Source organism: Streptomyces sp. NPDC054796 (assembly GCF_053611545.1).
On the sequence record NZ_JBSHAO010000012.1, the window covers coordinates 89127 to 146476 of the forward strand.

Below are 57350 nucleotides of genomic sequence, written 5' to 3' on the forward strand. Positions count from 1 at the left end.
GCCAGCCGCCGCAGCACGGCCTGGTGCACGCTCTCGAAGATCATGGGCGAGTCGACGACGACGAGGGCGACGCGGGAGTCCGGTTCAGCGGCCTCCGCGACGACGAAGGCGCGGGCGCGCAGGCGGGTGTGCAGCCCCTCGGCCTGCTGGTCGACACGGCCGTAGCCCATCATGCCGACTTCCGCGACCTCACCCGTCGCGTCGGCGACACCCCGTCCGACGAGGTACGGGGTGGTCTCGCCGGCCGCCGTGGCCGCGTCCGCCGGGGTGGTGGCGTGGCGCGCTTCGGCGTGCGCGGGCGCCGCGTGGGCACCGGCGAGCCCGAGACCGCCTGCCGCGGCGCCTGCACCGGCCCACAGCACGCTCCGGCGCGGCGGCGCCCCTGGAGTCCCTGTCCCTGTCCGCGTTCCCGTCCCTGTCCGCGTTCCCGTTCTCGGCTCCGGCTTCGGCTTCGGCTGCTGGGGGGTGGCTTCTCGCACGGGCGCTCCTCGGCTACTTCCCGGTAAAGGCGAAGAGAGGATGTCAGCCATGACCCCGGCTGACAATGAGTCAGCAGTGCTTTTCCGCCGACGTGTCCGACCGGACGACGGTGCACGCGCCGGCCCTCAGTCCCGCGTCCGGCCCAGCCCCGCGACGAGGACGCCGACCAGGCGCCGGGTGTCGTAGCGCCGGTTGTTCCCGGCGCCCGCGCACAGGCCGCCGACGCCGCGCATCAGCTCGTAGGGGTCCATGTCCGCGCGGATCTCGCCCGCACCGGTCGCCGCGTCGAGCAGTTCTCCGCACACGGGCACGAGCCGTTCCAGGAAGAAGGAGTGCAGGGGGTCGTAGCAGGGGTCGTCGGACTGGAGCACGGTGGCGAGCCCCTGTTTGGTGACCACGAAGTCGACGAAGAGATCCATCCACTGCCCCAGTGCCGCATAGGGCGTCGCGCTGGTCTCCAGCAGCCGCGGACCGGCCTCGGCGAGCGTCTCTACCTGGTGCCGGTAGACGGCCACGATGAGGTCGGCGCGGGTGGGGAAGTGGCGGTAGATCGTCGCCGTACCGACACCCGCCTTCGCCGCGATGTCGCGGATCGGCGCCTCCACGCCCGACGCGACGAAGACCGCGGCGGCCGAGTCGAGCAGCACCTGTTCGTTGCGCCGCGCGTCCGCCCGTTTGGGCCGTGCACGCGCCGCACCCTGCTCGCTGCCGCTCACCGCACCGTTCCCTTCGCCGTCGACGTGGCCATGCGGCCCTGGCTAAACGGGACACTGTCCCGTATGTTTGATCCGGGACACCGTCCCGTTTTCTCATGATGGCACAGAAGGAAGGTCCATCCATGACCGCTTCAGACACGACGGCGACCGGCACGACGCCGCACACCCCCGTACCCGCCCCCACCGTCCAGCCCGTGCCCGTCGTCTCGGTGAAGCCCGTGGTGCTGGAGGTGCCGGGCCGGGGCGAAGACCTGCGGGTGCGGGTCTCCGCGCCGGTGACCGGACGCGGGCTGCCGGTCGTCCTCCTCTCGCACGGCTTCGGCTCGTCGCTGGACGGCTACGGCCCCCTGGCCGACTTCTGGGCCGCGCACGGCTTCGTGGTCGTCCAGCCCACCCACCTCGACTCCAGGACGGTCGGCCTGCCCCAGGACGACCCCCGCACACCGCGGATCTGGCGGTACCGCGTCGAGGACATGAAGCGGATCCTCGACCGGCTCGACGTGCTGGAGGCCGCCGTACCCGGGCTCGCCGGCCGCCTCGACCGCGGCCGTATCGCAGCCGCCGGACACTCCTTCGGCGGCCAGACGGCGGGCAACCTGCTGGGCCTGCGCGTCCTCGACCCGGTGAGCGGGGAAGGGGAGGACCTGTCCGACGCGCGGATCACCGCGGGCGTGCTGATCGCCACGGCAGGGAAGGGCGGAGCCGATCTGACGCCGTTCGCGGCCGAGCACTTCCCGTTCATGAACCCGGACTTCACGCACATGACCACACCGGCGCTCGTGATCGCCGGGGACAAGGACGACCTGCCGTTCACCGACAGGGGACCGGAGTGGATCACCGACCCGTACCACCTGAGCCCGGGTGCCGAGAGCCTGCTCACGCTCTTCGACGCCGAGCACTCGCTCGGCGGGATCACCGGATACGACTCCCGCGAGACGACGGACGAGAACCCCGCACGCGTCGCCCTGGTCCAGCGCGCCACCTGGGCCTATCTGCGGCACGCGCTCGGCGTCGAGGACGGGAGCTGGGCGGCGGTGCGGCGCGCGCTGTCGGAGAGCGCCGCACCCATGGGCCGGATCGAGTCGAAGTGAGGGTCCGAGATCCCGCGCGGGCCCAGACCCCGTGAGCGGTCCCGCCAGCGGTCCCGTGAGCCGCCCCCTGGGCGCGCTCACGGTTTGGGTGCGAGCGCCACCCACACCGGGCCGCGCGCGAAGGAGATCCCGTTCCCCTCGTCGTCGGTGAACGTCGTGCCGCCGCTCGCCGACGACCGCTCCCAGCGCCCCTCGTACTCCTTGCCGTCCCGCAGCACCAGCGCCTTCCCCGAACCCACCGTCTCGGAGTACGGCGTGACGCTGCCCGCGCTGTCGCTCAGCCTGGAGTCGCGGATCGTCACGTACTGCACGACGACCGTCGCCGCGCTCAGCCGCTTGCCCTCGTCCGTCCGGGCGGGGGAGCCGTCCATCGACACCAGCCAGCGGCGCCGCTCCGCCGACCAGGTGTACGTGAAGCGCGCGCCGGGATAGCGCACCGTGTGCTCCTCGGCGGCGCGGCCACCCTCGGGCGCGGCGCCGAAGCGGAAGCCGATGCTGTCGGGTGCCGACGCGTCGCCGCCCTTGCGCAGGGCCCTGGCCGGTTTCAGATAGAGGTTGTGCGGCGCGGGCCGGTCCTGGCCGCGTACGTACGCGTCGCCGACGGCACTCGGCGGCAGCGGGGTCAGCGGCGCGGCCTCCAGCGCGGGCAGCAGCTTCGACTGCGCGCCGGAGTAGGCGAGGGCCGGATGGCCGAACTGGCGCAGCAGCTCCAGATCGGACTCCCGGGCGCTGCGCACCGGGCCGACGGTGGCGGGGAGACGGGAGGCGAACACGGCGAGGAGACGGCTCAGGCCCGCCTCGACCTGTTCGGTGTAGACGATGTCGGCGTCGTCGAGCCCGGTGTGCGGCCGGGCTGCGGGGACGTTGTCGATCTTCACCGCCAGCACCTTGTCGCCCGCGCCCTTCTCGCCGGTGAAGGGCGACCTCCCGTCCTCGTCGTCGTTCGGCTGACAGCCCGCCGCCAGCAGCGACATGCCCGCCGCCGCCAGCACGGCCCGCCGCGACCCGCTCCACGCCATGGGGTTACCGCCTCTCACTCGCCGGTTCCCTTCCCCCTACCGTTCCTGAACAGTGTCCAGGAGTGGCATTTGCTGCCAGTTCCCGGAACCGCGCGCGTCCCGAACGGTGTTGGATGCGCTGGTCTCCCGCGTTCGCTGTGTCCCCGTCCGGCTGCGTGCATCGTGTGCACGCTCCGTGACGGGTGGGCGGGTTCCCTCACGCCCTCGTGTGCCTGGTCCGGCCCGGGCGGTCCGATGCCCCGCAGCATCGCTCTGGTGCTGCGGGGGCGGTGCCGTCCGTCGCCGGATCGGGTGCCCGAGGGCGCGTCGCCCGATCGCGATGCCAGCGGCATCGTGACGGGACATCTTCCGATTCTTCGAGGTGAGGCGCTTCTTCCAGCGCTGATTGCCCCACATCGACGTGTACGCCGGGTCCACGGCAACGATCGACAGGCCGTGTCCGGCGGCCATGGACACGAGCCGGGCCTTGAGCTTGCCGGTGGGGATGCCGGAGATGAGCTGCCGGAAGCGCTTACCCCTGCCGTGCTTCTCGCGGGTCTTCTCCGCGGCGAAGTGGTCGGCGTTGGTGTCCACGCCGGCCATGCCCTCAGACCGCGCCGCCTGAAGCGGGATCGTCTGGGCAACGGGCCGTGTCCACGATGCCGTCAGGTACCAGCGGCCCCGCTCCACGTCCAGGTGGATACGGTAGGCCACGGCCCGGTTGTCTTCGATCCGGTCACGCCACTCGGCTCCCCGGTGCTGGAACCGCACGCGGGTGGCGAGGACGTACCGGCCGTGCTTGCTGTTGGCCAAATGGACGAGCGGGGCGGGCAGCTTGGTGCCCTTCTCCCCGACCGGCTGGGAGAGGCGGTGCTTCAGCGTCCGCACACCGGCCTCGAGCCCTTGGACGTGGGCGAGCTGACAGCGCCGGGACAGCGCCCACTGGTCGTGAGTGGCCTTCGTGATCGAACCGGCCCACCGGGACGAGGAGTCGGCCGTCAGCCCCTGTTTCCGGGCGGCCCACGTGTCGCTGTTGTGGTCCAGGCCCTCAGCGCAGCGGCTCTTGAGGTCCAGCGAGGCGAGGCGTCCGAGGTGTTGACCGACCAGCCGCAACACCTTGTCGTCCATGTCGGTGAGGTGCTTGAGGCGGTCGCGTACCGCCGCCCCGGACGGCCCGGGCGCCACGAATGGCGCGTCGATGGTACGGATCTGCTTCTTCTTCGGCTCACCCATCGGCAGCCGCCGCTTCGAGAGCCTTCCGCGCCCGGTTCTTCGCCGCCCACGCCGACGGGCAAGCGGCCTGCCGCTCCAGGCCGGGCTTCTGATCGTGCGAGGAGACGCGGTCACACAGACCCGCACCGCCGGTCACAGAAGGTGAGGTGTTCGCGTCGATGTTCACCAGGGCCGTGCGCGGCCCCACGCGTTCCGCAAGTACCGGCAAAGCGCCCTCACGGAACCAGCGGTACGCGGTACGTGGGGCAATCCCCTGCGCACGTGCCCATTCCGTCAGATTCACACATAAGACCGTATAGCACTCATGGCATCTGGAGGGCACTCATGGACACTTACGCAGAAGCGGTTTCTGACCCCTTTCCCGCCGGTTTCCCGCCGGTTTCCCGTCGGTCCGCGCCGACCTCCGCCTCAGCGGGTGAGGCGGAGGGGCCGTAGGGGCGTCGGGGGAGGGGCGGCGCGTCAGCCCGCCGCCTCCTCCCGCAGCACCCGGAAGCCCAGCCCCGCGCGCGTCAGCCGCTCCGTGAGCGGTCCGCCCATGGCCGCTGCCGGGGTGACCTGGCCCGAGGTCGCGGGGAGGTCGTCGTGGGCGAGGCACAGCGCGGCCTCGGCCAGGATCTTCGCGGTCTCGTCGTAGCCGGGGTCGCCGCCGGAGACCTCGGTCACCACCCGGCGGCCACCGCCCTCGCCGACGAACCGCACCGTGAACCAGCTCCGCGCGCGCCGCGCCTCGTCGGGCCCCTCGCCCGGCGCGAGGCGCGAGGAGAGCAGGCGACGCGTCGTCGGATGCTGTGCGAGCGCGAAGGCGGCGCCGACGGCGGCCAGTCCGCCCGCGACGACGGGGAGGTGCTTCACGGCGGCGTAGTGGCGATAGCGGAAGTCAGGCCCGTAGCGCTCCAGCGCCGCGGCCGAACGGGCGATGATCTGCGGGTCGATGGTCGGCAGCGGCACCGCCCAGGCGTCCACCTCCGGCACGCGGCGGACGCGGTCCAGCGGGGTGTGCACCGCGCGGCCCTCGGGGCGCGGCTCGGCGCGGCGGCGCTCGCGGGCCGTACGCGTCATGCGGTCGAAGCGTGAGAACGCGGTCAGCGTGCTCGCGAAGGTGCCCCCGGAGAACGTGGCGTTGGTCCGCACATAGCCGTCCACCCGCAGCGGCACACCCTCGGGAAGCCACTCGACGGTGAAGCGCGCGCCCAGGTCGTGGGGCACCGAGTCGAAGCCGCAGGCGTGCACGAGCCGGGCCCCGGTCCCGCGGGCGCGGTCGTGGTGGCGCAGATACATCAGGTCGGCGAACTCCGGCTCGCCGGAGAGGTCCAGATAGTCGGTGCCCTCCTCGGCGCAGGCGGCGACGAGCGGTGTGCCGTAGCGGATGTACGGGCCGACGGTCGTGGCCACCACCCTGGCCTCGGCCGCGATGGCGCGCAGCGAGGCGGGGTCTGTGGCGTCGGCGGTCAGCAGCGGCAGCTTTCCGAGCCCGGGACGGAGCTGTGCCAGGCGCTCGCGGAGCTGCTTCAGCTTCTCCGTGTTGCGGCCCGCCAGCGCCCAGCGGCAGTCGTCGGGCGCGTGCTCGGCGAGATAGCGGGCGGTCAGCTCGCCCGCGAATCCCGTCGCGCCGAACAGCACGATGTCGTACGGACGGTCGCCCTTCCGGGGCCGGGAGACGTCGGTGTTCCCGGTGGTCCGGGTGTTCTCGGGATTCTTGGCGCTCGCGGTGTTCTCGGGGCTCTTGGCGTTCCTGGGGGTGTCAGCCATGCGGGCTATTTGAGCAGACGCGACATCCGCCGGTCGGCGAGGGGCTTGCCCCCGGTCTGGCAGGTGGGGCAGTACTGGAGCGAGGAGTCGGCGAAGGACACCTCGCGGATGGTGTCGCCGCAGACGGGACAGGGCTCGCCGGTGCGCCCGTGCACCCGCAGCCCGCTCTTCTTCTCGGACTTCAGCTTCCCCGCCGCCACCCCGCGCGAGCGCTCGACGGCCTCGCGCAGCGTGCTGCCGATGGCCGCGTGGAGCGCGGCGATCCGCTCCTCGTCCAGTTCGGAGGCGAGTTTGTACGGGGACATCCTGGCCACGTGCAGGATCTCGTCCGAGTACGCGTTGCCGATACCCGCGATGACACCCTGGTCCCTGAGCAGCCCCTTGATCCGGTGCCGTCGGCCGCGCAGCAGACCCGCCAGGACCTCGGGCGTGAAGTCCTCGGCGAGGGGGTCGGGGCCGAGGCGGGCGATGCCGGGGACCTCGGAGGGGTCCCGCACGACGTACACGGCGAGCCGCTTCTGCGTGCCCGCCTCCGTCAGGTCAAAGCCGTCGCCCTCGGGGCCCGCGAGGTACAGCCGCAGCGCCAGTGGCCCCTTGCCCGCGCGGGGCGGCGCTTCGGGGAGGCTGTCCTGCCAGCGCAGCCACCCCGCCCTGGCGAGGTGGACGACGAGGTGGAGGCCGCCGTCGGTGGCCAGGCCCAGAAACTTGCCGTGCCGGGCGGCGCCGGTGAAGGTCTGGCCGTGCAGCGCGTCCAGCGGCGGATCGTAGGTCTTGAGCACGCTCACCGCCACGGGCAGCACACGTGCGACGGTGCGCCCGGCGAGGCGTTCGTCCAGGAAGCCCCGCAGGGCCTCGACCTCCGGTAGTTCCGGCACGGGCTCTCCTTCCCGTTCCCGCAGCCTGCCCTCGCACCTTCCAGGGTGCGGGACCTTGCGCGTGTGCGCATGTACGGGGTGCGGAGATGTGCCGGGCGTGTCCGCCGTGCGTCTGCCGTGCGTCCGCCGGGCGTGTCCGGTGCGCCGGACGTGGCCGCGCGTCGCGTGGGCCGCGCGGGTCCGGCGCACCGGGGTGCCCGGCGCGGGGCACCGGGCACCGGGTGGCGGGTCAGGCCAGCTTCGCGTCCAGCGTGATGGTGGTGCCCGTCAGCGCCTGGCTGACCGGGCAGTTCGCCTTCGCGTCCTCGGCCGCCGCGGTGAAGCCCGCCTGGTCAAGGCCGGGGACCTCGCCCTCCACGGTGATGTGGATGCCGGTGATACCGGTGCCGGGCTGGAGGGTGACCTCGGCCTTGGTGGTCAGGCGGGTGGGCGTGTGGCCCGAGGAGCCGAGCCCGTTCGACAGCGCCATGGAGAAGCAGCTCGAATGCGCGGCGGCGATCAGCTCCTCGGGGCTGGTCTTGCCGTTGGCCTCCTCCGCGCGCGCTGGCCAGGAGACGGCGTAGTCGCCGATGCCCGAGGAGTCGAAGGAGACGGTGCCGTGCCCGTCCTTCAGCGCGCCGGTCCAGACGGTGTGGGCGGTACGTGTGGTGGCCATGGTGGGTGAACCTCTCTCGACGTGTGCGGTGGTGGTGGGTGACGGGTGCGGCTGGTGTGCCGCCGTTTCCCCACCGTACGACTGCACTGTAGGGCGGCCCTCACACCCTCCGCGTGAGATCTTCCCGCCGTCCTCCGAACGGTGTGCGGGACGGTGTGCGGACGCGGCCCGGCACCGACCGGGGCCGACCGGCACCGACCGGGGCCGGCCCCGGGCCGCGGCTCACCTGGCGGGCGGCTCAGGCGAAGGCGGGCATGATCCGGTCGTGGATCAGCCGCAACTGGGTGTCCACGTCGGCGACCCCGTCCAGTTCCCTGCCCGTGAACGCCTTCACCAGGCCGCTGTCGGTGAGGGCGCAGATCATGTGGTTGACGCCGCTCGGCGCGATCTCGTCGCGGATCTTCTCCGCGCACTCCTCGGGCGTTCCCGCGACGGACAGCCGCTCGGCGACCTCCGGGCTGGTCAGCTCGATGCCGCGGGCCAGGTCCCCCGCGCCGATCGCCTCGATGACCGGCTTCAGCTCGCCCGGGTCCACGCCGTTGCGCACGAGCTGCTCCTCGGGCATGGACGAGGCGTAGATGCCGACCATGCTGCGTGCCGCCTCCTTCGCCCGCGCCCCGTCCGGGCCCGTCGCGAAGACGACCCACGCGCCGATGTCGAGCGCCCGCCAGTCCTTGCCCGCGCGCTCGGCGCCCGCGCGGATGTGGTGCACCGCGTAGTCGTAAGCCTCGCGCGTGTAGCTGAGCGCGTGGTGGCAGCCGTCGGACAGCTCGCCCGCGGCCTCGAAGGACTTCGGCCCGCGCATCGCGCCGAGCTTCAGCGGCAGCCGCTCCTGGACGGGGCGCGCGAAGGTGAACAGGCCGTTGTACGAGTAGAACTCGCCGTCGCGCGTGATCGTGCCCTCGTCGAGCAGGGTGCGTATCACGGCGAGCGCTTCCTTGGTGCGCGACAGGGGCTTGGTGCGTGCCCAGTCGATGCCGTACTGCGCCAGCAGGCCGAAGTTGCCGCTGGAGAGCACGCCCTCGGCGCGGCCGTTGGACAGTTCGTCCAGCGTCGCGAGCGCCTGTGCGACGAGGCTGGGCTCCCGCAGGGTGACGGGGGTGACGCTGGGGCCGAGGCGTATGGAGCTGGTCTGTCCCGCCGCGGCGGCGAACAGCAGCCACATGTCCTTGTGCCAGGTCTCGTCGGCCGCGTAGCAGGCGTGGAAGCCGAGTTCGTCGGCGAGCCTGATGGAGGCCAGGGACTCCTGGAGCGGATAGTCGGGGAGCATGGCGTAGCTGAACCTCACGGTTGCCACCTTCCTGCCTGTCTGGGCCTGTGTGGGGTGGAACTCGGGGTGGATCAGGGCCGGACGCCGGTCCGTGGGCGGATTCTGCCAACTCCCGCGCCGTGAAGGGAGGGTAGCGGCGTGCACGTAACGTTCACATATGTTCACGCACGGTACAGGGGGTTGTGTACCGGGTATCGGACCGGTATCCAGACGCGGTCATCCGCACGGGCACGACAGGAAGAAGTGGTTCGCTGTGATCAAAGGCGTCGATGTCGCCTCGTACCAGTCCGAGAACTACAGTACGAAGGGCCTGGATTTCGTCTTCATCAAGATCACCGAGGGTAGGTCGTACACCAACCCCAAGTGGGTAGCGCAGCGCAAGACGGCGCGGGACGCCGGACTGGTCACCGGCTTCTACCACTTCGGGAGGTCGGGCAGCATCAAGGGCCAGGCCGACTACTTCCTCTCGAAGATCAACCTGGTCGCCGGTGACATGCTCGTCCTCGACTGGGAGGACTCGGCGGTCACCAACTCGGAGAAGGACACCTGGATCAAGTACGTCCAGGAGAAGGCTCCCGGCCACAAGGTGCTGCTGTACTGCAACGTCAACTTCTGGCTGAACCACGACACGACGTCCTTCGCGGGCGACGGCCTGTGGATCGCGCACTACAACGGAAAGCCGGGCAAGCCCGGTATCAAGCACCCGTGGCGCTTCCACCAGTACACGAGCAGCCCCATCGACACGAACCTCGGCGACTTCGCCAGCCGCGCCGCGCTGCGCGAGTGGGCGGGCGGCACCGGCTCGACGACGGAGGACCGGCGGCAGGTGGAGGAGGAGCTGGCGGAGGGCTGAGCGGGACGGACCGGTGGACGGATCGGCGGGCGGGTCGCTGCGGGGGACGGGCCGGAGGGATCGCGGGGCTGGTGTTCAGGGAGCGCACATCCGGGCTCCCCGACATGGACACGTCCAGTCCAGTCCGCGCGGTCAAGAAGGAGGGGAACGGTCCGTCCCCGCAGTACAGGAGAGCACACCGTGTCCCCGTCGTACGCTTCCGCTCCGGCTCCCGCTCCGGCCGCACCGCCCGTCCCCGCTACGGCACCCGCTCCCGCTCCCGCTCCCACCAGGTACGTGGTCTCCCTCGCCCGCGAGGAGGCGGAGGTGCGCGCGGCCCAGCGGCTGCGGCACACCGTCTTCGCCGACGGCATGGGAGCCCGCCTCACCACACCCGAGCCCGGCCTCGACATCGACCCCTTCGACGCCTACTGCGACCACCTCCTCGTGACCGAGACGGCCTCCGGCGAGGTCGTCGGCACCTACCGGCTGCTGCCGCCCGAGCGGGCCTCCGTCGCCGGACGGCTCTACGCGGACGGCGAGTTCGCCCTCGACCGCCTCACGCCCCTGCGGGACGACCTCGTGGAGGTCGGCCGCTCCTGCGTGCACCCCGAGCACAGGGACGGCGCGGTCATCGCCCTGATGTGGGCGGGCATCGCCCGCTACCTCACCCGTACGGGACACAACTGGCTCGCGGGCTGCTGCTCCGTACCCCTCGACGACGGCGGACGGCTCGCCGCCGGGGTGCGGCGGACCCTGAACGAGGCACACCTGACGCCCGAGGAGCACCGCGTGACTCCCCGGCTGCCCTGGCTTCCCCCGTCCGACGACGTCCCCGCTCTGGCACGCCGCGCTCTGCCGCCGCTGCTGCGCGGCTATCTGCGGCTCGGCGCGCGCGTGTGCGGGGAGCCGGCGCACGACCCCGAGTTCGGGGTCGCCGACTTCTACGTCCTCCTGTCGCTCCGCGACACCGATCCCCGCTATCTGCGCCACTTCCTGTCCCTCGTCCCGGCGTGAACGGCCGTGAGCGACGGTGCGAAGGCGCTTCCCGCCCTGTCTGCCCCTTCTGCCCACGCGTGGATGCCCACCGCGCCCTGTACGACGGCGGACTGCGTGCCCGAGGGCGCGCCCACCGTCGGAACGGCGCGGCGGGCGGCGCGCGGCGCTGCCCTCCTGGCGGTGCTGCTCACGGGCATCGTGGCCGCGCCACTGGTGCGGCTGCTGCCGGGGCGTCCGGCACGCGCTGCGGTACGGGGGTGGTCGCGCGCGCTGGTGCGGGCGGCGGGGGTGCGGTTGCGGATTCGGGTACGGGGGACGGCGCCGGGTCAGGGTCCGGACGTGGGCATGGGCGCGGGCGTTGACGTGGGTGCGGGGCCGTTCGGGGTGCGGCGCGTGCCCGAACTCGTCGTCGCCAACCATGTCTCCTGGCTCGACGTCCCCCTCGTCGCCGCCGTGCGCCCCGGCCGGATGCTGGCCAAGGCCGAGGTCGGCGCGTATCCGGTGCTCGGCGCGCTGGCCGCCCGCGCCGGAACCCTCTTCATCGACCGTGCGCGGCTGCGCTCGCTGACGGACACGGTCGCCGAGGCCGCGGCGGCGCTGCGGGCCGGTTCGACGGTGGTCGTCTTCCCCGAGGGCAGCACCTGGTGCGGCACGGAAGCGGGCACGTTCCGTCCCGCGCTCTTCCAGGCCGCGCTGGACGCGGGGGTGCCCGTACGGCCCGTGGCGGTGCGCTATCTGACCCGGCACGGGGCCGCCCTCCACCCCACGACCGTGGCCGCTTTCGTGGGCGAGGACACGCTGTTCGCCTCGCTGCGACGGGTGACGGCCGCCCGTGGCCTCGTGGCCGAGGTGACCGTGCTGCCGCCCCTCTCCGTGCGCGATTACGCCTGCCGCCGGGCCCTGGCCAGGGCGGCTCACGGGTCCGTAATGACGGGCGCGGCCGACAATCGTTGGCGTGGGCAGATAATGTCCCCGTCATGCCGGAAGCCAACTCTGCCCCGAAACCCGACACCGACGCCGCCCCCGGGTCCGACGCCGAAACCCGTACGGGTACCGGCGCGGACACCGGCGAGGACGCCGCCCCCGACACCAAGCCCGACCCCGAGCCCCGCCCCACGCCCGACGAGGGCGCGTACGACGACGAGCCCGGCGAGGACGGACACGAGGGAGAGCCCGAGAACGGACCCGGGGGAGAAGGAGAGGGTGAGGGCGAGGGCGAGAGAGCGGGGCTCACCCCGCGCCAGGCGCGGCGCATACGAATAGTCCTCTCCGCCGCCGTCATGATCGCCGTGGCCGTCGCCCTGGTGATCCGTCTCAACAGCGCCCCTTCGGTCCTGACCGTCGGCTTCTACGGCATCGCGCTCATCCTCTCCGGCACCGCCATCGTCCTCAGCCGCCGCGGCCGTACCCGGGTGGCGACGGGCGTACTGGCACTTGGCTTCGGCGCGGTCCTTCTCGCGGAGAAGCTGCTGTCGGCCACGGAGTAGCCGCGAGCCACGGCGACGGCCGAACTCCCGGGCGTACTCTGCTTCGTATGACGGAGGAACTGCCCGAGATGCGGGCCTCGGACGCGGAGCGCGAGCGGATCGCCGACGTGCTGAAGGAGGCCGTGGCCGAGGGTCGGCTCGGGGTCGACGAGTTCCAGGAACGCCTCGACTCCGCCTACCGGGCCCGTACGCGCGGGGAGTTGGAGCCTCTCGTACGCGATCTGCCCACGCCCGGTGCCACTTCTCTCGTCAAGGGGCACGGGTACGGATACGGGCAGGCGGCGGGTTCGCGCGCCCCGGCCCCGCGCAGGCCCGGCGCCGCCGAGCGGATCGGCGGACGGGGCACGTCGAGTTGGGGCGTCGGCATTCTGGGCGGCTTCGGCCGCAAGGGCAACTGGACGGTGCCGCGCGCCTTCACGGGCGTCGCGATCATGGGCGGGGGCGAACTGGACCTGCGCGAGGCGCGCTTCGAGGAGCGCGAGGTCGTCATCCGGTGCTTCGTCTTCATGGGAGGCATCGATGTGGTGGTCCCGTCGGATGTCGAGGTCGAGGTGCGCGGCATCGGCATCATGGGCGGCTTCGACTCGAACGCGAGCGGCGAGCACACCGGTGGTCCGGACGCGCCCCGCGTGGTCGTCACCGGCCTCGCCGTATGGGGCGGGGTCGGGACGGAGCGCAAGCTGACCCGCGAGGAGAAGCGGCAGCGTCGCGAGGACAAGCTGCGAGGGCGCGAGGAGCGCAGGAGGCAGCGCGAACTGGACCGTCGCGAGCGCCGCGGGTCCCGTCGCGAACGCGACAACCGGCACGGGCTGGGGTCCGGGTCCGGGCATGGACACGGGCCCGCACTCGGGCACGGGCTCGGCCACGGCCACGGCCGTGGACGGGGCGCTTACGGGGAACCGGACGCGCCGGACCGTGCCGATCGCGCCGACCGTGCCGACGGCTCCGGGCCCGCCCCCGCGGAGTGACGCACGAGGCCGGGCGACCAGAACCGGGGCCGGAGGACGAGGAGCCGGGGAGGAAGTGTCGCGGCTCAGTGCCAGGCCGGGGCGTCCGTGCCGGGTTCGCCGGGCGGACGTGACCAGCCGGTGGGGCCGCCCTCGTAGCCGACGGGGGACAGCGCGTACCGCAGTCGTCCCAGCGGCCCGGAGCACTCGGAGAGCCAGGGCGAGGGATCGTGGGCGGGCCCGTCGATGACCGCTTCCTCCGCCCCGCTACCGGTACCGGACCCCGTCCCCGACGTGTTGGCCGCGTCGCCCAGCAGCCAGGTGGCCGTCCGCGCCAGCGCCAGCCGCACCACGCGGGAGCCGCTCGCGCCACGCCGCTGCTCCGTGAGGGAGCGCAGCACGGCAGCCGCCAGCAGATACCCGCTCCCGTGGTCGAGCGCCTGCGCCGGGAGAACGCCGGGCGCGCCGTCGGGCCCCGCCTCGATGGCCGCGATGCCGCTCGCGGCCTGTACGAGGCTGTCGAACCCGCGCCGTCTGTGCCACGGGCCGTGCGCACCCCACGCGCTGAGCTGCCCCACTACCAGCCCCGGCCGCCGGTCGGCCAGCGACTCCGGCGCGAGGCCGAAGCGGTCGAGGGCGCCGGGACGGTACCCGGTGAGGACGACATGCGCCGAGGACAGCAGCTCCTCGAAGGTGGCCTGCCCGGCGCGGTCGCTCAGGTCGAGCAGCGCGGACCGTTTGCCGAAGCCGCTGTCCGCGTGCGCGTCCCTCTTCTCGGGGAGCTGCGGCGCGTCGATGCGCAGGACGTTCGCGCCCAGCAGCGCGAGCGTCCGGCTGGCGACGGGGCCCGCGATGACCCGGGTCAGGTCCAGCACGCGTACGCCGTCGAGGGGGCGGCCGGACGGGCCCTGCGCGCCGTCCCCGGGCGCCGCGAAGGGGGCCGCGAAGGGGAGGACCGGGGCGCGGTCGAGGCGCTTGGCGGACAGCAGCGGCTGCCGCGTCAGCGCCGCGCCCTGCGGATGCCGCGCCCAGTCGTGCGGGGTGCGTACGGCGACGGCCAGGCCGCCCGCCGCGTACACCTCCGTCTCCACGTCCACCGCCTTCCGCTCCGCCAGCACGGCGGCGACCCGCTCGGCGAGCGCGGCCTCCGCGGCCCTTTCCGTGGTCTCTTCCGAGCCGTCCTGGAGGCCGAGCGCCGCGAGGAGCCGGGAGCGGTGGTGCGGGTAGTTCGCGTGGGTGCGCAGCCAGCCGTCTGCCGTGCGCCAGAAGCGGGAGAGCGGCGCGAAGTTCGCCGGTTCGCGGCCGTCGACGCGCAGATGGCGCTCGCTGACGAAGGCGGTGGCGACGGCGCCGTCGTCGACCCGTACGGACGGCACGTCGGCCGCCCCGGGTCCCTCGCCGTCCACGCCGCTCGTGTCGCCTGTCCCGCCCGTGTCGCCTGTCCCGCCCGTGCCGTGGGCCCGTACCGACGCCAGCTCGGCCGCCGCGAGCGAGCACACCGCCACCGTCGAACGCGCCAGCTCCAGCACCGGCAGCCTGGAGGGGAGCAGCCGGGGGCGGCGTACGAGCGAGACGCGGTCCAGCAGCGCGGGGTCTCCGCCGAGGGCGGCCCAGGCGTGTGCCGTGGCGTCGTCCGTACGGGCAGGTACGGGGGGTTCCGGCTGCGCGGGCCCGGCGGGCGCGGGAACGGGTGCGGGAACGGGAACCGGGACAGGCGCCGCGGGGGGCGCCTCGGGGGCGGCACCCGTGCTGCCCGGCTCACTCATGCCGTCCTCGGCGCCGCTCCTCGGGGGCGTGGGGCCCGCTTCGACATCGCGGGTCGTGCTGGTCACCGCTGCTGAAGATCGCTCCATATCGGGCATTGTGACACCTTGCCCAGGTGAGAGGTATCAGCCGCGAGTGGCGGTGTCTCCACGGATGGCGGTGCCGTGGGGCGCGGCTGACGCTGGCTCAGGAGTTGCCTGCGATCGGGGGCGGAGGCGGGACCGGAGTCGGAGTCGGGGCCGGAGCCGTGGGAGTCGTGACGGGTCCGCGTCAGTCGGCTAGGTTCCTGCGCCATGAGGGGCGAGGGGATGACGATGACGGTGAGACGACTGGTGGCGGTGGCCCTGTGCGGGGCTGCCGTGTGTGCCGCGCTCGGAAGCGGTCAGGCGGTGGCGGGTGCGGCGGGTGCGCCGATTCCGTCTGGTCCGTCGGGTCCGTCCGGCGAGGGGGCGGATTCCGTCGCGTGGGGCGGCCGGGACAGTCGGGGCGGCTTGAGCTGGTCGCTCAAGGACAGCGGGAGCGAGGCCCGCTTCCGCGGACTCGCCGCCGTCAGCCGCTCGACGGCCTGGCTCGCGGGCAGCGGGGGAACGGTCCTGCGGACCCGTGACGGCGGTACGCGCTGGACGGATGTGTCGCCGCCCGGCGCGGAAGACCTGGAGTTCCGCGACGTGGAGGCGTTCGGCCCGGACCGGGCCGTCGTTCTCGCCATCGGGGAGGGCGAGGCGTCGCGCGTGTTCCGTACGGACGACGGCGGCGCCACCTGGAAGGAGACCTTCCGTAACGACGAACCGTCCGCCTTCTACAACTGCCTCACCTTCTTCGACCGGTCCCACGGACTGGCCGTCAGCGATCCGGTCGACGGTGCGTTCCGCGTCCTCGGTACGCGGGACGGCGGCCGGAGCTGGCGGGTGCTGCCCTCCGACGGGATGCCCGAAGCGCTGCCTGGAGAGGCCAACTTCGCGGCGAGCGGCCAGTGCCTCGTCACGGCGGAGCGCGCGGGGGGCCAGGGGCGCGGTACCCGTTCGGGTGATGACGTGTGGATGGCGAGCGGCGGCGGTGCCACCGCACGGATCTACCACTCGGCCGACCGCGGCAGGAACTGGACCGTGTCCGAGGCGCCCGTGCCCGCGGGCCACTCCGCGCGCGGCGTCTTCGGCCTCGCCTTCACGGGCCAGGGGCATGGGTACGGGCATGGGCATGAGCATGGGCATGGGTACGGGCACGGGGGCGCCGGGCGGGTGCGGGGCCTGGCCGTCGGCGGTGACTACCGCGCCGGTGAGCACTCGCCCGACGCCTCGGCCGTGAGCCGCGACGGCGGCGCCACATGGCGGGCGAGCGACCGCCCGGTGCCCGCGTACCGCTCGGGGGTCGCCTGGCTGCCCGGCACCCGCTCGGCCGCCCTCGCGGTCGGCCCCACCGGCACCGACCTCAGCCTCGACGCCGGACGCACCTGGCACACTGTGGACGGCGGCTCCTATGACACGGTCGACTGCGCGGGCTCGGCACGTGCCTGCTGGGCGGCGGGGGAGAAGGGACGCGTGGCCCGCCTGGAGCCGGGAGCGTCGGGGGCGCCGTCACGGGACTGACGGCGACGGCCGCGCCGAGGGCCCGGGCGCGATGATCATCCTTGCGGTAGCGTGACGCTCCCATGAGCGGCTCCCAGGACTGGCCCCGTACCGAGGCCGAAGCGCTAGCAGTGCAGGACTCCCTGCGTACCCGGGTCGAGGAGACCGACCAGTCCCCGGCCCCCGGCGCGGCGGGAACGATCGCGGTCGGTCTGGACGTCGCGTACGACGACGCGCGGGACGTGGTCGCCGCTGCCGCCGTCGCCCTCGACGCGGCGACCCTGGAGGTCGTCGAAGAGGCCACCGTCATCGGCCGGGTGGCCTTCCCGTATGTGCCGGGGCTGCTCGCCTTCCGGGAGATCCCCGCGCTGCGGGACGCGCTCGACGAGCTGGGCCGACGGCTCGGGCGCGCGCCCGACCTCCTCGTGTGCGACGGCTACGGACGGGCCCACCCGCGCCGTTTCGGCCTCGCCAGCCACCTGGGCGTGCTCACGGGGCTGCCGGTGATCGGCGTCGCGAAGAACCCGTTCGTGTTCCGGCACGGTGTGGTCGGCCCGGACCGTGGCGACAGCGCCGCGCTGCTCGACGGGGCGGAGGAGGTTGGGCGCGCGCTGCGCACGAGGCGCGGAGTGAAGCCGGTCTTCGTCTCGGTCGGCCACCGCGTCAGCCTGGACAGCGCCTGTGCGCACACGCTGAGCCTGGCCCCCGACTACCGGCTCCCCGAGACCACGCGCCGCGCCGACGCGCTGTGCCGACGCGCCCTGCGCGAGAGCGCCTGAGCTGCTGGGCGCCCGAGCCTTCCGGGCCACCTGGGTCCATGGGCGTCTGAGCGTCCGGGTGCCGGTGTCCCGGGGGTCCGGGTGTCTGACCACGGCCCGAAGAGACGGAAGGTGGCGCCTGTCTGAACGGACGTCAAACCTTGACACCCGCCGCCTGGCGGAGGACATTCGGCGATGACATGGGACGTCCCATGTCCAATTTAGTCGTAGTCATCCTGTGTTGGAGCCGCGATGTCGTGTCCGCTTCCCGTGCCGCTCACCGGGATCGTCCCGCCGCTGTGCACTCCGCTGACGCCCGAGGGCGAGATCGACACGGCGGGTCTGCGCACACTGGCCCGGCGGCTGATCAGAGCGGGCGCGCGGGCGCTGTTCGCCCTCGGCTCCAGCGGCGAGACCGCGTACCTCAGCGACGTACAACGCGACACCGTCCTGCGTACCGTGGTCGAAGCGGCTGACGGCGAGGTACCCGTACTCGCGGGGGTCATCGACATGACCACGCCCCGCGTGCTCGATCAGGCACGCAGGGCCGTGGACGCGGGCGCAGACGCGCTCGTCGCCACCGCGCCCTTCTACACGCGCACCCACCCGGTCGAGGTCGCCGGACACTTCCGCCGCATCCGCGCCGCCGTCCCGCTCCCGCTGTTCGCGTACGACATCCCGGTGGCCGTGCACCACAAGCTCTCCGCCGCCACCGTTCTCGAACTCGCCGAGGACGGCACCCTGGCCGGGCTGAAGGACAGCAGCGGCGACGACGGAGCCCTACGGCGGCTCCTCGTCAGCCTGCGGCAACGCGGCCTGCTGGAGCGCTTCTCCGTGCTCACCGGCTCCGAACTCGCCGTCGACGGGGCGCTGCTGGCCGGTGCGCACGGGGTCGTTCCCGGCCTCGGCAACCTGGACCCGGACGGCTACGCGCGGCTCTACGCCCACGCCCGCGCCGGACGCTGGCGCGAGGCCGCCGAGGAACAGGACAGGATCGCCGCGCTGTTCGCCCTCACCGACGTGGGCCCCGAGGACACCATGGGCCGCAACTCGTCCGCGATCGGTGCCTTCAAGGCCGGGCTGCGGCTGCTGGGCGTCATCGACTGCGCGGCCACCGCGCCTCCCCAGGTCCCCCTGGACGCGACGGCCGTGAAGCGGGTCGGCGCGCTGCTGGAGGAGGCGGGGCTGCTGTGACCGGGTCTCCCGCCTCCCGTACACCCGCCGCGCTGCCTTGGTACCGCGAGGTCTCCCGTACGCAATGGAAGTCGATGTTCGCCGCCTGGCTCGGCTATCTCCTCGACGGCTTCGACTTCGTCCTCATCACACTCGTGCTCACCGAGATAGCCGACGAGTTCGGACTGAGCACGGTGGAGGCGGCGAGCCTGGTGTCGGGTGCCTTCATCACCCGGTGGCTCGGCGGCGCGCTGCTCGGCGGCATGGGCGACCGCTACGGGCGCAAGCCCGCGATGATCGCCAGCATCCTGCTCTACTCGCTGGGTACCTTCGCCTGCGGCTTCGCCTGGAACTACCACAGCCTCTTCGCCGCCCGCCTCGCCATCGGGATGGGCATGGCGGGGGAGTACAGCGCCAGTGCCACGTATGTGCTGGAGAGCTGGCCCGTCCGCATGCGCAACCGCGCCTCCGGCTTCCTCATCTCCGGCTACGCGGCGGGCACCGTCCTTGCCGCCGAGGTCTACAAGTGGGTCGTCCCCAGCCTCGGCTGGCGCTGGATGTTCTGGATAGGCGTGCTGCCGATCGTGGTGGCGCTGTGGGTGCGCCGGGCGCTCCCCGAAGCGGGCGACTGGCAGGCGGAGATCCACGGTACGGGTACCCGTACCGGCACCGTCCCCGGAGCCGAAGCGCCGGGCGCGGGCGAACCGGCCGGGCCCGGCACCTTCGACGGGCAGGACAAGCTGGACGCACCACCCTCGCCACCGACAGCAGCACCGGCACCAACAGCCGAGGTACCGGCACAGGAACCGGCAGCGGCCGCGTCCCCTGGCACGGGCGAGAGCGGACCCGCCACGGCCGCGGTCCGGGGCGGACCGCCACGGCGCCCCAACCCCTTCCGTCCCCTCTTCGGCGACCCGCGCCGCTCGGTGGCCAACTCCGTGCTCGCGATCCTGGCGACCGTCGCCCTCTTCCTCGTCTTCACCCCGCTGGCCGCGGGACTCACCTGGCCGCTGGCGCTGGTCGCCGCCGGGTGCCTGATCGCCTTCGCCGTCCAGCTCGGAGGCCGCCGGAGCTGGGTGGTCTACGTGGCCCTGATGGTGACCGTCTTCTGCGCCTTCCTCTACTCCTGGCCCATACAGTCACTCCTCCCGACCTATCTGAAGACCGAACTGGGCTACGGCGCCGACGAGGTCACCGACGTCATGTACTACGCGGGGTTCGGCACCATGCTGGGCTGCTGGCTGGCCGGGTTCGTCGGCGACTGGCTGGGCACGCGCCGCGCCTACGCCCTCACCCTCCTCGCCTCCCTCGCCTTCGTCTTTCCCGTGTTCGCGGTGCAGAACAGCCTGGTGGGGCTGGGGGTGCTGCTCTTCGGGCTGCTCGCCCTGAGCCAGGGCATCTCAGGGCTGCTGCCGAAGTACATCGCGGGTCACTTCCCGGTCGAGACCCGCGCGGCCTCGCTGGGGTTCGTCTACAACGTGGGCGCTCTCGGTGGCGCCGTCGCCCCCGTGATGGGCGCCCAACTGGCCGAGGGCATGACGCTGGCGCAGTCGCTCGCCATCCTGACCTTCGGGCTGACGACACTCGTCATCGTGCTCGTCGGTCTCAACGTGCCCTATCGCCTGAACCGCTACCTGCTCCACCGCACCGGCCACCACGACGTCACCGAGGACCACCTCGCCGCGGTGACGGTGACGGAGAACCCCAGACCGGCGGACTGACCGCCCGCGCCCTTTCGCGGGCCCGGCATCCGGGACGCGAGCGGCATCCGGACCGGCTCCGAGTCCAGCCGTCGACCGCTAGTTCTTCTGCAAGGCGCGGGTGACGCCCGCGATGACGGCGGTCGTCAGCAGCCAGCCGAAGGCGATCAGCAGGTAGGCCAGCCACTGGAGACCGCCGTCCGTCCAGTACCAGGCCGTGCGCTGCCCCAGGCCGCCGATGGGGATCAAGAGGTCGAGTGTGTAGACGAGGGGCTGGAACGGGGTGCCCTCGCCTTGTCTGACCGGGTGGGGGGAGTGGGCGCCGAAGGAGAGCGTGCCCAGCAAGGTCAGCGCGAGGAGCCAGACCCCGGCCAGCCACGGGCGGTAGCCATAGCCGACCATCGCGTCGAGCAGGTGCCCGCACACACGCGCCGCCGGGGACAGGGTCCGACGCCGATGGCGCTGCTTGGCCAGGAGAACGCGGCGGGCGTCGTCGTCATGGCCGGCCTTCCGGTACCAGCTCGCCAACTGCTCATAGGGCTGGGGGTTGTAGCCAGGGCTGCGCCGTATCCACGCCACACGGTGGGCGACGAAGTCCCGCCGCCCCACCGCCTCCCGCCGCTCGTCCGCCTCGACCGCCTTGATGGAGCCGTAGACGAAGCCGTCCAGCTCCACCACGTCCGGCCAGCTGTTGCGGCTGTCGTGGAGATGAGACACCTGGGCGCCCCGCAGATCCACGGTGCCGGACGGAGGCTGGGCGAGGGTGAAGTCGAGGTCGACGGCCTGCATCCGCAGGGCGACCAAGGACGGACCATGGCCGGGCGGCCCGTTCAGGACGGCTCCTGCGAAGGTCAGGTTGTCCGAGATGCGGGCACCGCGCAGTCGTACGGTCCCGTTCGCGGTGAACCCGTCGGAGAAGTCGAGCGTCGAGGCCACGGCGTTGTCCAGGGCGAGCGCCGTCCCGTGTGGCCCGGGGCTCGCCAGATGCGCACCCTGCATGAACAGTCCGCCCGGCAACTGCGCGCCCAGCAGCCGCACTTCGCCACGCGCGACGAACCCGCCCCGGCAGGTCACGCCTCCTTCCATGACCAGGCCGCCTGCGGCCACGGCCCATCCTCCGGGCGCGCTGACCTCGGTCCCGTTCAGGAGCATGCCGCCGGTCACCAGGGCATCGCTCAGCGACAGTGCGGTGCGCACGTGGTTGAAGGGCGAGGTGGCGAGGCTTTCCACCACGGAGTGCCGCAGGTCGAGCGTTCCCTCGATGCGGGCCGAATAGGCTTCGATGCCCGGTACGCGGCTGCCCGTGATCACGAGCGTCTGTGCCGACGCCCCCAGCAGGTCCACCGACTCCTCGAGCCAGCAGTCCTTGAGCCAGAGGGCGTGAGCGATCTGCGCGCCGGCCAGATCGAGGCGCCCGGCTATCCGCGCCCCGGCGAGCCTCAAGCACGCTACGGCGCCTGGCTGCGCGGTGTTCGCGCCCAGGAGCAGCTCCGCGACCACCGCGGCCCGAACCGTCCGCTCAGGGCCCCACCGCCCACCCTCGGCGACCCGGTCGTCCTCGGGTACACCTGTGCGCAGGTCCACGCGGCGTCCCTCGGGGAACGCGTCCCACAACGCACGCTCCGGTGAAGTCAACTCGTCGTATGAGAGCACCCGTGCAGAGTAGTGATCTCCCTTCGCGCTCCACTTGCCCACCGCGTGGATCGGAGGCGGCCCAACCTGTTGGGGGTTCTTACTCCTCCGGCCTGGCCGTCACCACACGCAACCCGTGCTCGGTGAACTCGCGACGTACCCCCTCCTTCACTCCCGCGTCCGTGATGAACGTGTCGAAGACATCAGCGCCGCCGATCCTGGCGAAGCACCGCTCGCCGACCTTGAGGGAGTCGGCCACCACCACAGCCCGTGACGCCCTCTCGGCCATCAGACGGTTGACCCTGGCCTCGGCCTCGTCGTGAACCGTCGCCCCCATGACCGGGTCCACCCCGTTGGCGCCGATGAAGGCGATGTCCAGGGAGATCTGCTGAAGCACCAGCTCGCTGAACGGCCCGATCAGTTCGAAGGAGCGGGAGTGCGCGACCCCGCCGGTCAGCACGATCTTGATCTGGGGGCGGACCGCCAGCTCGTTGGCGATGTTGAGCGAGTTGGTGACGACGGTCAGATGCGGCTGCGGTCCCGGCTCGGAGAACTCCGGACGGGTGGCCAGCGTCCGGGCGATCTCCGTCGTGGTGGTGCCGCCGCTGAGGCCGACCACATTGCCCCGCTCTACCAGCTTCGCCGCCGCCTGCGCCACGGCCTGCTTCCCCGAGGCGTGATGGCCCCGCTTGTAGCGGATGGGCAGGTCATAGGCGACGGAGCTGAGCACCGCCCCGCCCCTGGTCCGGGTCAGCAGTTGCTGGTCGGCCAGGGTGTCCATGTCACGCCGCATCGTCGCCGCCGACACCTCCAGCGCGGTGGCGGCCTCCTCGACATCGACACGACCGCGCTCCCCGAGCAGCTCAAGCAGGGCGTTCATCCGCTCATGGCGCTTCACTGGTTCTTCGTCTCCCGCGTCGGTCGGTTGCGTCGGCGAGCCTATCCGGCCACCGCGGGAGCCCCGAGAAGGCGCAGCAGCCGCGCGGCCTCCCTGGCCACCGCCTCACGGGCGGGCCCCACATACTTCCGCGAATCGACGAGCGTGGGGTCCTGGGTCAGCACACTCCGCACCTCCCCGGTGAAGACCGACACCAGATGCGTGGATATGTTGATCTTCGTCATGCCCGCCGCTATCGCGGCCCGCAGCTCCTCGTCCGGCACACCCGACGAACCGTGCAGCACCAACGGCACCGGCAGCGTCTCCCGCAGCGACCGGATCAGCTCCTTGTCGAGGACGGTGGTCCGCTCCCGCATGGCGTGCGAGGAGCCGACCGCCACGGCGAGGGCATCCACCCCCGTGGCACCCACGAAGGCCAGCGCCTCCGCCGGATCCGTACGGGCCCCAGGAGCGTGCACCCCGTCCTTGCCGCCCACCTCGCCCAGCTCCGCCTCGACATAGGCACCGCGCTCGTGGCACCAGGCCGTCAGCTCCGCCGTCACCGCGACGTTCTCCTCATAGGGGAGGGCCGAGGCGTCGACCATCACCGAGCCCACTCCGGCCCCGACGCCCTCGTGCACCAGGGCGGGATCGGTGATGTGGTCCAAGTGCACGGAGACATCGGCTTCGGCCGCCTCGGCGAGGGCCAGCGTGGCGCGGGTGAGCGGCAGCAGACGGCCGTGGTAGCGGACGCAGTTCTCGCTGATCTGGAGGATGAGGGGTATCCCGGTGCGCTCGGCCGCGGAGACGAGGGCCTCGGCCGTTTCCAGATGGATGACGTTGAACGCGGCGGCACCGGCTCCCGAGGCGCGGGCGGCGTCGACGACGGACGCGGTGGAGACGAGGGGCATGGTCGTGAACTTCCCTTGTGTGGCGGACGGAGGGGAGGGCGGAGGCCAGGGCGGGACCGGACGGGGGCAGAGGACCTCGGCCGGGCCTCGGGCCGGGGCGCGCCGGCGTTCGGTCAGGAACCGTCGAGCATCACGGAGCGGGTCAGGCTGCGCGGGTTGTCCGGGTCCAGCCCGCGAGCGCGCGCCCGCTCCAGGGCGACACGCTGCACCAGCACCAGATCGGCCATCGGATCGCGGCCGTGGGACACGAACCGGGCACCGGTGCGTGCCACCTCCGACTCCAGCCCCGCCGGTGAGGGGCCGAAGAGCCAGGTGACGCGTCCCGGCGCCGCGATGGATATCGGCCCGTGCCGGTACTCCATGGCGGCATAGGACTCCGTCCAGCTCTGGGACGCCTCGCGCATCTTCAGCGCGGCCTCGTTGGCCAGGCCGACGGTCCAGCCGGTGCCGAGGAACGAGAACTGCTCGGCGTCCACCCACTCCTCCTCGACGGGGCAGGTCAGCGCTTCCTCGGCGTCACCCACCGCGGCCGTCAGATCCTCGCCCAGGTGTGCGCGGAGCAGGGCGAGGGCGGTCGTCGCGAAACGGGTCTGGACGACGGACCTCTCGTCCGCGAAGGGCAGGGCGACGACCTCGTCGGACAGTTCGGTCGCGGGAGTGTCCTGGTCTCCCAGAACGGTCACCGTCGGGATGCGTCCCTTGACCGCTTCGAGCAGCCTCAGCACCTCGGTCGTGGTGCCGGAACGGGTGATCGCCACCAGCGCGTCATAACCGCGGTCGGTGCCGAGGAAAGCCTCGGACGCGGCGAACGCGTCCGTCACGCCCAGCCCCGCCGCCTCGCGCAGCGACGCGTACGACTGGGCCATGAACCATGAGGTGCCGCATCCCACGACGGCGACACGCTGCCCCTCCTTCGGCAACGGCGGCCTGGATGCTCCGATGCGCGCGGCCTCCCGCCAGGTCTCCGGCTGACTCCGCAGTTCCCGCTCCATGTGCACGGACTCACTCATGAGCTGCCCCGCCCCTCTTGATGCGAATTGATTGTTCAAGCCTTGCTGCAATCAATATTAAGCATCGGCAGTGGGCGGATTCCATCCCTCGTGCGGGTGAACTGGCGAGCGAATCGGCGCCGAAAACCCGTCATGTTCCGCGCCTGTCAGGCGCTTTGTCGCAGGTGGGCGGGTGGATGAGTCCGCGCGAGAGGGGTGTTGACAGTTGCGCGAAGCGAGTCGAATAGTGACGTCATCCATCACGCGGTTTCCATGCAGCTTCGCGTTCCGTCGAACCGAAAGGTCCGCTATGTCCATGAAGATGCTTTCCGTGAGCCCGACGCTGAAGAGGGGTGCGCGAGGGCTTCGCCGGGCGGGTCCGCGCCGGGGCGGAGCCAAGTGGGCGGGCCTCGTGGGGTGTTGTGGTGTACGCCACTGCGCCGGGGTCCACGCGGGGGGCCTGAGAGGGCTTGTGGAAAGTGAAACGCGTTCTTAGCATCGCTGGTGTTACATCACTTGTGTCATACGGCTGGGGGCTTGATGGCAGTGTCGGCGTCAGCGGCGGGAGAGAACGGCGGCGGTCCTCTCAGGGGCGTGCGCGTGGTGGAGCTGGCGGGCATCGGCCCCGGCCCCTTCGCCGGGATGGTGCTCGCCGACCTGGGGGCCGATGTCGTGCGGGTGGACCGCCCCGGCGGCGCCGCCCTGGGCATCGACCCCGCGTACGACATCACGAACCGCAACAAGCGCTCCGTGGTGCTCGACCTCAAGTCGGAGGCGGGAAAAGCGGCCGTGCTGGACATGGTGGAGCGCGCCGACATCCTGATCGAGGGCAACCGGCCGGGGGTCGCCGAGCGGCTCGGCGTCGGCCCCGACGCCTGCCTGGCCCGCAACTCCCGGCTCGTCTACGGACGGATGACCGGCTGGGGCCAGGACGGCCCCCTCGCCCAGCGCGCGGGCCACGACATCGGCTACATCGCCCTCACCGGAGCCCTCGGCATCACCGGCCCCGCCGACGGACCGCCCTACGCGCCCGCGAACCTGCTGGGCGACTACGCGGGCGGTTCGCTCTACCTCGTCATCGGCGTGCTCGCCGCGCTCCAGCACGCGCGGAGCGAGGGCGGTGGGGGACAGGTCGTCGACGCCGCGATCGTGGACGGCACCAGCCACCTCTCCTCGATGATCCACGGCATGATGGCCGCCGGAGGCTGGCAGGACAGGCGCGGGGTCAATCTGCTCGACGGCGGCAGCCCGTTCTACGGCACCTACGAGACCTCCGACGGCGGCCACATGGCGGTCGGGGCGCTGGAGCCGCAGTTCTACGAGGAGTTCATCGGCCTCCTCGGTCTCACCGACGAGGCACCCAACCGCAGGGACATCGGGTCCTGGGGTGTGCTCCGCGAGGCCATCGCCAGGCGCTTCAAGACCCGTACGCGCGAGGAGTGGACTGCGGTCTTCCAGGACTCGGACGCCTGCGTGGCACCCGTGCTCTCCCTCGCCGAGGCACCGTCGCACCCCCACCTCGCCGCGCGCGGAACGTTCGTGGAGCACAGCGGCATCACCCAGCCCGCCCCGGCGCCCCGTTTCTCCGCCACGCCCGGCTCCGTCACCCGGTCACCCGCCCTGCCGGGGGCCGACGGAGCGGAGGTCGCCCAGGACTGGGGCCTCCCCTCCCTGGCCCCTCCGGACCCCGCAGCTTCCCCGTCCGCGCCCGTACCGCCCGCCTCTTCGACCCCCTCAGCCAAGGACGGTGACGCGTGAAGATCGCGACCTCGCTCCAGTACGCAGACAACCCCCGCCAGGCCGCCGACGATGTCGCGAGGCTGGAGGCCGCGGGGCTCGACGCGGTGTGGGTCGCCGAAGCCTACGGCTTCGACTCGCCCACCGTGATGGGCTATCTGGCCGCCCGCACGGAGCGGATGCTCATCGGCGCCGCCATCCTCAACGTCTACTCGCGCACCCCAGCCCTCATCGCCCAGACAGGCGCCGGGCTCGACGCGCTGTCCGACGGGCGGGCGCTCATCGGGCTCGGCGCGTCGGGACCGCAGGTGGTCGAGGGGTGGCACGGCAAGCCGTACGACAAGCCGCTCGGCCGCACCCGCGAGACGGTCGAGCTGTGCCGCCGCATCTGGCGCCGCGAGGTCATCGACCACCACGGCATCACCGACATGCCCCTGCCGCCCGAGAAGGGCGGCAAGCTCGGCAAGCCGCTGAAGATCCTCACCAGGCCCGTCCGGGAGGAGATCCCGCTCTACGTGGCGGCGCTCGGCCCGGCCAACGTCCGGATGACGGCCGAGGTCGCCGACGGCTGGCTGCCCCACCTCTTCGTGCCCGAGAAGGCCGCGAACGTCTGGGGCGAGGCCCTGGCCGAGGGCACCGCCAAGCGCGATCCCGCACGCGGGCCGCTGGAGACCGTCGCGGGCACGGTGCTCGCGGTGGGGGAGGGGGCCGAGGCCGTACGCGAGACGCTGCGCCCCCTCATCGCCCTCTACATCGGAGGCATGGGCGCCAAGGGCAAGAACTTCTACAACGACGTGGCCCGCGCCTACGGGTACGAAGAGGCGGCGGAGAAGGTCCAGGACCTCTACCTCGCGGGCAAGAAGAAGGAGGCGGAGGCGGCCGTTCCCGACGAGTTCTGCGAACTCGTCTCCCTCTGCGGGCCCGAGGGCTATGTGCGCGACAGGCTCGAAGCCTTCCGGGAGGCGGGCGTGACCATGCTCAACGTCGTCCCCGTCGGCCCGGACCCCGCAGGACTGATCGAGCAGGTCAAGGGCTGGCTCTGACCACGGCCCGGCCCGCGCGCCGCCGCCCCGGCCCCGGCCCCGCGAACCGGCCCCCCCTCCACTGAACCCCTCCGCCACGGCTCGAAGGAGAGCACCCACCACCATGAAGCGGCAGATCTTCACCGAGGACCACGAGGCGTTCCGCCAGACCGTACGGACCTTCCTCACCAAGGAAGTGGAGCCGCACTACGAGCAGTGGGAGAAGGACGGCATCACCTCCCGTGAAGCCTGGCTGGCGGCGGGGCGGCAGGGGCTGCTCGGTCTCGCCGTGCCCGAGGAGTACGGGGGCGGGGGCACCGAGGACTTCCGGTACGCCGTGGTGCTCGCCGAGGAGTTCACACGCGCGGGCGCCGCCGGTCTCGCGGTCGGCCTGCACAACGACGTCATCGGCCCCTACCTCACGTCGCTCGCCACCGAGGAGCAGAAGCGCCGTTGGCTGCCGGGCTTTTGCAGCGGCGAGAAGATCTCCGCCATCGCGATGACCGAGCCGGGAGCCGGATCCGACCTCCAGGGCATCCGCACCACGGCCGAGGACAAGGGGGACCACTGGGTCCTCAACGGTTCCAAGACCTTCATCTCCAACGGCATCCTCGCCGACCTCGTCATCGTCGTCGCGAAGACGACCCCCGAGGGTGGCGCCAAGGGCCTGAGCCTGCTGGTCGTGGAGCGCGGCATGGAGGGCTTCGAGCGCGGGCGCAACCTGGACAAGATCGGCCAGAAGGCCCAGGACACGGCGGAGCTGTTCTTCAACGACGTCAAGGTCCCCAAGGAGAACCTCCTCGGCGAGCTGAACGGCGCCTTCGTCCACCTCATGACCAACCTCGCCCAGGAGCGGATGACCATCGCGGTCTCGGCCATCGCCGCGGCCGAGCACGTCCTGGAGTTCACCACCGAGTACGTCAAGGAGCGCGAGGCGTTCGGGCGCCCCCTCGCACGGCTCCAGCACATCCGCTTCGAGATCGCCGAGATGGCGACCGAGTGCGCCGTGACCCGCAGCTTCCTCGACCGCTGCATCGAGGACCACACCAAGGGCGAGCTGGACGCCGTGCACGCCTCCATGGCCAAGTGGTGGGCCACGGAGTTGCAGAAGCGGGTCGCCGACCGCTGCCTCCAGCTCCACGGCGGCTACGGCTACATGAACGAGTACCAGGTCGCGCGCGCCTTCACGGACGGACGCATCCAGACCATCTACGGAGGCACGACCGAGATCATGAAGGAGATCATCGGCCGCTCGCTGCTGAACTGACCGCCCCCTTCCACACCCTCGCCTCCGAAAGGCTGCTGACCTTGAGCACCGAAGCGTACGTATACGACGCCATCCGCACCCCGCGCGGGCGCGGCAAGCCCAACGGCGCCCTGCACGGCACCAAGCCGATCGATCTCGTCGTCGGGCTGATCCACGAGATCCGCAGGCGCTACCCGGACCTCGATCCGGCCGCCATCGACGATGTCGTGCTCGGCGTCGTCGGCCCCATCGGCGATCAGGGCTCCGACATCGCGAAGATCGCCGCCATCGCCGCCGGGCTGCCGGACACCGTGGCCGGTGTCCAGGAGAACCGCTTCTGTGCCTCCGGCCTCGAAGCGGTCAACCTCGCGGCGGCCAAGGTGCGCTCCGGCTGGGAGGACCTCATCCTGGCGGGCGGCGTCGAGTCCATGTCCCGCGTCCCGCTCGGCACCGACGGCGGCGCCTGGCACATGGACCCGATGACCAACTACGAGACCGGCTTCGTCCCCCAGGGCATCGGCGCCGACCTCATCGCGACCCTCGGCGGCTTCTCCCGGCGCGACGTCGACGAGTACGCCTCCCGCTCCCAGGAGCTGGCCACCGAGGCGTGGAAGGACGGCCGGTTCGCGAACTCCGTCGTCCCGGTGACCGACCGCAACGGGCTCACCGTCCTCGACCACGACGAGCACATCCGCCCCGGCACCACGGCCGACTCCCTCGCCAAGCTCAAGCCCTCCTTCGCCGACATCGGCGAACTGGGCGGCTTCGACGCCGTCGCGCTCCAGAAGTACCACTGGGTCGAGAAGATCGACCACGTCCACCACGCGGGCAACTCCTCGGGCATCGTGGACGGTTCGGCGCTCGTCGCGATCGGCAGCGGTGAGGTGGGGGAGCGGTACGGGCTGCGTCCCCGCGCCCGTATCGTCTCGGCCGCCGTCTCGGGCGCCGATCCGACGATCATGCTCACCGGGCCCGCGCCCGCCTCCCGCAAGGCGCTGGCCAAGGCCGGTCTGAGCATCGACGACATGGACCTGGTCGAGATCAACGAGGCGTTCGCCGCCGTCGTGCTGCGCTTCGTCAGCGACATGGGCATCCCGCTGGAGAAGGTCAACGTCAACGGCGGCGCCATCGCCATGGGCCACCCGCTCGGCGCCACGGGCGCGATGATCATCGGCACCCTCATGGACGAGCTGGAGCGGCGCGACCAGCGCTACGGGCTGGCCACGCTCTGCGTCGGCGGCGGCATGGGCATCGCCACCGTCATCGAACGGCTGTAGCGCGGAGCGCCCGGCCACGCGCCACGCGCCACGTCCCCGGAGGGCACCGCGCCACCGGCCCCGGCCCGGCTCCGGCCCGGCCCCCGGAACGCCGGACGCAGGCCCGGCACGCGCCGCACCACAGCCCACAGCCGTACGACCTTCTTTGGAGACCACAGTCATGCCCGAGTCCACCACGATCCGCTGGGAACAGGACGACACCGGCGTCGTCACCCTCGTCCTCGACGACCCCAACCAGTCGGCCAACACCATGAACGAGGCGTTCACCGTCTCGCTCAGCGCCATAGCCGACAGGGTCGAAACCGAACGAGACAGCATCCGCGGCATCATCTTCACCTCCGCCAAGAAGACCTTCTTCGCGGGCGGTGACCTCAACGACCTCATCGCCGCGCGCCCAGAGAACTCCGAGCAGGTCTTCGAGGCGGGCATGCGCATCAAGCGCGACCTGCGCCGCATCGAGACGCTCGGCAAGCCCGTCGTCGCCGCCATCAACGGCGCCGCCCTCGGCGGCGGCCTGGAGATCGCCCTCGCCTGCCACCACCGCGTCGCGCTCGACGCCAAGGGCACGAAGATCGGCCTCCCCGAGTCCACCCTCGGACTGCTCCCCGCGGGCGGCGGCGTCACCCGTACGGTGCGGCTTCTCGGCATCGCGGACGCGCTGCTGAAGGTGCTGCTGGAGGGCAAGCAGTACTTCCCCGCGAAGGCCAAGGAGATCGGCCTCGTCCACGAGGTCGTGGAAACCCGTGAGGAGCTGCTGGCGGCGGCCCACGCCTTCATCGACGCCAACCCCGAGTCGCAGCAGCCCTGGGACGTCAAGGGCTACCGCATGCCGGGCGGCACCCCCTCGAACCCCAAGTTCGCCGCGAACCTCCCCGCCTTCGCGCCGAACCTGAAGAAGCAGACCGGCGGCGCCCCGTACCCGGCCCAGCGCAACATCCTCGCCGCGGCCGTCGAGGGCGCCCAGGTGGACTTCGAGACCGCGCAGGTCATCGAGGCCCGCTACTTCGTGGAGCTGGTCACGGGCCAGATCTCCAAGAACATGATCCAGGCGTTCTTCTTCGATCTCCAGGCGGTCAACGCGGGCCGCAGCCGCCCCCAGGGCATCGGGGAGAGCAAGGTCTCCAAGGTCGGCGTCCTCGGCGCCGGGATGATGGGCGCGGGCATCGCCTACTCCTGCGCCAAGGCCGGGATCGACGTGGTCCTCAAGGACATCTCCCAGGAGGCGGCGGACAAGGGCAAGCGCTACTCCGAGGGCCTGCTCGACAAGGCGCTCGCCCGCGGCCGTACGACCCAGGAGAAGCGGGACGCGCTGCTCGCCCGCATCACCCCGACCGCCGAGCCGCAGGATCTCGCGGGCTGCGACGTGGTGATCGAGGCGGTCTTCGAGGACCCCTCGCTCAAGCACAAGGTCTTCCAGGAGATCGAGGACATCGTCGAGCCGGACGCTTCCCCTGGGGCCGAGGGGCCCGGGAGGTACCCCCTCCTCTGCTCCAACACCTCCACCCTCCCCATCACCGCGCTCGCCGAAGGGGTGAAGCGCCGAAGCGACTTCATCGGGCTGCACTTCTTCTCGCCCGTGGACAAGATGCCGCTGGTGGAGATCATCCGGGGCGAGGAGACCGGCGACGAGGCACTGGCCCGCGCCTTCGACCTCGTGCGGCAGATCAAGAAGACGCCGATCGTCGTCAACGACTCGCGCGGCTTCTTCACCTCGCGCGTCATCGGCCACTTCATCAACGAGGGTGTCGCGCTCGTCGGCGAGGGTGTGGAGCCCGCCACCGTCGAGCAGGCGGCGGCCCAGGCGGGCTACCCGGCGAAGGTCCTCTCCCTCATGGACGAGCTGACGCTCACCCTGCCCCGCAAGATCCGCGACGAGACACGGCGGGCGATGGAGGCCGAGGGCGTCGAGTGGCCCGCGCACCCCGCCGACGGGGTCGTGGACCGCATGGTCGACGAGTTCGGACGGCCGGGCCGCAGCGGCGGAGCGGGCTTCTACGAGTACGGCGAGGACGGCAAGCGCGCCGGGCTGTGGCCAGGGCTGCGCGAGCACTTCACCAGGACCGGCGCCGACGCGCCCGACATCCCCTTCGTGGACATGCGGGAGCGGATGCTCTTCTCCGAGGCGCTGGACACCGTCCGCCTCTTCGAGGAGGGCGTCCTCACCTCCGTCGCCGACGCCAACATCGGCTCCATCATGGGCATCGGCTTCCCCGCCTGGACGGGCGGCGTGATCCAGTACATCAACGGCTACGAGAACCCGGAGGGCGGCGAGGGCGGCCTCAAGGGCTTCGTGGCCCGTGCCCGTCAGCTCCAGGAGCGCTACGGGGACCGGTTCGCGGTCCCCGCGCTGCTGGCGGACAAGGCCGAGAAGGGCGAGGTCTTCAGCGACGGCTGACGGCTGACGGCTGACGGCTGAAGAGCCGACGGCCGGTGGCCGACGCCGGCCCATCAGCCCGGGATGCGGGGCGCCTTCTCCCCGGGGAAGTCGCCCCGCAGCTCCTCGTTCAGCGACCGCTGGAACGCCGTCACCAGCGCCTGGAGCACCATCGGCTGCATATGGGCCGAGAGCGCCTTCATCCGCTCGACGCGTTCCGGGTCCTCCTCCCGCTCCCGGTACGGGCGCCACACCTCCTCCTTGAAGAGGCGGCTCAGTTCCCGCGCGGCCGAGCGGGTGTGCTCCAGCATCACGTTCCGCGCCGCGAGGATCGCCTCCTGGGAGATGGGCACGTCGAGCAGGCGTGCCCCCAGGTGCACCAGGCCGGGATCGACGCGGAAGACCTCCGGGTCGTCCGTGCCCTCCAGCACGCTCATCGCCTCAAGGCGCTTGATGTCGTCGTCCGTCAGCTCCCGCCCGACGCGCCGCTCCAGTTGTTCGCGGGTCGACTCGTCGACGGTGTCGGGCATCCAGGAGGCGACCATGGCCCGGTGTATCGCGAGGTCGTGGGGGCTCATGTCGTCCGGGAGGCGCTGGATGTAGCGCTCGATCGCGGAGAGCGTCAGGCCCTGGTTCTGCAACTCCTCGATCAGCGCGAGCCGGGAGAGGTGGTCGGGCCCGTAACGCCCCACTCTGCGCGGGCCGATGGTGGGCGGCGGGAGCAGGCCGCGGGTGCTGTAGAAGCGGATCGTGCGGACGGTGACACCGGCGCGGGCCGCGAGCTGGTCGACGGTGAGCTGGTCCGTGCCGGCCTGCGGGCCAGCGGAGGCGCCGTCCGGTCCCGGCCCCGCTCCCTTGTCGGTGCCCGTGTCCGTGCCCGTGCCCGGACCCTCGGCTGCGGCGTCCCCTGGCTGCTGCTCCATCGGCTGCGACCTCTCTCGCTGCTGCCGCGCGCGGCGGCTCACGTACACCAATCGTGTTCAACAGTATTGCTGTCTCACCAGTCTTGTACTGCAATACCCCGTGGGGAAGCCCTTGATCCCCGGCCTTCCCGCCGAGCGCACCACTGAGCGCGCCATCGAGCGCGTCACCGCGCACGCCACCAGCGCACCACCGAGCGGAACCAGTCCACGGCACCATTCCGAATCCCTGCCCGGAGGCCGTCATGACCGCGAACCTGCGACTGCCCGGGGACGACCCGGCGAACCTCACCATCCCCGCACTCCTGCTGCGCAACGCCGAGGACCATGGCGACCTCCCGGCCCTCTCCTGGCGCGCACCCGCACCCGCACCCGCCACCGGCCCCGCCACCGCCCCCGAAGAGGACACCGGCTGGGCGACCCTGACCTGGGCCGAGGTGCGCCACCGCGTCGCCGAACTCGCCGCGGGCTTCACCGCACTCGGCGTCACCGGCGGCGAACACGTCCTGATGATGATGGGCAACAGGCCCGAGCACTGGCTGTGCGACCTCGCGCTCACCCACCTCGGCGCCGTCCCCGTGACCGTCTACAGCACCGCGGCCCCCGAACAGATCGCCCACATCGTGCGCCACAGCAGGGCCCGTCTCGCCATCGTCGAGGGAGCGGCGGAGACGGCCCGCTGGGAGCCGCTGCTGGCGGACGCCGGGCCGCTGGAGCGCCTCGTCGTGGTGGAGGAAGGCGCGGCCGGGCCGCACACCCCGTACGCCGGTGTGCCGCGCCCCTACGAGCGCGAGGGCTTCGAGAAGACCTGGCGCGGCATACGGGCCACCGACCCGGTCACCGTCGTCTACACCTCCGGCACCACGGGCGATCCGAAGGGCGTCGTCGTCAGCCACCGCAACGTCATCCTCAACGGTGTCGCGCTGGACCGCGTCGTCGAGCTGCCCGAGCACGTCGAGCACATCTGCTATCTGCCCTTCGCGCACATCGCCGAGCGGATGCTCGGCATCTATCTGGCCGTCTTCCGTGCCGCGCACGTCTACATGTGCGCCGACCCGGCGCAGGTCGCGGCGACAGCGCGGGAGCTGCACCCGGCGCAGTTCTTCGGGGTGCCGAGGGTGTGGGAGAAGCTGGCCGCTTCCGTACGGGCCGGGCTCGCGCTGCTGCCCGAGGAGCAGCGGGCCGCGGTCGAGCGCGCGGGGGACGTGGCGCGCGGGTACGTGGACCACCGCGAGCGCGGCGAGGAGCCGCCCGCCGAGCTCGTCGCCTCGTACGAGCGGGTCAGGAGCGAGGTGCTGGAGCCGCTGCTGTCCATGGCCGGGTTCGAGAGGCTGGTGTGGACGTCGAGCGCGTCGGCGCCCATGCCGCTGGACGTGGTGCGGTTCTGGGCGGGCTTCGGCATCGTGATCATGGACGCCTGGGGGCTGACGGAGACCGTCGGCGTGAGCACGATCAACACCCCGGACGCCTTCCGGCTGGGTTCCGTAGGCCGCCCGATCGACGGAATGGAGGTGCGGACGGCCGAGGACGGCGAGATCGAGGTGCGGGGCAGGACAGTTTTTGACGGCTATTTGCGGGCCGACGGCACCGTCGAACGGGCCACGGACGACGAGGGCTGGTTCGCGACGGGCGACATCGGCCGCGTCGACGAGGACGGCTACCTCTGGCTGACCGACCGCAAGAAGGAGATGATCGTGACTTCGACGGGCAAGAACGTCTCGCCCGCGCTCGTCGAGAACACCCTCAAGGAGCACCCGCTCATCGGGCAGGCCCTCGTGCACGGCGACGGGCACTCCTACCTCGTCGCGCTGCTCGTGCTCGACGCCGAGATGGCGCCGGTCTGGGCGAAGGGCCAGGGCATCGACGCCGAGCCCGCCGCGCTCGCCTCCCACCCTGCCGTACGGGCCGAGGTCGAGCGCGCCGTGGCGGCGGCGAACGCGCGGCTCAACCGCACCGAGCAGGTCAAGCGCTACCGCCTCCTCTCCGAGGAGTGGGGCCCGGCGACCGGCGAGCTGACCCCTTCGCTGAAGCTGCGGCGCCGGGTGATCAGGGACAAGTACGCGCCGGTCATCGAGGAGCTGTACGGGGAGCGGGGCTGAGCCGGAGCGGTACCCGGCCCCGGCTCCGGGCGCCGGACCGGAGCCGGGCGCCGGGCCTGGGGGGCACGGGCATGTCCGCGATGTGAGATGTTCCCGGTGTGATGTACACCACCGCGTAGTTGGTCAAGGCAAGGAAAGGTAACGCCCTGGCCTTGATCTGTGGAACCTGCGGTGACGGGCCGAGCCATGGCCCGACCAGAGTGAGTTGAACAAGCTGTGAGCAATCAAACCGTCGAGGACGCCATCCCCCCACAGCCCGGCGCGCAGGGGGCGTCCTCCACGACGCAGGGTCCTCGGGACGCCGGTGACGCCGGCTACAGCAAGGACCTCAAGCCACGCCACATCAACATGATCGCCATCGGCGGCGCGATAGGCACCGGCCTCTTCCTGGGCGCGGGCGGTCGTCTCGCCTCGGCGGGACCGGCCCTCGCCCTCGCCTACGCCGTCTGCGGACTCTTCGCCTTCTTCGTCGTCAAAGCCCTCGGCGAGCTGGTGCTGCACCGTCCCTCGTCCGGCTCGTTCGTCTCCTACTCGCGCGAGTTCCTCGGCGAGAAGGGCGCCTACGTGGCCGGGTGGATGTACTTCCTGAACTGGTCCACCACCGGCATAGCCGACATCACGGCCATCGCGCTCTATACACATTATTGGAGCCTCTTCACGGACATCCCCCAGTGGGTGCTGGCGCTGATCGCGCTCGCCGTGGTCCTCGCCATCAACATGATCTCGGTGAAGATCTTCGGCGAGCTGGAGTTCTGGTTCGCGATCGTCAAGGTGGCCGCGCTGGTCGTCTTCATGGTCATCGGCATCGTCCTGCTCACCACCCAGCACCCCGTGGGCGGCAGCACACCGGGCCTGCACATGATCACCGACCACGGCGGGATCTTCCCGCAGGGGATCATGCCGGTCGTCATCGTGATGCAGGGCGTCGTCTTCGCGTACTCCTGCGTCGAGCTGGTCGGCGTGACCGCAGGTGAGACGGCCGAGCCCGAGAAGGTCGTCCCCAAGGCCGTGAACGCGATCATGTGGCGGGTCGGCTTCTTCTACGTCGGCTCCGTCGTGCTGCTCGCGCTGCTGCTGCCGTGGGGCGAATACACGGAGGGGCAGAGCCCCTTCGTGACCGTGCTCTCCAAGGTCGGCGTCCCGGCGGCGGGCGATGTGATGAACCTCGTCGTGCTCACCGCCGCCATGTCGAGCCTCAACTCCGGCCTCTACTCGACGGGCCGCATCCTGCGCTCCATGGCGATGGCGGGCTCCGCGCCGAAGTTCACCGCGCGCATGAACAAGAGCCAGGTCCCCTACGGCGGCATCCTGCTGACCTCCGCCGTCTGTGTGCTGGGCGTGGCCCTCAACTACGTCGTGCCGGGCAAGGCGTTCGAGATCGTGCTGAACATCGCCTCGCTCGGCATCGTCAGCACCTGGTGCATCATCATGCTCTGCCACCTCGTCTTCGTGCGCCGTGCCAAGGCGGGGCTGGTCGAGCGGCCCCACTTCCAGCTGCCGTGGTCCCCGGTGACCGAGATCGTGACGATCGCGTTCCTCCTCGGCGTCATCGTGCTGATGTGGGAGGACCCCGACGTCGGCCGCAAGACGGTCATGCTCGTGCCGCTCATCGCCGCCGCGCTGGTGGCGGGCTGGTTCGGGGTGCGGGGGCGTGTGCGCTCCGTCGCCGCCGAGCGCGAGAAGGAGTCCGCCGGACAGCTCTGACGGGTCCGGCAGCCGGGCCGGTGCTGGCCCCGCGCCTCCCTCGCGCGCGGGGCCCGCACCGACACGCACCACCCCTAAGGGGGCGCGGTCACGGGCTGGTGAGGACGACGAGCTGCTGCGTCGCCCGGGTCATCGCGACGTAGCGGTCGACGGCCCCCTCGACGCCCTCCCCGAACGTCTCCGGGTCCACGAGGACGACCAGGTCGAATTCGAGCCCCTTCGACAGCTCGGGCGTCAGCGCCCTGACCCGTGACCTCGCCCCGAACGTCCCCCCGTCCATGCCCGCGTCCATGTCCCCGGTCCCGCTGCCCACGCCCTCGGCGCCGATGACGCAGGCGACCCCGTCGGCGTGCGCGGCGAGCCAGTCGTCGAGCACCGCGTCCAGCTCCGCGACGGAGCCGTGGACGACGGGGAGGCCGCCCTTGCGGATGGACGTCGGCACGTTGGCGTCCGGGAGCACGGAGCGGATGGCGGGCTCGGCCTCCGCCATGACCTCCTCCGGCGTGCGGTAGTTGACGCGCAGCGAGGACACGGTGATCCGCTCCAGCCCGGCCCTCTCCAGCCGCTCCTGCCACGCCTCCGCGAACCCGTGCCTGGCCTGGGCGCGGTCACCGACGACGGTGAAGCTCCGCGACGGGCAGCGCGCCAGCAGCATCTGCCACTCGGCGTCCGTCAGTTCCTGCGCCTCGTCCACGATGACGTGTGCGAACGGGCCCGCGAGAAGGTCCGGTTCGGCGGCCGGCAGCGCGTTCTCGTCGATCAGGGTGTCCTGGAGGTCCTGGCCGCGCAGCATCCCCACCGCGCCCTGGGCCTCGTCGATGTCGCTGTCCTCCAGGATGCGGTCGATGACGTGGGACCTGTGGGCGCGTTCGGCGGCGACGGACGCCTCGTGCCGCCGCCTGCGCGCCGACGCCTCCGGGTCGCCGAGCCGCTGCCGTGCCGCGTCCAGGAGCGGCAGGTCGGACACCGTCCAGGCGTGCGCGTCCGCGCGTTGCAGCGCACGCACCTCGTCGGGGCTCAGCCAGGGCGCGCACTTGCGCAGATAGGCGGGCACCGTCCACAGGTCTCCGACGAGGTCGGTCGCTTCGAGCATCGGCCACGCGCGGTTGAGGGTCCTGATCAGGTCGCGGTCCTGGAGCAGCGACCTGCGCAGCAGCTCCGGCGAGACGCCCCCGCCCTCGCCCCCACCGCCCCCGTCGCCTTCGTCCTCGCCCCAGCCCTCCCCGTCGTCCCCTTCGTCGACGCCGTGCCTGTCGACCAGGATCGTGAGCAGTTCTTCCCGTATCTGGTCCCGCGCCTCGTTGTGCGGAGTGCCCGGTTCCACCGCGCCGAACGCCGCCGCCCAGTCGTCGGCGCTCAGCCAGACGTCGGCCCAGTGGCTGGAGACCGTCATGCCCTCGGCGGGCGGCTCCTCGTAGAGGGCGACGGCCGGTTCGACGGCCCGCACCAGCTCGGCCGACGACTTCAGCCTGGCCACCTCCGGATCGCTCTCGACGGCGGCGGTGGCCCCCTCGGCGACGAGGTCGCGCAGGAGGCACGTCTGCACACCCTCCTCGCCGAGGCTGGGCAGCACGTCGGCGACATAGGCCAGGTAGGGCCTGCTCGGGCCGACGAACAGCACGCCGCCCCGACGGTGCCCGAGGCGCGGGTCGGAGTAGAGGAGGTGCGCGGCGCGGTGCAGCGCTACGACGGTCTTGCCCGTGCCAGGACCGCCGTCGACGACGAGGGCTCCGCGCGAGCCCGCCCGGATGATGGCGTCCTGGTCGGCCTGGATGGTGGAGAGCACGTCGCGCATCCGCTCCGACCTGTTGCCGCCCAGGCTGGCGATGAACGCGGACTGGTCGTCCAGCGCGGCGTGGCCTTCGAGCCCGTCGGCGGTGAACACCTCGTCCCAGTAGTCGCTGACCCGGCCCCCTGCCCAGCGGTATCTGCGGCGGCTCACCAGGCCCATGGGCTCGGCGTGGGTCGCCGCGAAGAACGGCTCGGCGGCGGGGGAGCGCCAGTCGAGCAGCAGCCTGCGGCCCGTGCTGTCGGTGAGGCCGAGGCGTCCGATGTAGACGGGCTCGGCACCGTTCTCACCACCCTCACCGCCCTCGGGGACGATGCGCCCCAGACACAGGTCGAGGCCGAAGCGGCGCAGGGTGCGCAGCCGCCCTGTGAGCCGGTGGATCTCCGAGTCCCGGTCCATCGCCATCCGGCCGATGCCGCCGGGCGCCTTGCGGGTGGCTTCGAGGCGCTCCGACAGTTCGGCGATGGTCTGCTCAAGGCTCTCCGCGATGGCGGCGAAGTGCCGCTCGTCGGCGTCGATCAGCGCCGGGTCGGCCTTGGGGGAGAGGTGGTCGGGAAGATCGAACGCGCTGGTGGTCAAGGAGGTCATCGCGGCAGCTCCACCCTGGGGTCGTCACACGACTCGTGAACAGACAACAACACACGCACTTCGTGAAACTCCCATTTCCGCAGGTTCTGGCGTCGAGCCGCGATTCTGCACCAGAGGCGGGGCCTTGCCGCAAGCCCCCCGGTGAGCTATAAGTTGAAAGTGGCAAGGAGTGGGATGTCCTCCTGCCCTCCCCCTCCGGGCACCCCGTCCGCCCCCACGGACAGGCCCTCACACACACCTCCGCACACACTTCTGCCCCCTGCTCCGTCGCGCCCGCAAGCGCGTCCGGAAACAGGGGGCAGAAGCAGCGGGGAACCCTCTCAGGGCGTCTCAGCGTGCGGCGGCGCCCAGGACCACCGGCAGCTCGTACAGCTCGTTCTGCGTCACCGCGGGCTTGTTGCGCAGCTCCGAAGCGGGAACCCCCAGCGACAGCTCGGGAAAGCGCGCGAAGAGCGCGGGCAGCGCGACCCGCGCCTCCAGCCGCGAGAGCGGCGCGCCGGGGCACACATGCGGGCCGTGTCCGAAGGAGAGGTGCCGGTTGGGGGAGCGCGTGACGCGGAACTCGTCGGCCGTCGGCCCGTGCTGTGCCTCGTCCCGCCCGATGGCCCCGTAGGCGACGATCAGGGCCTCGCCCTTCCCGATGACGGTGCCGCCGACCTCGACGTCCTCGGTGGCGAAGCGGATCAGCACATGCGTCGTCGGCGCGTTCCAGCGCAGCGTCTCCTCGATGACGCCGTCCCAGTCGGCCTCGCCCGAGCTGACGAGGGCGAGCTGGCCGGGGTGGGTCAGCAGCGCGACGACGGCGTTCACGATGAGACTGATCGTCGTCTCGTGACCGGCGGCGATCATGACCTGGAGGGTGCCCAGGACCTCCTCGTCGGTCAGGCTGTCCCCGTCCTCGCCCGCGGCGAGCAGCGCGCTGGTGAGGTCGTCGCCCGGTGAGCGCTTCTTCTGCTCCAGCACACCGCCGAAGAAGGCGGCCAGCTCACCGATGATCTCCTGGACGCGCTCCGGGGGCGTGACGCTGCTGAAGAACCCGTCGTAGAGGGAGCGCAGCCGGGGGTGGTCGGCCGCTTCGATGCCCATCAGCTCGCTGACGACGTTCATGGGGAGCCGGTAGGCGAAGTGCGACTTGAGGTCGATCCGCCCGCCCGTCGCCGCCGCGTCCCGCTCCAGCGCGTCCAGCAGCTCGTGGGTGATCGCCTCGATGCGGGGCCGCATGGCCTCGACGCGCCGGGGGGTGAGCGCCTGCGCCGACAGGGCGCGGAGCCTGCGGTGCTCGGCGCCGTCGAAGGTGAGCATGCTCGGGCCCGGATCGGCGAGCCCGATCAGCGGCCAGGTCTTCGGAATCTCACCCCGCCGCCAGGCCGCCCAGTGGCCGATGTCCTTGACCAGGCGCGGGTCCATCAGCAGGTCCCGCGCCTCGGCGTGCCGGGTCACCGCCCACACGGGCACCCCGCCCGGCAGCTCCACGGCGGCGACGGGCCCCGCCTCGCGCAGCCTGGCGCCCTCCCCGGCCAGATCGCGTACGAGAGGGTCGAGCACCACCCGGGCTTCCCCCGGTCTGTCGCCGCCTGTCTCTCCGGTCACGGGGCAGGACGTCATCCGGCGTCTCCTACGGCGATGGTGGGCGTGAAGTGGACGGGCAGGGACTCCAGACCGCGCAGCCACGGCGAGGGCCGCCACACCAGCGCCTGCCGGGACACGGCGAGATCGGCGTCGGGCAGCCGGTCGAGCAGCACCTCGATGCCCGTACGGGCGATGGCCTCGGCGATGTCCTGCGCCGGGTAGGGGCAGCGGTGGTCGCCGTGGCCGAAGGAGAGGAACGCGTTGTTGCCGCCGGTGAACGAGTGCTGGTCGGGGCGCACCTGGGGGTCGGCGTTGGCGGCGGCGAGGCTGAGGATGAGCAGATCGCCGCCCCGGACGCGCTTGCCGCCGAGCTGGGTGTCACGGGCGGCCCAGCGGCCCGCGACGTTCTGGGTCGGCGTCTCCTCCCACAGCACCTCGTTCATGGCCTCGCCGACGCTGTGCCTGCCGCCGGAGAGGGAGGCGGAGAAGCGGTCGTCGGTGAACGTCAGCCGCAGGGAGTTGCCGATCCAGTCGGCGGTGGGCTGGTGGCCCGCGACGATGTTGACCATCATGTCCTCGACGATCTCCTCGAAGGAGAACTCGTCGGCGTACGCGTGGTGCAGCATCCGCGTCGCGACGTCGGCGCCGGGGGCCGCGCGCCGGGAGGCCAGCAGGCCCCGCATCGCGGCCTGGATCCGGTCCCGCCCCTCGAGGGCGCCCTCCGAGCCGTCGACCAGCGCGTTGATGCTGGGCACCAGCGAGGCGCCCTCCTCGTCCCCGAAGCCGTACAGCCTGGCGAGCACCAGCGCGGGCAGCACCTTCGCGTACTCGGCGACGAGGTCTCCGTCGCCCCGCCCGCAGAAGCCGTCGACCAGCCGGTCGGCGAACCGCTCGGCGTGGTGGCGCAGTTCGAAGGGGTCGACGGCGGCCAGCGCGTCGCTGACCAGCGAGGAGCGGCGCTGGTGGCGCTCGCCCGTCTCGTAGAGGATCGAGGGCTGCCTGCCCACCATGGGCAGCAGGGGCCAGTCCGCCGGTATGCGGTCCCACTGGTTCCAGATGCCCGAGTCGCGGGTGAACAGCGCGGGGTTGCTGGTGATCTGGTGCAGCTCGCGGTAGCCGAGCACCAGCCAGGCGGGGACGTCGCCGAGCAGCGTCACGGGGGCGATGGGGCCGTGCTCCTGGCGCATCTCGCGGTAGAGCTGGGCGGGGTCGTCGTTGATGAACCGCGTCCCGAACATCGGTACCGCGCCGGTGCCCTCGTGGGCCGGGCAGCCCGGCGGCGGAACGGTGCCGGCCGGCTGTTCTTCGGGTTCTTCGGTGGTGGTGCGGGCGTGCGGGGTGGTCACGGTGTGGTCTCCCGGGCGGAGGACAGGGCGTAGAGGTGGTCGACGAGGGCGATCAGCACGTCCCGGCTGGACTCGCGCGAGCGGGCGTCGCACTCGACGAGCGGCACGTCCTCGGGCAGGTCCAGCGCCTCGCGCACCTGCTCAGGGGTGTGCCGGGGGCCGCCGAAGTCGTTGCTGGCGACGATGAACGGGGTGCCGTGCGCCTCCAGCCGGTCGATGGCGTACCAGGAGTCCGAGAGCCGCCGGGTGTCCACGAGGACGACGGCGCCGAGCGTGCCCAGGAACAGCCGGTCCCACAGGAACCAGAAGCGCTCCTGGCCCGGCGCGCCGAACAGGTACAGCACCGTCCGCTCGTCGAGACCGATGCGGCCGAAGTCGAAGGCGATGGTGGTGGTCGTCTTGCCCTCGACGTCGGTGAGGTCGTCGACGCCCTCACCGGCGCGCGTCATCGTTTCCTCGGTGTTCAGCGGACGGATGTCGCTGACGGAGCGGACCATCGTCGTCTTGCCGACCCCGAAGCCGCCGACGATGACGATCTTGAGCCCGTTGTCGACGGTCTCGCTCAGGGGCGGGCGGCTCGCGGGCCGGTGGGCCGCGTGCTGGTGGGCCGCGGTGGGGCCGGTCGCGGTGAGGTCAGAGGTTGCGGAGTCCAACGAGCACCTGCTTCAGGATTTCGGGATCGGGCAGTTGATCCGCTGAGGCGGCCGTACGGGGGTGGCGGGCGGTGATCCGGCCCGCCGCGAGCAGGTCGCCCAGCAGGATGCGGACGATGCTCACGGGCAGGCCGAGGTCGGAGGCGACCTCCACGACCGCCGTCGGATACCGGCAGATCCGGAGGATCGCGACGTGTTCCGACTGCATTCCGGGCACCGGGTCGCACTCGCTGACCACGAGCGTGACCAGGTCGAACGTCTCCGTGTCCGAGCGGCTGCGGCCGCCGGTCACGGTGTAGAGACGGTCCGGATCGTCGTCCCGGCCCGGCCGTGTCATGTGGTCCCGCTGCCTTCGCCGAGGTTGCGGGGCGGCGTGCTGAGGTACTCGCTGAGCTGCTCGATCAGCTCGTTCATGTTGTGGCCGACGAGGCCGACGTCGGAGTCCTCGTCGGCGACGACGGCCAGATGGGCGCCGTCGCCCGCCTCGACGACGAACAGGATGCCGCCGTAGAACTCGGCCATGGCCTGGCGCACGCCGCCGGTGCCGTCGCCGAACTCGATGGACGCGCCGTGGGACAGGCTCTGGATGCCCGCGGAGATCGCGGCGAGCTGATCGGCCTGGTCGACGGAGAGTTCGGGGGTGCGGCACAGCTTGAGGCCGTCACGGGAGAGCACCAGGGCGTGCCGGGCGCCCGGCGTGCGGCTCAGCAGACTCTCCAGCAGCCAGTCGAGCTTGCTTTCGGTGGTCATTCGGTGTCGTCCTCCGGGCGGGAAGAGGAAGGGGAGGGGGAAGCGGAGGCGGAAGCCTGGGGTGGGCCGGTGCCTTCGCCTGTGTGGGGGTCTGTGCCGGCGTCGGTGCCGGAGTCCGTGCCGACGTCTCCGCCGGTACCGGCGCCCTCGGACGGGCCGCCTTCCGCTGACGGCTGGCCGCCCTGGACGGCGCGCCGGAAGGCGCCGAACCGGGAACCGGAGCGCTCCGGGGAGCGGGCGCCCTCCGCGTCCTTGGCGGCACGGGGCGGCGGTGTCTGCGCGCGCTTGGAGGCGGCGGCCAGGGTCTGCCCGCGCCGCCGCTTCGGCAGCCCGCTCTCGCCGGTCTCCGGAGCCGGAGCGTGCTCGGGCGGGGGCTCGCGCGTGACGCCGGACTCCGCCGGGGCGGACGCGTCGGACGCGTCGGATGCGACGGACGCCTTGGACGCCTTGGACGCGTCGCCACGCGCGGACGCCCGCCGCGTCTCGGGCGGCAGTGCCTCCAGCCGCGGACGCCGCTCGGGCTCGCGGACCGCGCCCGCTCCCCCGGCGCGTGACTGCCGCGGCACAGCGGGCCGTTCCTCGCGCTTGGTCTGGGTGATCAGCTCCTGCGGGATCATCATCAGCACGCCCGTGCCGCCGTGCGCGGAGGGCCGGAACGAGACCGTGAGCCCGTGCTTGCGTGCGAGGCGTCCGACGACGGGGAGGCCGAGGCGGGTGCCGGAGAGCGTGGTCAGATCGAGTGACTCGGCCGACACGGCCTGCTCGGCGCGGCGCAGCGCGACGTCGCCCATGACCAGGCCGCCGTCCTCGACGGTGATGACGACACCGGCCGAGACCTCCTCGACGTACACATGCACCTCGGAGGTGGGCGGGGAGAAGTTGGCCGCGTTGTCCATCAGTTCGGCCAGCGCGTGCATGACGCCCTCGGCCGCGTGGCCCGCGACGGCGACGGTGCTCGTGGAGTGCAGGCGCACCCGCTGATAGCCCGCGATGCGGCCGAGCGCGCCGCGCAGGATGCTCTCCATCACGATGGGCTTCGCCCAGCGGCGGCCCGAACGGGCGCCGGTCAGCACGGCGATGGAGTCCGCGAGCCGTCCGGCCTGCGCCGTGCGGTGGTCGAGGTGGAGCAGGTCGCCGAGCACGTCCTCGTCGCTGTGGCGGTGCTCCATCTCGCGCAGGTCGGCGGCCATGCTGGTGGCCAGCGCCTGTACCCGGCCCGCCGCGTTGGCGCACGCGGACATCGCGGCGGCGCGCCTGCCCTCGCCGCGGTGCACCTCGGTGGCCACCGTGGTCAGGACCCGCCGCTGGGGCTCGTCCTCGGTCGGGGGCGCGGCGGCGAGCGCGGTCTCGGCGGAGGCGCCCTCGCGCAGTCGCTGCACCAGCGCGGGCACGGTGACGTCGGCGAACCGCGTGGACGAGGCCCGCAGCGCCTCGATCGACGCGTCCCTGAGGGCGATGGTGTGCCGCAGCCCGCGCGCGACGAGGACGGCGTGCGCCGCGACCGCCACCGCCGCGCACAGCAGAACGGCGGCGGCACCGGCGCTCCACGCGACGACGGCGCGCTGGGCCAGGGGCGTGGCGTAGACCGCGATCAGCCACGCGGGCGCGGCGACCACGACGGCGACGAGCAGGGCGAGCGCGGTCCCGGTCCCCGGCCGCTGCGACCTCCGGCCGCCTGGACCGGGGGTCGGAGGCTGGGGCGGGGCTATCTCGGGGGTCATCAATCAGGGTCCTCGTGGACAGATCAGGTCCGGACAGGGGAACGATGGCGCTACGGGCCGAGCGACGCCGGAACAATATATTCGAGTTGGCGATCTTATGTGCGAGTGCGGGTGCGGGATCGGGTCCGGAAGCACATAGGGCCGCCCGTCGAGGGCGGCCCTATGCGGTTCTGGTGCGGCTCCGGTACGCCGTCAGCGCGCGGCCGGGCCCGTCAACGGGGCCTGATCAGCGGGTTTCCGGCCCGGGACAAGCCTGTTGGGGAGGCGGCTGGCACGCCGCGCGTGAACGGCGCCGCCCCCCGGGATGTCACAGCCCGTACGTCTTGCCGATGATGTCCCGCTGTATCTCGCTCGTGCCCCCGTACACGGTGGAGACCACCGCGGTACGCAGATACCGCTCCATGTCGTACTCCGTCGCGTATCCGTAGCCGCCCATCATCTGCATGCCCTCCAGGGCCGCCTGCTTGGCCAGTTCGGTCGTCTTGAGCTTGGCCATGGACGCCTCGCGGGGAAACAGCCGCTCGGGCTCGGCGTCGCAGGCCGCCGCGGTGTCGAACACCAGCAGCCGCGCGCACTCCAGCTCCGTGGCGAGGTCGGCGAGCCGGTGCCGCAACGCCTGGAACGAACCGACCGGTCGGCCGAACTGCTCGCGGGTGCGGACGTAGGCGACGGTGTCCTCGAAGATGCGCCGGGTCAGCCCGAGCATGTTCGCCGCGAGGAAGAGCCGTTCCGCGTTCAGCCCGGCCATGAGCTGGCTCCAGCCCGCGCCGACCTCCCCGACCACGGCGTCTGCGGGCAGCTTCACGCCGGTGAGGTAGACGTCGTTGACCTCGCGCCCTCCCATGGTCTCGATGCCCCGGATCTCCACGCCCGGGGTGTCGGCGGGCAGATGGAACATCGTCAGGCCCTCGTGCTTGGAGCCCGTGGAGCTGGTGCGTGCGACGAGCAGGATGTGGCTGGCCAGATGGGCGTTGGAGATCCACGTCTTGTGCCCGTCGACCGTCCAGCCGCCGTCCTCGCCGCGCACGGCGGCGCAGCGCAGCGCGGCCACGTCCGAGCCCGCCTCCGGCTCCGACATGGCGATCGAGAGCACCTGCCCCGAGACGGCGCCGCCGACCGCGGTCTTGCGCTGCGCCTCGCTGCCGAAGCGCTCGTACGCCTTGGCCGTGATGACCGAGGTGACGAAGCCGCCCGCGGGGATCTGTCCGAGGCTGCACTCCTCCAGGAAGAGGCACGCCTCCGTCATGCCGCCGCCCCCGCCCCCGTACTCCTCGGGGAGGCAGACGCCGAGCCAGCCCAGCGCGGCGAGCTTGGCGTACAGCTCGGGACTGTGCGGGCCCGCGCCGCCGGATGTGAGGTCCTCGCGGCGCTCGCGCGTGCCGCACTCGCGGCGCGCGAACTCCCGCACGGCCGTGGCGAATTCCTGCTGTTCGGGCGTCGGGGTGAACGGCACGGTGCCTCCTGTGCAGCGGCTTGAAACAATGAGATGGGGATAGTGTCTGTGTAGCAGAGTGCGTGTGGTTCAGTTGGGTGAAAGCACGGGGAGGGGCCGATGGCCGTACAGGACAGGGAAGCCGGGAGGGAAGCCGGGGAGGACGAGGGCTCGCTGCTCGCCCGCGTGCTGGCGACGGCACCGGAGGAGGACGCGCTGCGCGAGAAGATCCTCGACGCGGCACGCGAGCAGTTCATGACCTTCGGCCTGCGCCGCTCGACCGTCGACGACGTCGCCAAGCGGGCGCGCGTCTCCCGGGTGACCGTGTACCGGCGCATCGGCAACAAGGACCAGTTGGTGCAGGAGTGCCTGCTGAGGGAGTACCGCAGGTTCGTCGCCGAGGTGGACGCCGTCGCGGCCGAACTGCCCACGGTGGAGCAGCGCATGGAGGAGGGCTTCGTTGTCCTGCTGCGGCACATCCGTGACCACCCACTGGTAGGGGGCCTGCTGAAGCTGGAGCCGGAGCTGATCCTGCCGTATCTGACGGTGGACTCGGGGCCCGCGCTCGTCGCGATGCGCGAGTATCTGGCCACCCGGCTCCGGCGCGTGCAGCGCTGCGAGGGCAGGCCCGAGGGCGATCCCACGCCGGTCGCCGAGCTGATGGTGCGGATCACGGTCTCCTTCCTGCTGAACCCCGAGAGCTGTTTCCAGCTCGACGACGACGACCAGGCCCGCGACTTCGTGCGCCGCTACCTGATCCCTCTGCTGGACCGGTGAACGCGCGCCGGTGAACGCGCGCCGGTGAGCTGCGGCGCACCTGCCTGTGCGCGCGTACGGTCAGCGCCGCGCGTGCAGCCTGCGCGCCAGCTCCACGGCACGCGCGGCCTTCTCCCTCGGGGTCGCGTACGACGTCAGATCGACGTACGGCCGCATCCGCCGCACCGTCACCGAACGCGGCGTCGCGAAGGAGCGCAGCCCCTCGTCGCCGTGCACGCGCCCGTACCCCGACTCGCCCGAGCCGCCGAACGGCAGCGAGGGCACCGCGGCGAAGCCCAGCACCGTGCCCACCGAGACCGCGCCCGCGCGCAGTCGCTCGGCCACCGCAAGACCCTCCCGCCGCGACCCGGTGAAGACGGCGGCGCCCAGCGCGTACGGCGAGTCGTTGGCGCGCTCGACGGCCTCGTCCAGGTCCCGCACGGCGTTGACGGCGACGACGGGCCCGAACGTCTCCTCGCGCATCGCGGGCGAGTCCTCGGGCACGTCGACGAGGACGAGGGGGTGGACGAAGGGCGGCCTGACCGACTCGGGCCCGCCCAGCGGCGCCCGCGCCCCGGCCCCCAGCGCCTCCTTGAGGTGGTACTCGACGGTGCCGGTCTGGGAGGGCAGCGTCAGCGGGCCGTAGTCGTCGGGCTCGCCGTCCCGGCCCGCGCCGGGGCCGCCCGTGCGCAGCTCGCGTGCCCGGTTGACGATCCGCTCGCACAGCTCCTTGTGCACCCGCTCGACGGCGTAGACCCGCTCCACCCCGGCGCAGGTCTGGCCCGCGTTGGACATCGCGCCCCACACGATCGCGTCGGCCGCCTCGTCCAGATCGGCGTCGGCGCCGACGAGCACCGCGTCCTTGCCGCCGCCCTCGGCCAGCAGCGGCGTCAGCGTCCGCGCGCACACGGCGGCGACCTTGCGGGCCGTGGCCGCCGACCCCGTGAAGGCGACCTTGTCCACGCCGGAGGCGGCCAGCGCCTCCCCCGTCTTTCCCATGCCGGTGACGGTGCGCAGGAGCCCCGCGTGCTCCGGCACCGTCTCCTCCCACATCCGGGCCAGCAGCACGCCCGTGCCCGGGGTGAGTTCGGAGGGCTTGAAGACCACGCCGTTCCCGGCGGCGAGCGCGTGTCCGATGGAGCCCATGGGGGTGTAGACGGGGTAGTTCCAGGGGCCGATCACGCCGATGACGCCGAGCGGGCGGTAGGCGAGGAGGGAGCGCTGGTGGACGGACAGGGCGCCGGAGGCGACGCGGCGGCGGCCGAGGACGCGCCGCGCGTTGCGCGCGGCCCAGTCCAGGTGGACGACGGCGAGCAGCACCTCGGCCCGTGCGTCGTGCACGGGCTTCCCGGTCTCGGCCGCGACAGTGTCGGCCAGTTCGTGCGCGCGGGAGGCGAGGGCGCGCTTGAAGGCGAGCAGCGCCGCGCGGCGCCCCTTCCACCCGGCTCCGGCCCAGTCCCGCGCGGCCGAGCGGGCGCGGTCGACGGCCGCGCGCACCTCCTCGGGGCCGTGCACCGGGTGATCGGCGACGCGCTCCCCGGTGGCGGGGGAGAGGGAGGTGAAACTCTCTGCGCTCTTCATGGGGCGTCCTCACGGTGTGTGGGAGAGCTGGTGGGGCGGGGAGCGGGCGGGCGGGCCCGGTGGGAGCCGGTGCCGTTACCGGTGCTGGTCCCGGTACCGGCGCCGTTGCTGGTGCTGGTGCTGGTGCCGGGTAGCGGTTCGAGGGGGCGGCTCTGGGCCCAGGCGGGGCCGAGATCGTCGAGCGTGTAGCCGAACGGGTACGAGCGCGGGGTGAACCGGGCCGGCCGCCACCGCGGTCGCGCGGGCCCCAGCCGCAGGAGCGCGGACCGCGCCCGTACCGCCGAAGCGGCCAGCGAGCGCAGCCACGCGGGCTGTACCGGGAAACCGAGGGCGCGCAGCAGGGGTTCGTCCAGCAGTGCCAGCGTGGCGCGGCCGACGAGCGTGCGCAACGGTGCGGGGTACCAGCCCGCCATCACGCGGAACGTGGCGTTGGCGACCCGGTGGTTGGCCGGGTCGTAGGCGAACATCTCCGCCTCGTACGAGTCCAGCAGCTTCTCGAAGCCCTCCATGGTCCGTGGCGCGCCCTCGATGCCCATCGCCTCGGCCATCCGGTGCCCGACGAGGGCGAGCGCGGCCAGCTCGTTCGCGCACAGTGGCCGCCAGCCGAACCGCTCCAGCCAGCGCTTGGGCCCGACGACCGTCGTGGCGAGGACGTAGCGGAAGTCCTCCTGCGGTATGCGGTACTTGCCGTGGATGCGGTTGAGGTGACGCGCTGCGGCCTGTCCGCGTGCGGAGCCGAAGCCGTCGACGGACATCTCGTACGCGAACAGCACGGTGTCGTCGTAGCGCTTCTGGCCCGCCTTCTCGAACTCCTGGGTGCGGTCCAGTAGCCGGGAGATCCGGGGGACGCCGAAGTCGCGGAGGAAGGCGACGCTGACCCCCTGCTGGTAGTCCCAGGGGAACTCGTAGAGGGTCAGCAGCCGGAAGATCTCCTCGTAGTCGCGCGCGGGGTCCATGCGCTGGATCGCGCGCAGACGGCTGTAGCGGCCCATGGGGCGGCTCCCTTCGCCGGGCCTCGTCGGGTCGTCGGCCCTCGCGTTCCGGATGAGTCAAAGTTACAGAGACTATTGACTTGTTTCATCGCCCCCGTCAACACTGCTGACGCAGGATCAAATGACCCGCCGTCGGCGGTGCACCCGAGTGCAGTGCCGCTGGAGGCATCATGGAGAACGTGAGTGCACGGAACGACGGCCTCCGCGACGGCCCGCCACCGCCGCCCCCGGACGGCCTGCTCTGGGAGGTAGCCGGAGAGGCACGCGCCCTGCTGATGCTCCCCGCCGCGCTGACCATGCAGGTCGCCCACCCGGCCGTGAGCGCGGGCGTCGACGACCACTCCGTCTTCCGCACCGACCCCTGGGGACGCGGCGAGCGCTCGCTGACCTCCCTGCTGACGTGGGTCTACGGAGGGGAACAGGCGGCGGAGGAGGGCAGGCGGCTGCGTCAGCTCCACAAGACCATCCAGGGCACGGACGCGCACGGCCGCGAGTACCACGCCCTGAGCCCGCGCTACTACGCCTGGGTCCACGCCACCGGCTTCCCCGTCTACCGGCACGCCCAGCGCTACCTCGGCCGCCGCCCGTACACCGGGGCCGAGGAACGGCAGCTCTACGCGGAGTGGCTCCAGGTCGGGCGGATCCTCGGGCTCCACGACCGCGACATGCCGCAGACGGTCGAGGAGTTCTGGCCCTACTACCGGCGGATGCTCGACGAGGAGCTGGAGGCGACACCCGTCGCGCGCGAGCTGGTCACCACCTCGCGCCGCCTTCCGCCGCCCGACCGCGGACCGCGCCCGCTGCGCCTGGTGCTCGGGCTGCTGTGGCCGCTGCTGCTGCCGCCCTTCGCGCGCTTCCGCCGCTTCATGACCATCGGCCTGATGCCCCCGGACGCGCGCGAGGCGATCGGCCTCCCCTGGACGGCCCGTCAGGAGCGCGCCCTGAAGCGGTTCGGGCGGGTGCTGGCCGTGGTGCTTCCACTGCTGCCCGAGCGGCTGCGGTACGTGCCGATGGCGTACCGGGCGCGGGCGGCGCACCGCGCCGGGGCCTGACGGCGCGGGTCTGTCGGTGACGCCGGGTCCGAAGGGGACGGCGGGCCCGGAGGGGGCCGGAGGGAGCTGCCTCCCTCCGGCCCGTGCCTCAGTGGGCGTGCGGCCCGTCAGCGGGCGTGCGCGTGATCAGTGGGTGTGATCAGTGCTCGTGCACGTGGTTCGTCTCCTGGATCTTCTTCCAGGACTTCGGGCGCTCGGGGGTGTCCGACGCGCTCAGCGCGGGTGCTTCGGGCTTCGAGGGCTCGTAGAGCCAGGTGTCGAAGAGCCCGGACAGCGGCTCGCCCGAGACCTGCTCCGCGTATGTGACGAAGTCGCGGACCGTCGCGTTCCCGTTCGCGTGCTGCTGCGGCCAGCCCTTGAGGATCGCGAAGAAGTCCTCGTCACCGATCTCGTTGCGCAGTGCCTGGAGCGCCATCGCGCCACGGTCGTAGACGGCGGCGTGGAACTGGTTCTCGGCACCCGGGTCGCCCGGCTTCACCGTCCAGAACGGGTCGTCGGCCGGGTGCGAGGCGTACGCGTAGTCGGACAGCTCCTGTGCCGTGCCCTCGCCCTGGTCCTCGGACCACAGCCACTGGCTGTAGCGCGCGAAGCCCTCGTTGATCCAGATGTCCTTCCACTGACGCACCGAGACGCTGTCCCCGTACCACTGGTGCGCCAGCTCGTGCACGACGACCGACACGTTCGAGCCGTTCGCCCAGCCGCGCTTGCCGTAGAAGGGGCGGGTCTGCGTCTCCAGCGCGTAGCCCGCGTCGACGTTCGGCGCGTAGCCGCCAACGGAGTTGAAGGGGTACGGGCCGAAGTAGCCCTCCAGCCACTCGGTCACCTCCGCGCTGCGCTCGATGCTGGCGCGGGCCGCGCCCTCGTCGGCACCCAGGTCCTTGCTGTAGGCGTTGATGACGGGGAGGCCGCTGGAGGTGGTGTCCTTGACGACGTCGAACTCGCCGACGGCGAGCGTGGCCAGATATGTGGCCTGCGGCTTGTCGGAGCGCCACGCGAACCGCGTCCAGCCCGCGCTGGAGCGCTGCGACTGGAGGGTGCCGTTGCTGAGGGCCGTCGTGCCGTCGGGCACCGCCACGCTGACGTCGTACGTCGCCTTGTCCGTCGGGTGGTCGTTGCTGGGGAACCACCACCAGGCGGCCTCGGGCTCGTTCGCCGCGACGCCGCCGTCCGGGGTGCGGTGCCAGGAGGTGAAGCCGTCCACCTCGACGTCCGAGGGGACGCCGAAGTAGCGCACGACGACGGTGGCGCGTTGCCCCTTGGCCAGCGGCGTCGCGGGCGTCACCTCCAGCTCGTGCGCGCCCGAGGTGGCGAAGGACGCCTTCTTGCCGTTGACGCGTATCTCGCTGACGTCGAGGGCGAAATCGAGGTTGAAGCGGGACAGGTCCTGGGTGGCGGTGGCCAGGAGGGTGGCCGTGCCGCCCAGTTCGTCGGTCTTCGGCTGGTACTTCAGCCGCAGGTCGTAGTGGGAGACGTCGTAGCCGCCGTTCCCGTAGTCCGGGTAGTAGGGGTCGCCCACACCCGGCGCTCCCGGCGCGGGCTCGGCGGCCGATGCCGGGATCGCCAGCGTGAGGGCGGCCAGCACCGCTGCCGGGACGATGAGTCTGTGACGCACGGGGTCCTCCAACTCCATTGCGCTCTCGCGGGATCGCGAGGCCGTGACAGGTGTCATCCGGCCTGAAGGGTATGTACTCCCGCGCCCTGCGGTACGTCCACAGGGCGTCGCTTCACGTGATCGCCATGGGCCGTATACAGGCCACGGGTACCGGCCATGGACACCGGGCACGGTGTCCTGGACGACGCGCGGAGACCCAGCTCCCGGCCACCATCGCGCACGGCGAAGAGCCCCGTCCTCTTCGCTGGCGAATTCCAGTTGTCGTCGTGGCGGGGGTCTACCGGCCCCGGCGCGCGGCTACGGCGTCGGTGTACAGCTCGGTCGTCACGTCTTCGTCCGTGATGCCGAGTTCGGTGAGTACCGCTTGCACGTCATCGAGTGCGGCCGTCACGTCCTCGTCCTCGTCCTCGTCCACCAGCGTTTCCACTTCGAGGAACGTCCCGTCGATCTCGGGAACGCGCACGAGGGTGGCCAGCATCCGCCGTCCCCGAGTCTCCAGGTCGTAGTTGCGGCACCGCTTCTCGAAGGCGATGACCGGCGCGTATCCCAGTCCGCGAAGCAGCTTGTGCACGGCGTCCGGATCGTCGATGCCGGTCTCGTGTTCCGGCTTCGAGCCCGACGCCTCATCGACCTTGGCGCCCTTGAAGGTGAGCACGGAGCGCGTCGTGTCCGAGCTGTGCACCGTACGGACACGCAGTTCCTCGTCCCGGTCACCGAGCCCGCCGGACGGATCGTCGTAGTACGTGTCCTGGTAGACCTCGGCCCGGCCCGCGCCGCGTTCTTCCAAGCGGCGCGTGACCTCCTCCGGCGCCCGCACACGCGCCTTCAACTCCGCTTCGATCACCGCTGCGTCACCCTCCGCTCAGACCGTGCGGTCGCCCTCGTCCGCGATGGCCTCGAACATACGCCGAAAGCCACGGTAGAGCGGCCCGTGTGGCGTCTCCATCACCTTGTAGATCGCCGACTCGTGGCCTTCCCACCCCGCGTCGAAAGCAGACACGAACATGATCGAGTCCAGGCGGATGATGCGCCACGTAGGCAGCAGCCGATAGCGGTAGACGTGTACCTCGCCCTCGCTGCTCAGCTCACGCAGCCGAGCCTCCGCGAGCCGTACGCCTCCCGCGAGGGACTCGGCAGACTCCCCGATTTCCGCCGCGCGCTTGGCCAACGCCGGGGCCTCCGGGTCCAGAAGGAGGACTCTTACGCGAGGGCTGAACCCGTCTTCGCGGGCAAGAGAAGAGCGCAGCAACGAATCGTTCAGCCCAATGAGACCGAGACCCCGCACGGCGAGGACATCCAGCTCCTTCGCGGCGCGAGTCAGTTGACGGATCTCCTGCGTAGCGGCTGCCTGAGTGGAGTAGACGCGGACCACTTCAGGGAACGCGGCCAGATCGAGAACGGATCCGCCGCTGCGTGCTTCCCGTGCTGATGCGAGACCGAGCAGGTGTCGGGCATCGTCGGGCATGGAGAGTCCATCCGCGACGCGCTCATACACATCGAGCCGCGTCACTTCGCGCCGCCCGTTGATGATCTCGTTCACTCGTGCTTGCGTCATGCCCACCGCCGTGGCGATCCGCGCTTGGCTGGCGCCCCCGTACTGCTGGACGTAGCGGAAGACCGCGCCCATGTCGCGCACTCGCAGGGACTGCCGGACCTCGGCCCGCTGCCATGCCCAGTCGGGCAACTCGACGGGTACCAGAGCAGCGCTCATCATGGCCCCCGATTCACGACGGGATGGAAAGTCATCTCACTGTGAGATTACCGGCGCGGTATCGAGAGAACACCACCTGACACACGATTCTGCATGGGTGACTCAACGAACCGTGCACGCCGCCGCCCTTCCACCGCAGCCCGGCATGACGCTGCGGGTCTATCGCCTCAACACGGAAACGGGTGCGCGCACGGACCTGCGCGCGGTTGACCCCGCACCGTGCGGCCCGTTGATCTCCAGGTATGGCCGCCATGTGAGTGCCTCCGCTGCCACACACGGGCCGGAGGACCGGCCCGGTGAGTGCGGAGATTCCGCCTGGGCGGATGCGCTGGGAGATGCGGCCCGCCGGGCGAGAGTGGGATGCCGTGCGCATGCCCGCAACGCTGGGCCGGCCCGTGCTGGTGCAGCTCGGGGACGCGGCGGCGGTCTACCGCGACGACGAAGATCTCGTCTTCCTCATCCCCTGTGACACGGACAGAGGCTTCGGACCGGGCACCGAGTATCTGAGCATCGGTGCGTGGCTGTTCATGCCAGGGCCGCAACGCACCCAGGGTCCCGGTGTGCACTGGCTCAGCGGCAACGACCGCACCCGCACCCCCCGAGGCACTGCGGGCCGCGCTGGACGCCGTACGCCAGCAACAGGCACCGGAGGCGGACCGGTGAGCGCGCCACGCAAGTGCGCGGTCGAGGACGACCGCCACCACGGTCCCGTCGTGCGCTACCTGCCCACCGCGCGCTACCCCTGGCACGAGCCGGTGTGGCTGTGCCCCGGACACGGTGCCTACCTCCCCCTCGCCGCCATCCGCGCCGACGTGACCGGGGAGACTGTCGCCCGCGCCCTCACCGTCTTCACCGGCGCCGGCAAGAAACGCGACGACAACGCGGCGACCGAGACCCCCTCGCCGCCCACGCCTGCCACCGCCTGCGCCTGCGCGAGAAGGGCGAACGGATCACCGTCGACGGGGCGACACGCGACTGCCTCTCCACCCTCCTCGCACCCCGCCACTGGTGGCACGCCCGTCACACCCTCATCGGCAAAGCCCTGCAACATGACAGCCGCACCGTCATCCTCACCGCACCCCTCATCGGCGGACGCACCCTCCAACTCACCACCGTCGAACCCCCAGACCCCACCCCCACCCCATAAGACGCCCGCCCCCCGGGGAACCGCCCACAGCGGTCCAGGGGGCGGGCCCCACCTCCCGGCGTGGGCGCGACGGCGCCCGGCACCCGGACCCCGTGCCGGGGCGCCGCGCCGGGGCAGGACGGCCGTCCGCCCCGCTCCCGTCGCGGACGGCCGGGCCCACTCAGCACTGTGTGACATCTGTTCACGAGTGGTGAATGCCCATAATCTGATGGGGCATCACGTTCTGGGGGGGGTCTCGTGAACGTTCTCCGTGCGCTCGTCATCTGCTTGGTGATCGCGTGTGCCGCGGCGGTGTCGCCCGCCGTGCCCACGTCGTCCGCCGCACCGGTGCCGCCGTCGGCCGCGGCCGTGAAACCGAGCTGGTCCGACCTGCCCGTACCCCCGGCCGCCTTCTCGCCCGTGACCGTGTCCGACCTCGCCGCGCGCGGCCCGCGCGAGGCGTGGGCGACGGGATACGAGCACGCCCCCGACGGAGTGCGCCCGATGCTGTACCGGTGGAACGGCACGGCGTGGAACCGGGACACCACCTTCCCCGGCGCGAGTGGGTCGGGCTGGCTCGGCAAGGCGCAGATCGTCGGCGACGAGGTGTGGATCTTCAGCAACCGCGCGGGGGAGGGGGAGATCCTGCGGCGCTCTGCGGGCGGCGAGTGGAGCGCCCTCGCGCTGCCGCAGACCATGTGGATCTACCAGGACTTCACCGCCGTACCGGGCGCCGCCTGGGTGGTCGGTCAGGACGACGACGGCCTGAAGGTGCTGCACTACGACGGTTCCGGCTGGAGCACGCAGGCCGTCCCGGACGGTGTGCATTACGTGGCCGGGGTCACCGCGCGTACCGCCGACGACGCCTGGGCCTGGGCCGACACCAGCACGGGGCTCGCCGTCCTGCGCTGGGACGGCACGGAGTGGCGGGACGCGAAGGTGTCGCTGCCGTCGAACAGCAACGTGCACACGATCCTGCTCGAACCCTCGGGGCGCGCCACGATCAGCGGCGGCCAGTACATCGACAACGCGACCCGCACCTACCTGATGACCTGGAACGGGCACACCTGGCGCACCACCTACCCGCCGCTGGGCAACACCTACACCGAGGGCCTGGAGCGTGGCCCGGACGGCGCGCTGTGGGTGCCGGTGCGCAGCGACCGCGCGTTCCAGTCGAAGTACGCGCGGATACAGGGCTCCCGCACCACCTTCTCCTACGGTCCGGAGCGCGAGGACGCCATCGACGTCAAACCGCTCGCACTGGCGCGGGCCGGTTCCGCGCTGCTGTCCTTCGGCACCGTCGAGATCTACGGCTCGAAACCCGTCCTGATGAGCGAGCGGCTGGGAGGCTGACGATCATGGCACGCAGACTTCTCCTCGCGGCCCTCGCCGCCGCCATGGCGGTCATCACCGTCATGACCCCGGCCGTGGCGGAAACGCTCTCCTGGCAACATGTTCCGGTCCCGGAACAGGTGCGTCCGCAGGCGGGGCTGAACGAGGCGGTGGCGTTCGGTCCTGACCGGGCGTGGGCGGTGGGCGCCGACGCCGTCGGCCGCGAGGCACCGGGCTACCCGATGGTGCTGCGCTGGGAC

At 71.9% G+C, this 57350-nt stretch carries 48 protein-coding genes and 1 pseudogene (2 of these 49 cut by a window edge); 21 read left to right on the forward strand and 28 right to left on the reverse strand.

Annotated elements, in window-relative coordinates:
* A protein-coding gene (locus ACWGJ2_RS12950) for a neutral/alkaline non-lysosomal ceramidase N-terminal domain-containing protein (protein WP_453346104.1) crosses the window boundary here: on the reverse strand, positions 1-362 show its beginning. The gene continues 1738 nt to the left of window position 1, outside the view; the window shows 362 of its 2100 coding nt (coding positions 1-362); it begins with the start codon at positions 360-362; its stop codon lies off the left edge, out of view.
* Between the two features lie 243 nt (positions 363-605).
* A complete protein-coding gene (locus tag ACWGJ2_RS12955; RefSeq protein WP_453346105.1) occupies positions 606-1196 on the reverse strand; it encodes a TetR/AcrR family transcriptional regulator in 591 nt (196 codons plus the stop codon).
* A gap of 122 nt (positions 1197-1318) precedes the next feature.
* On the opposite strand from ACWGJ2_RS12955, the gene ACWGJ2_RS12960 reads away from it, so the two are divergent.
* Entirely contained in the window at positions 1319-2287 is a 969-nt protein-coding gene (locus tag ACWGJ2_RS12960; RefSeq protein ID WP_453346106.1) for an alpha/beta hydrolase family protein, read from the forward strand.
* 77 nt (positions 2288-2364) lie between these two features.
* On the opposite strand, the gene ACWGJ2_RS12965 is transcribed toward ACWGJ2_RS12960, so the two are convergent.
* The 7 genes from ACWGJ2_RS12965 to ACWGJ2_RS12995 all read right to left on the reverse strand — a co-directional run bounded on the left by ACWGJ2_RS12965 (position 2365) and on the right by ACWGJ2_RS12995 (position 9085).
* Positions 2365-3306 (reverse strand): DUF3048 domain-containing protein, encoded by a 942-nt coding sequence (locus tag ACWGJ2_RS12965; protein WP_453346107.1) that lies wholly within the window; start codon positions 3304-3306, stop codon positions 2365-2367.
* 36 nt (positions 3307-3342) lie between these two features.
* Positions 3343-4518, reverse strand: a complete 1176-nt coding sequence (locus tag ACWGJ2_RS12970; RefSeq protein WP_453346108.1) for a transposase — start codon at positions 4516-4518, stop codon at positions 3343-3345.
* A complete protein-coding gene (locus ACWGJ2_RS12975; protein WP_453346109.1) occupies positions 4511-4801 on the reverse strand; it encodes a hypothetical protein in 291 nt (96 codons plus the stop codon). The genes ACWGJ2_RS12970 and ACWGJ2_RS12975 overlap by 8 nt, the downstream gene beginning before the upstream one ends.
* Before the next feature lie 176 nt (positions 4802-4977).
* Entirely contained in the window at positions 4978-6267 is a 1290-nt protein-coding gene (locus ACWGJ2_RS12980; RefSeq protein WP_453346110.1) for a saccharopine dehydrogenase family protein, read from the reverse strand.
* A 5-nt stretch (positions 6268-6272) separates the two neighbouring features.
* Positions 6273-7142, reverse strand: coding sequence for an Fpg/Nei family DNA glycosylase (locus ACWGJ2_RS12985; RefSeq protein ID WP_453346111.1), 870 nt, complete (start codon positions 7140-7142; stop codon positions 6273-6275).
* 229 nt (positions 7143-7371) lie between these two features.
* Complete coding sequence (locus ACWGJ2_RS12990) at positions 7372-7797, reverse strand: OsmC family protein (RefSeq protein ID WP_453346112.1); 426 nt, start codon at positions 7795-7797, stop codon at positions 7372-7374.
* A gap of 238 nt (positions 7798-8035) precedes the next feature.
* Complete coding sequence (locus ACWGJ2_RS12995) at positions 8036-9085, reverse strand: LLM class flavin-dependent oxidoreductase (RefSeq protein WP_453346113.1); 1050 nt, start codon at positions 9083-9085, stop codon at positions 8036-8038.
* 235 nt (positions 9086-9320) lie between these two features.
* On the opposite strand from ACWGJ2_RS12995, the gene ACWGJ2_RS13000 reads away from it, so the two are divergent.
* From ACWGJ2_RS13000 to ACWGJ2_RS13020, 5 genes and pseudogenes are all read left to right on the forward strand, one after another.
* A complete protein-coding gene (locus ACWGJ2_RS13000) occupies positions 9321-9920 on the forward strand; it encodes a glycoside hydrolase family 25 protein (RefSeq protein WP_453346114.1) in 600 nt (199 codons plus the stop codon).
* Positions 9921-10100: 180 nt separating this feature from the next.
* Entirely contained in the window at positions 10101-10916 is an 816-nt protein-coding gene (locus ACWGJ2_RS13005) for a GNAT family N-acetyltransferase (protein WP_453346115.1), read from the forward strand.
* A gap of 327 nt (positions 10917-11243) precedes the next feature.
* Positions 11244-11567: pseudogene (locus ACWGJ2_RS13010) on the forward strand (lysophospholipid acyltransferase family protein); the annotation flags it as partial.
* A gap of 308 nt (positions 11568-11875) precedes the next feature.
* Positions 11876-12385, forward strand: coding sequence for a hypothetical protein (locus tag ACWGJ2_RS13015; RefSeq protein ID WP_453346116.1), 510 nt, complete (start codon positions 11876-11878; stop codon positions 12383-12385).
* Positions 12386-12432: 47 nt separating this feature from the next.
* Positions 12433-13353 carry a DUF1707 SHOCT-like domain-containing protein gene (locus tag ACWGJ2_RS13020; RefSeq protein ID WP_453346117.1) on the forward strand — a complete coding sequence of 307 codons (921 nt, stop codon included), beginning with the start codon at positions 12433-12435 and terminating at the stop codon, positions 13351-13353.
* A 65-nt stretch (positions 13354-13418) separates the two neighbouring features.
* Here ACWGJ2_RS13020 and ACWGJ2_RS13025 read toward each other — a convergent pair whose 3' ends face one another.
* Complete coding sequence (locus tag ACWGJ2_RS13025) at positions 13419-15194, reverse strand: CoA transferase (protein WP_453346118.1); 1776 nt, start codon at positions 15192-15194, stop codon at positions 13419-13421.
* Between the two features lie 216 nt (positions 15195-15410).
* Here ACWGJ2_RS13025 and ACWGJ2_RS13030 point away from each other — a divergent pair, with 216 nt between their 5' ends.
* From ACWGJ2_RS13030 to ACWGJ2_RS13045, 4 genes are all read left to right on the forward strand, one after another.
* On the forward strand, positions 15411-16682 hold the full coding sequence (locus tag ACWGJ2_RS13030) for a WD40/YVTN/BNR-like repeat-containing protein (RefSeq protein WP_453346119.1): 1272 nt from the start codon (positions 15411-15413) through the stop codon (positions 16680-16682).
* 62 nt (positions 16683-16744) lie between these two features.
* The gene (locus ACWGJ2_RS13035) at positions 16745-17440 is read left to right on the forward strand and encodes an endonuclease V (RefSeq protein WP_453346120.1); all 696 of its coding nucleotides are present in this window, start codon (positions 16745-16747) and stop codon (positions 17438-17440) included.
* A 231-nt stretch (positions 17441-17671) separates the two neighbouring features.
* Complete coding sequence (locus ACWGJ2_RS13040; RefSeq protein ID WP_453346121.1) at positions 17672-18613, forward strand: dihydrodipicolinate synthase family protein; 942 nt, start codon at positions 17672-17674, stop codon at positions 18611-18613.
* A 74-nt stretch (positions 18614-18687) separates the two neighbouring features.
* Positions 18688-20313 carry an MFS transporter gene (locus tag ACWGJ2_RS13045; protein WP_453346187.1) on the forward strand — a complete coding sequence of 542 codons (1626 nt, stop codon included), beginning with the start codon at positions 18688-18690 and terminating at the stop codon, positions 20311-20313.
* A 78-nt stretch (positions 20314-20391) separates the two neighbouring features.
* On the opposite strand, the gene ACWGJ2_RS13050 is transcribed toward ACWGJ2_RS13045, so the two are convergent.
* The 4 genes from ACWGJ2_RS13050 to ACWGJ2_RS13065 all read right to left on the reverse strand — a co-directional run bounded on the left by ACWGJ2_RS13050 (position 20392) and on the right by ACWGJ2_RS13065 (position 24722).
* Positions 20392-21945 (reverse strand): oxidoreductase, encoded by a 1554-nt coding sequence (locus ACWGJ2_RS13050; protein ID WP_453346122.1) that lies wholly within the window; start codon positions 21943-21945, stop codon positions 20392-20394.
* Positions 21946-22024: 79 nt separating this feature from the next.
* On the reverse strand, positions 22025-22804 hold the full coding sequence (locus ACWGJ2_RS13055; protein WP_453346123.1) for a DeoR/GlpR family DNA-binding transcription regulator: 780 nt from the start codon (positions 22802-22804) through the stop codon (positions 22025-22027).
* Positions 22805-22863: 59 nt separating this feature from the next.
* Positions 22864-23712: a class II fructose-bisphosphate aldolase gene (locus ACWGJ2_RS13060; RefSeq protein WP_453346124.1), complete on the reverse strand. Its 849-nt coding sequence runs from the start codon at positions 23710-23712 to the stop codon at positions 22864-22866.
* Positions 23713-23825: 113 nt separating this feature from the next.
* Positions 23826-24722, reverse strand: coding sequence for an SIS domain-containing protein (locus tag ACWGJ2_RS13065; RefSeq protein ID WP_453346125.1), 897 nt, complete (start codon positions 24720-24722; stop codon positions 23826-23828).
* A 519-nt stretch (positions 24723-25241) separates the two neighbouring features.
* On the opposite strand from ACWGJ2_RS13065, the gene ACWGJ2_RS13070 reads away from it, so the two are divergent.
* The 5 genes from ACWGJ2_RS13070 (at position 25242) to ACWGJ2_RS13090 (ending at position 32378) form a co-directional block, all read left to right on the forward strand.
* On the forward strand, positions 25242-26459 hold the full coding sequence (locus tag ACWGJ2_RS13070) for a CaiB/BaiF CoA transferase family protein (RefSeq protein WP_453346188.1): 1218 nt from the start codon (positions 25242-25244) through the stop codon (positions 26457-26459).
* A complete protein-coding gene (locus ACWGJ2_RS13075; RefSeq protein ID WP_453346126.1) occupies positions 26456-27481 on the forward strand; it encodes an LLM class F420-dependent oxidoreductase in 1026 nt (341 codons plus the stop codon). The genes ACWGJ2_RS13070 and ACWGJ2_RS13075 overlap by 4 nt, the downstream gene beginning before the upstream one ends.
* A gap of 103 nt (positions 27482-27584) precedes the next feature.
* The gene (locus ACWGJ2_RS13080; protein ID WP_453346127.1) at positions 27585-28727 is read left to right on the forward strand and encodes an acyl-CoA dehydrogenase family protein; all 1143 of its coding nucleotides are present in this window, start codon (positions 27585-27587) and stop codon (positions 28725-28727) included.
* A gap of 41 nt (positions 28728-28768) precedes the next feature.
* Positions 28769-29983 (forward strand): acetyl-CoA C-acetyltransferase, encoded by a 1215-nt coding sequence (locus ACWGJ2_RS13085; RefSeq protein WP_453346128.1) that lies wholly within the window; start codon positions 28769-28771, stop codon positions 29981-29983.
* 160 nt (positions 29984-30143) lie between these two features.
* Positions 30144-32378 (forward strand): 3-hydroxyacyl-CoA dehydrogenase NAD-binding domain-containing protein, encoded by a 2235-nt coding sequence (locus ACWGJ2_RS13090; protein ID WP_453346129.1) that lies wholly within the window; start codon positions 30144-30146, stop codon positions 32376-32378.
* 53 nt (positions 32379-32431) lie between these two features.
* Here the strand turns inward: ACWGJ2_RS13090 and ACWGJ2_RS13095 are convergent, their stop codons facing one another.
* A complete protein-coding gene (locus tag ACWGJ2_RS13095) occupies positions 32432-33322 on the reverse strand; it encodes a MerR family transcriptional regulator (RefSeq protein WP_453346130.1) in 891 nt (296 codons plus the stop codon).
* Between the two features lie 200 nt (positions 33323-33522).
* Here ACWGJ2_RS13095 and ACWGJ2_RS13100 point away from each other — a divergent pair, with 200 nt between their 5' ends.
* Together ACWGJ2_RS13100 and ACWGJ2_RS13105 are read left to right on the forward strand one after the other, a co-directional pair.
* On the forward strand, positions 33523-35376 hold the full coding sequence (locus ACWGJ2_RS13100) for an AMP-dependent synthetase/ligase (protein WP_453346131.1): 1854 nt from the start codon (positions 33523-33525) through the stop codon (positions 35374-35376).
* 243 nt (positions 35377-35619) lie between these two features.
* Positions 35620-37080 (forward strand): amino acid permease, encoded by a 1461-nt coding sequence (locus ACWGJ2_RS13105; RefSeq protein ID WP_453346189.1) that lies wholly within the window; start codon positions 35620-35622, stop codon positions 37078-37080.
* A gap of 88 nt (positions 37081-37168) precedes the next feature.
* Here ACWGJ2_RS13105 and helR read toward each other — a convergent pair whose 3' ends face one another.
* The 8 genes from helR to ACWGJ2_RS13145 form a co-directional block, all read right to left on the reverse strand.
* Entirely contained in the window at positions 37169-39457 is a 2289-nt protein-coding gene (helR, locus tag ACWGJ2_RS13110; RefSeq protein ID WP_453346132.1) for an RNA polymerase recycling motor ATPase HelR, read from the reverse strand.
* A gap of 330 nt (positions 39458-39787) precedes the next feature.
* On the reverse strand, positions 39788-41062 hold the full coding sequence (locus ACWGJ2_RS13115; protein ID WP_453346133.1) for a cytochrome P450 family protein: 1275 nt from the start codon (positions 41060-41062) through the stop codon (positions 39788-39790).
* Positions 41059-42264, reverse strand: coding sequence for a cytochrome P450 (locus ACWGJ2_RS13120; protein WP_453346190.1), 1206 nt, complete (start codon positions 42262-42264; stop codon positions 41059-41061). The genes ACWGJ2_RS13115 and ACWGJ2_RS13120 overlap by 4 nt, the downstream gene beginning before the upstream one ends.
* A 104-nt stretch (positions 42265-42368) precedes the next feature.
* Complete coding sequence (locus tag ACWGJ2_RS13125) at positions 42369-43025, reverse strand: GTP-binding protein (protein WP_453346134.1); 657 nt, start codon at positions 43023-43025, stop codon at positions 42369-42371.
* A complete protein-coding gene (locus tag ACWGJ2_RS13130) occupies positions 43006-43362 on the reverse strand; it encodes a DUF742 domain-containing protein (RefSeq protein ID WP_453346135.1) in 357 nt (118 codons plus the stop codon). Before ACWGJ2_RS13130 ends, ACWGJ2_RS13125 begins: the two co-directional genes overlap by 20 nt.
* Positions 43359-43775 (reverse strand): roadblock/LC7 domain-containing protein, encoded by a 417-nt coding sequence (locus tag ACWGJ2_RS13135; RefSeq protein WP_453346136.1) that lies wholly within the window; start codon positions 43773-43775, stop codon positions 43359-43361. Before ACWGJ2_RS13135 ends, ACWGJ2_RS13130 begins: the two co-directional genes overlap by 4 nt.
* Complete coding sequence (locus ACWGJ2_RS13140) at positions 43772-45496, reverse strand: ATP-binding protein (protein ID WP_453346137.1); 1725 nt, start codon at positions 45494-45496, stop codon at positions 43772-43774. The genes ACWGJ2_RS13135 and ACWGJ2_RS13140 overlap by 4 nt, the downstream gene beginning before the upstream one ends.
* A gap of 307 nt (positions 45497-45803) precedes the next feature.
* On the reverse strand, positions 45804-46949 hold the full coding sequence (locus ACWGJ2_RS13145) for an acyl-CoA dehydrogenase family protein (protein ID WP_453346138.1): 1146 nt from the start codon (positions 46947-46949) through the stop codon (positions 45804-45806).
* Between the two features lie 99 nt (positions 46950-47048).
* Between ACWGJ2_RS13145 and ACWGJ2_RS13150 the strand changes: the two genes are divergently transcribed.
* Entirely contained in the window at positions 47049-47705 is a 657-nt protein-coding gene (locus ACWGJ2_RS13150; RefSeq protein ID WP_453346139.1) for a TetR/AcrR family transcriptional regulator, read from the forward strand.
* A 60-nt stretch (positions 47706-47765) separates the two neighbouring features.
* On the opposite strand, the gene ACWGJ2_RS13155 is transcribed toward ACWGJ2_RS13150, so the two are convergent.
* Positions 47766-49265: an aldehyde dehydrogenase family protein gene (locus ACWGJ2_RS13155; RefSeq protein WP_453346140.1), complete on the reverse strand. Its 1500-nt coding sequence runs from the start codon at positions 49263-49265 to the stop codon at positions 47766-47768.
* A complete protein-coding gene (locus ACWGJ2_RS13160) occupies positions 49262-50257 on the reverse strand; it encodes an oxygenase MpaB family protein (RefSeq protein WP_453346141.1) in 996 nt (331 codons plus the stop codon). Before ACWGJ2_RS13160 ends, ACWGJ2_RS13155 begins: the two co-directional genes overlap by 4 nt.
* A gap of 170 nt (positions 50258-50427) precedes the next feature.
* Between ACWGJ2_RS13160 and ACWGJ2_RS13165 the strand changes: the two genes are divergently transcribed.
* On the forward strand, positions 50428-51309 hold the full coding sequence (locus ACWGJ2_RS13165; protein ID WP_453346142.1) for an oxygenase MpaB family protein: 882 nt from the start codon (positions 50428-50430) through the stop codon (positions 51307-51309).
* Positions 51310-51448: 139 nt separating this feature from the next.
* Here ACWGJ2_RS13165 and ACWGJ2_RS13170 read toward each other — a convergent pair whose 3' ends face one another.
* The 3 genes from ACWGJ2_RS13170 to ACWGJ2_RS13180 all read right to left on the reverse strand — a co-directional run bounded on the left by ACWGJ2_RS13170 (position 51449) and on the right by ACWGJ2_RS13180 (position 54632).
* Positions 51449-52921 carry a M1 family metallopeptidase gene (locus ACWGJ2_RS13170; protein WP_453346143.1) on the reverse strand — a complete coding sequence of 491 codons (1473 nt, stop codon included), beginning with the start codon at positions 52919-52921 and terminating at the stop codon, positions 51449-51451.
* A gap of 277 nt (positions 52922-53198) precedes the next feature.
* Positions 53199-53765, reverse strand: a complete 567-nt coding sequence (cyaB, locus tag ACWGJ2_RS13175) for a class IV adenylate cyclase (RefSeq protein WP_453346144.1) — start codon at positions 53763-53765, stop codon at positions 53199-53201.
* An 18-nt stretch (positions 53766-53783) separates the two neighbouring features.
* The gene (locus ACWGJ2_RS13180) at positions 53784-54632 is read right to left on the reverse strand and encodes a helix-turn-helix domain-containing protein (protein ID WP_453346145.1); all 849 of its coding nucleotides are present in this window, start codon (positions 54630-54632) and stop codon (positions 53784-53786) included.
* A 1384-nt stretch (positions 54633-56016) separates the two neighbouring features.
* Between ACWGJ2_RS13180 and ACWGJ2_RS13185 the strand changes: the two genes are divergently transcribed.
* Both ACWGJ2_RS13185 and ACWGJ2_RS13190 read left to right on the forward strand, forming a co-directional pair.
* Positions 56017-57111, forward strand: a complete 1095-nt coding sequence (locus ACWGJ2_RS13185) for a hypothetical protein (RefSeq protein WP_453346146.1) — start codon at positions 56017-56019, stop codon at positions 57109-57111.
* Between the two features lie 5 nt (positions 57112-57116).
* A protein-coding gene (locus ACWGJ2_RS13190; RefSeq protein ID WP_453346147.1) for a hypothetical protein crosses the window boundary here: on the forward strand, positions 57117-57350 show its 5' portion. The gene runs 876 nt beyond the window's last position; the window shows 234 of its 1110 coding nt (coding positions 1-234); its start codon is at positions 57117-57119; its stop codon lies off the right edge, out of view.

Excerpts from the sequence above, each read along its gene's own strand:
- ACWGJ2_RS13160 (WP_453346141.1), bottom strand. The coding sequence starts at position 50,257 with ATGGGCCGCTACAGCCGTCTGCGCGCGATCCAGCGCATGGACCCCGCG.
- ACWGJ2_RS12965 (WP_453346107.1), bottom strand. The coding sequence starts at position 3,306 with ATGGCGTGGAGCGGGTCGCGGCGGGCCGTGCTGGCGGCGGCGGGCATG.
- helR (WP_453346132.1), bottom strand. The coding sequence starts at position 39,457 with ATGACCTCCTTGACCACCAGCGCGTTCGATCTTCCCGACCACCTCTCC.
- ACWGJ2_RS12960 (WP_453346106.1), top strand. The coding sequence starts at position 1,319 with ATGACCGCTTCAGACACGACGGCGACCGGCACGACGCCGCACACCCCC.
- ACWGJ2_RS13165 (WP_453346142.1), top strand. The coding sequence starts at position 50,428 with ATGGAGAACGTGAGTGCACGGAACGACGGCCTCCGCGACGGCCCGCCA.
- ACWGJ2_RS12970 (WP_453346108.1), bottom strand. The coding sequence starts at position 4,518 with ATGGGTGAGCCGAAGAAGAAGCAGATCCGTACCATCGACGCGCCATTC.
- ACWGJ2_RS13150 (WP_453346139.1), top strand. The coding sequence starts at position 47,049 with ATGGCCGTACAGGACAGGGAAGCCGGGAGGGAAGCCGGGGAGGACGAG.
- ACWGJ2_RS13080 (WP_453346127.1), top strand. The coding sequence starts at position 27,585 with ATGAAGCGGCAGATCTTCACCGAGGACCACGAGGCGTTCCGCCAGACC.
- ACWGJ2_RS13065 (WP_453346125.1), bottom strand. The coding sequence starts at position 24,722 with ATGAGTGAGTCCGTGCACATGGAGCGGGAACTGCGGAGTCAGCCGGAG.
- ACWGJ2_RS13070 (WP_453346188.1), top strand. The coding sequence starts at position 25,242 with ATGGCAGTGTCGGCGTCAGCGGCGGGAGAGAACGGCGGCGGTCCTCTC.
- ACWGJ2_RS13155 (WP_453346140.1), bottom strand. The coding sequence starts at position 49,265 with ATGAAGAGCGCAGAGAGTTTCACCTCCCTCTCCCCCGCCACCGGGGAG.
- ACWGJ2_RS13040 (WP_453346121.1), top strand. The coding sequence starts at position 17,672 with ATGTCGTGTCCGCTTCCCGTGCCGCTCACCGGGATCGTCCCGCCGCTG.
- ACWGJ2_RS13020 (WP_453346117.1), top strand. The coding sequence starts at position 12,433 with ATGACGGAGGAACTGCCCGAGATGCGGGCCTCGGACGCGGAGCGCGAG.
- ACWGJ2_RS13035 (WP_453346120.1), top strand. The coding sequence starts at position 16,745 with ATGAGCGGCTCCCAGGACTGGCCCCGTACCGAGGCCGAAGCGCTAGCA.
- ACWGJ2_RS13045 (WP_453346187.1), top strand. The coding sequence starts at position 18,688 with ATGTTCGCCGCCTGGCTCGGCTATCTCCTCGACGGCTTCGACTTCGTC.
- ACWGJ2_RS13025 (WP_453346118.1), bottom strand. The coding sequence starts at position 15,194 with ATGCCCGATATGGAGCGATCTTCAGCAGCGGTGACCAGCACGACCCGC.
- ACWGJ2_RS12980 (WP_453346110.1), bottom strand. The coding sequence starts at position 6,267 with ATGGCTGACACCCCCAGGAACGCCAAGAGCCCCGAGAACACCGCGAGC.
- ACWGJ2_RS12990 (WP_453346112.1), bottom strand. The coding sequence starts at position 7,797 with ATGGCCACCACACGTACCGCCCACACCGTCTGGACCGGCGCGCTGAAG.
- ACWGJ2_RS13055 (WP_453346123.1), bottom strand. The coding sequence starts at position 22,804 with ATGAACGCCCTGCTTGAGCTGCTCGGGGAGCGCGGTCGTGTCGATGTC.
- ACWGJ2_RS13115 (WP_453346133.1), bottom strand. The coding sequence starts at position 41,062 with ATGACGTCCTGCCCCGTGACCGGAGAGACAGGCGGCGACAGACCGGGG.
- ACWGJ2_RS13180 (WP_453346145.1), bottom strand. The coding sequence starts at position 54,632 with ATGAGCGCTGCTCTGGTACCCGTCGAGTTGCCCGACTGGGCATGGCAG.
- ACWGJ2_RS13100 (WP_453346131.1), top strand. The coding sequence starts at position 33,523 with ATGACCGCGAACCTGCGACTGCCCGGGGACGACCCGGCGAACCTCACC.
- ACWGJ2_RS13135 (WP_453346136.1), bottom strand. The coding sequence starts at position 43,775 with ATGACCACCGAAAGCAAGCTCGACTGGCTGCTGGAGAGTCTGCTGAGC.
- ACWGJ2_RS13060 (WP_453346124.1), bottom strand. The coding sequence starts at position 23,712 with ATGCCCCTCGTCTCCACCGCGTCCGTCGTCGACGCCGCCCGCGCCTCG.
- ACWGJ2_RS13140 (WP_453346137.1), bottom strand. The coding sequence starts at position 45,496 with ATGACCCCCGAGATAGCCCCGCCCCAGCCTCCGACCCCCGGTCCAGGC.
- ACWGJ2_RS13130 (WP_453346135.1), bottom strand. The coding sequence starts at position 43,362 with ATGACACGGCCGGGCCGGGACGACGATCCGGACCGTCTCTACACCGTG.
- ACWGJ2_RS13090 (WP_453346129.1), top strand. The coding sequence starts at position 30,144 with ATGCCCGAGTCCACCACGATCCGCTGGGAACAGGACGACACCGGCGTC.
- ACWGJ2_RS13015 (WP_453346116.1), top strand. The coding sequence starts at position 11,876 with ATGCCGGAAGCCAACTCTGCCCCGAAACCCGACACCGACGCCGCCCCC.
- ACWGJ2_RS13120 (WP_453346190.1), bottom strand. The coding sequence starts at position 42,264 with ATGTTCGGGACGCGGTTCATCAACGACGACCCCGCCCAGCTCTACCGC.
- ACWGJ2_RS13030 (WP_453346119.1), top strand. The coding sequence starts at position 15,411 with ATGACGGTGAGACGACTGGTGGCGGTGGCCCTGTGCGGGGCTGCCGTG.